The sequence below is a fragment of the Ruegeria sp. BHSA162 genome, assembly GCF_059613385.1.
In genome coordinates this window covers 1-56,549 of sequence record NZ_JBXWSK010000004.1, presented here as the reverse complement: position 1 = coordinate 56,549, position 56,549 = coordinate 1, and the positions used below count along the sequence as shown (strand labels likewise).

Genomic DNA, 56,549 nt, shown 5'->3' with positions numbered 1-56,549 from the left:
GGCGCGCGGGTCATTTCTTGCCTACCTCGGGCCGGCGGTTCGGGCAGTGTTGGTTACCGCATCTCCTGCGCCGGCGTGACACCAAGAATACCCAAGCCTGCTGAAATCACAACAGAAACGGCCCGGGCCAGCGCGATTTTTGCCTGGCTTGTTGCCGCGTCACCATCTTGCAGGAAGCGCAGCGACATTTCTTCGTTGCCCTTGTTCCACAATGCGTGGAAATCCCCTGCAAGTTCATACAGATAGAAGGCAACCCGATGTGGTTCATTGGTACGCGCAGCGATCTCGACCAGCCGTGGCCATTCGGCCAGCTTTTTGGCAACAACCAACTCGGCCGCGTGGTCGATCTTGCTCAGATCAGCAGCTTTGAGGGTTGCATCGTCCGCGGCAATGCCCGCTTCGGCGGCCCGGCGCAGCACGCTCATGACCCGGGCATGGGCGTATTGCACGTAGAACACGGGGTTCTCGCGGCTCTGCTCAAGCACCTTGTCGAAATCGAAGTCAAGCGGCGCATCGTTCTTGCGGGTCAGCATCACGAACCGGGTCACGTCCGGGCCGACCTGGTCAACCACATCACGTAGCGTGACGAAATTGCCGGCCCGCTTAGACATCTTGAACGGCTCACCGTTTTTCCACAGTTTCACCAACTGGGTCAGCTTGATGTCCAGCGGCACCTTGCCGTCTGACAGGGCCGAAACGGCGGCCTTCATCCGCTTGACGTAACCACCGTGATCTGCGCCGAACACGTCGATCAGCGCGTCGAATCCGCGGCTCACCTTGTCGTAGTGATAAGCGATGTCCGGGGCAAAATAAGTCCAGCTGCCGTCGGATTTCTTGACAGGGCGATCCACATCGTCGCCATGCGCGGTGGACTTGAACAGGGTCTGCTCGCGGGGTTCCCAGTCTTCGGGGGTTTTGCCCTTGGGCGGCTCAAGAACGCCTTCATAGATAAGACCCTTGTCGCTGAGCGACTTCAGTGCGGCCTCGATCTTGCCGGTTCCGTACAGCGACTTCTCCGAGAAGAACACGTCCATCTCGACGCCCAGCGCCTTCAGATCGGCGCGGATCAGATCCATCATCGCATCGGTTGCGAAAACGCGGACCTCGGCCAGCCATTCGCTTTCAGGCTTGTCCAGCAAGCTGTCGCCGTATTTTTCCTTCAACGCCTCGCCGATCGGTATCAGGTAGTCGCCCGGGTACAGGCCTTCGGCGATCTCCGGGCTCAGGCCGTTGGCCTCGCGGTACCGCTCGAACGCGGACCGGGCCAGAACATCGACCTGCGAGCCGCCATCGTTGATGTAATATTCGCGGGTCACGTCATGGCCGGAATAGGCCAACAGGCTGGCCAGCGCGTCGCCGAACACCGCGCCACGCGTGTGGCCCACATGCAGCGGTCCCGTGGGGTTGGCCGAGACGTATTCCACGTTCACCTTCAACCCCTGCCCCATGGTCGAGCGACCATAGTCCGTGCCCTGTTCCAACACCGCACCCAGAACGCCCTGCCAGACCGACGGAGCGAGCCGCAGGTTGAGAAAGCCCGGACCTGCAACCTCGGCACTCGTGATCCGCTCATCGGCGGCCAGTTTCGCGGCCAGCGCATCGGCAATGTCACGCGGCTTCATCTTGGCCGGCTTGGCCAACACCATCGCGGCATTGGTCGCCATGTCTCCATGGGCGGCGTCGCGCGGGGGTTCGACCGCAACGTTGTCAAAGCTCAGCCCCTCGGGCAGCGCGCCTTCGGACTGCATCTGCGTCAGCGCGTCCAGAACAAGGCCGCGGATCTCGGAGAACAGGTTCATTTCGGATGTCCTTTTGCTTGCGCAGCGGTTTACCACGCAAGGCGGCAAGGTCAATGCGGGCAAGCGGTCCAAACCAGCATTCGCAGCATGCAGCCCTAAACCTGCGGGGGCTGCGTGCCGGTCAGACGGGCATGATCCTGCAAGGCAAACCGATCGGTCATGCCCGCAATATAGTCTGATACGATCCGGGCCAGCGCGGTCTCGTCCGGCGCCGCTTCGATATCCGAATGCCAATGCCGAGGCATCTGGCGCGGGTCGCTCAGATAGATCGGGAACAGCTCCTCGACTACGCGACTGACCTTGGCGCGCACCTCCATGACGCTGGGCGCCCGGTACATGCGGGTGAACAGAAACGCCCGGATATCGTTGAGCTGCGCCCAAAGATCATCCGAGAAGCGGATAACAGGAGCCCCGAGGTGACGAACATCTTCGACTGTTTGCGCGCCCGATCTCTCCAAAACCTCGCGCGAGGTGTCGATTACATCCGAAACCATCACGCCGAACACCCGCCTCAGCGCCTCGTGACGACGCCGGTAGAAATCCAACCCGGGATACTTGCGATCCACCTCGGCATAACACTCCCGGACAATCGGCAATTGGGCGATTTCGTCGTCGGTAAAAAGTCCGGCCCGCAGACCGTCGAACAGGTCATGATTGTTGTAGGCGATGTCGTCGGACAGTGCCGCAACCTGCGCCTCCGCGCTGGCATGGGTGTGCAGTTCAAGGTCAAAATCGGCATTGCACTCGGCCAGCGCCCAGGGCAACTCGCCCGTAACCGGGCCGTTGTGCTTGGCGATGCCCTCAAGGCATTCCCATGTCAGGTTGCACCCGTCGAAATCCGCGTAATGCTGTTCCAGCTTGGTGACGATGCGGATCGCCTGGGCGTTGTGGTCGAAGCCCCCGTAGGGCGCCATCAGCGCATGCAGAGCGTCCTCGCCGGTATGGCCAAACGGCGTGTGGCCCAGATCATGCGCCAGGGCCACGGCCTCGGTCAGTTCGGGGTTCAGCCCCAATGCCCCCGAGATCGTGCGCGCGACCTGCGCCACCTCGATCGAATGGGTCAGGCGCGTGCGATAGCTGTCGCCCTCATGCTCGACAAAAACCTGTGTCTTGTGCTTAAGACGTCGGAACGCGCTGGCGTGTATGATCCTGTCCCGGTCCCGTTGAAAGCACGACCGGAAACTGCTTTCTTCCTCTGGCACCAGCCGCCCGCGCGCCCGGCCCGGATCGGCAGCAAATCCTGCTCGCTCCAATGGTCTTGTCCTTGTCGCCTGTCTCCGGGGTTTCTATATTGTAGACCAACGAGGAAATAAACCTTTGGAGCATGGCATGAATCTGCCTCCGAGAGTCACAGAACGCGCCTTCGAGAGGCTTGCCGAGATCGGCGCCGCCGACAACGGCAAGGCCCTGCGCATCGCCGTTGAAGGCGGAGGGTGTTCAGGCTTTCAGTACGAAATCGCATTGGACGAGCCCAAGGACGATGATCTGGTGCTGGAAGGCAAGGGCCAGAAGGTTGTCGTCGACGAAATTTCTTTGCCGTTCCTGGAAAATGCGACGATTGATTTCACGCAGGAACTGATCGGCGCCCGGTTCGTGATCGACAACCCCAACGCAACCTCTTCCTGTGGGTGCGGCACCTCTTTTTCGATGTGATCAATCGTGGGGGCGTTGCGCCCCCGTCCTCTGAATTTCTCTTTGATCTGCAGGAGCGCCCGCTGTCCCGCGATCAGGCCTTAGGGCGCGGGTTGACCGTGTTTGGCCCCACGCCCACTGGGCCAGTTCATCATGGCGTCATCCGTCCCCGAACGCCCCGGCACCCGCGGCAGACCTGACTGACACCTTGTGATGGCCTCCGTTCTGGGCGATAGGTTTCGGCAGAGCTTCGGAGGGACCGGGATGAAAATCGCAACATTCAACATCAACGGCATCAAGGCGCGGGCCGAGGCTCTGCCCCGCTGGTTGGACGAAGCCCAGCCCGATGTGGTCCTGCTGCAGGAAATCAAATCTGTCGACGAAAACTTTCCGCGCGAGATCTTTGAGGAACGCGGTTACAACGTCGAAACCCATGGTCAGAAAAGCTTCAACGGCGTGGCGATACTTTCGAAATATCCGCTGGAAGACGTCTCGCGCGGGCTGCCCGGGGATGAAGAGGACGAGCAGGCGCGATGGATCGAGGCAACCGTCATCGGCAAGCGGGCGCTGCGGATTTGCGGGCTTTATCTTCCCAACGGGAACCCTGCTCCGGGGCCGAAGTTCGACTACAAGCTTGCGTGGATGGAGCGGCTGTATGAGCGCGCCCGCGATCTTCTGGCCACGGAAGAGCCGGCCCTCATGGCCGGGGACTACAACATCATTCCGCAAGCCGAGGACGCGAAACGCCCGGAGGCCTGGCGCGAAGACGCCCTGTTTCGGCCGGAAAGCCGCGCGGCGTTTCGCAAGGTGCTGAACCTTGGCTTCACCGAAGCGTTCCGTGCGCGGACACAAGGCCCGGGCCACTATTCGTTTTGGGATTATCAGGCCGGCGCGTGGAACCGGAATGACGGCATTCGCATTGACCATTTCCTTCTGACACCGCAAGCGGCGGACCTGATGCGCGATTGCCAGATCGACGCCGCAGTGCGCGGACATGAAAAACCGTCCGATCACGTCCCTGTCTGGGTGGACCTCGACATCTGACCCGTCAGGCCGTCGGATCGTAGTCGTAGATCCAGTCGTATCGACGCGTCAGGCGCGGACCGATCAGGGCCAAGGCCGCCTGCGCCGCCAGACGTGCGGGACCGCGCAAATGAAAGTTCCGCGCGTTGGCACCGGCGGCTGCGACTACCTTGCGCGCGCGGGTTTTCCTCTTGCTTTCATAGGCTTCGAGTGCCCGGCGGACACCCGACTGTTCGTCAAAAGATCGGGCCAGGATCCAAGCATCCTCAAGCGCGAGGCACGCCCCTTGAGCCATAAACGGCAATGTGGGATGCGCGGCGTCCCCCAGAAGGACAACGCGACCATTCTGCCATTTCTGTGCCACGGGGCGCAGAAACAAAGCCCACAGGTGAACATCCTGCACCTGCGCAAGCGCGGCGCCGGCCGGACCGCCGAAATCGGAAAAACGGGCCCGCAGGTCCTCGGGGTCACCGCGCAGGCGCCAGCCCTCTTCCCGCCAGTCGGACCGCTCTTCTACCGCCACGATGTTCAACATGGACTGCTTTCGCAGCGGATAGGTCACGACATGACGCCCGGGGCCCATCGTCAGCGATGCCATGGGCTCGGCTTCGTGGTCGGTCCAGGGCACCGTTGCCCGCCACGCCACCTGATGCGTGAACGCGGGCGCTTCGGTTCCATTCAGGATGGGCCTGATACCGCTGCGCTCGCCATCCGCTGCAACGGCGAATTCCGCGCGCAGCCGGGTGCCATCCTGCAGCGCAACCTCGGCTTCGGCTGGATGCTTCCGAACATTGGTGACGCGGGCATTCAGCCTGATCGACACCCCGGCCCGCTCGGCCGCCTTTTGCAACACGTCCAGAAGGTCAGCGCGATGGAAATACCACGTGGGTCCGGCCGAAGGTGCCGGAAGGCGACTAACGACGCGGCCCCGCCGATAGTCGCGCAGAACAGTGCCGTGAGAGAGTTGTGCGACCCGACCGGGATCATCCACGACACCCAGCGCACGCAGGACCGCCATGCCGTTGGCGCTGATTTGCAGGCCGGCCCCGACCTCGGTCAAGGCCTCGGCCTGCTCGAGCACGGTCACCCGCGCACCGCGTTGCTGCAAGGCCAGCGCAGCGGCCATGCCGCCGATCCCGCCGCCGATGACACAGATTTGCAAACCGTCGATCTTCATGGCACCGGCCTAACGCAAAAAGGCCGGAGCCACAGGCCCCGGCGCATGTCTTTTTTGAAAGAACCCAGCGATCAATCGTCGCGGTGAACTTTTTCGCGACGCTCGTGACGCTCTTGCGCTTCCAGCGTCATGGTCGCGATCGGACGCGCATCCAGACGCTTGAGCGAGATCGGGTCGCCGGTTTTTTCGCAGTAACCGTATTCGCCCTCGTCGATCCGGCGCAGAGCCGCGTCGATCTTGGCAACCAGTTTGCGCTGACGGTCCCGGGTGCGCAGCTCCAGCGCACGGTCGGTTTCTTCGCTGGCGCGGTCTGCAACGTCGGGAATGTTACGGGTGCTGTCCTGCAGCCCCTCGATCGTGTCCCGGCTGCCTGCCAAAAGTTCGTGTTTCCAGTTCAGCAGCTTGCGGCGGAAATACTCAAGCTGGCGTTCATTCATGAAAGGTTCATCTTCGGCCGGACGATAGTCCTCCGGCAGAAAAACTTCCTGCTTCATATTGGCTCCCTCGGTATGGCCAGAAACGTCTTTTGCGGTCGTGTCGCCTGACATTTGGCACCCCCTTCTGCGCAGCGTTTAACTGACGGGACGGGGAATGTCACTATCCAAACGCAACCCCGACGCGCCGTTATGAGAACCGGTATAAATATGAGACTTTGGACACCAAATCGCTGCCATTCTGTGAAAGCGAAACGACCATTTTGCGGCAGAACACCCGCGAGCGGATGATGGAATCGGTGCGATTCGTCCCTCGCGCCCGTCGTTGGCAGCCCGCGACGCTGCGGCCCGGCTTGTCATTCGGCCCCGCCCTAGGTAACCCGGTTCCCGTCTCCTGTTGCTGCGACCATCATACGAGGGCCCCATGACCGCACGTTTCAAAGGCACAGCCGAATACGTTGCCACCGACGACCTGACCATTGCCGTAAACGCAGCCGTCACGCTGGAACGACCGCTGCTGGTCAAGGGTGAGCCCGGAACGGGCAAAACCGAACTGGCCAAACAGGTCGCCGGCGCGCTGGGTCTCAGGATGATCGAGTGGAACGTCAAGTCGACCACCCGCGCGCAGCAGGGTCTTTACGAATATGACGCCGTCAGCCGTCTGCGCGACAGCCAGCTGGGCGACGAACGTGTGCACGACGTTTCGAACTATATCCGCAAAGGCAAGCTGTGGCAGGCCTTCGACGCCGATGAAAAGGTCGTGCTGTTGATCGACGAGATCGACAAAGCCGATATCGAGTTCCCCAACGACCTGCTGCAGGAGCTCGACAAGATGGAGTTCCATGTCTACGAGACCGGCGAAACGATCCGGGCCAAACACCGCCCAATCGTGATCATCACCTCGAACAATGAAAAGGAACTGCCAGACGCTTTCCTGCGCCGATGTTTCTTCCACTACATCCGCTTCCCCGACGAGGCTACGATGCGTCGCATCGTCGAAGTGCATCACCCAGGCATCAAAGAGGCGTTGCTGACCACCGCCCTGACCCAGTTCTACGAAATTCGCGAGACGCAGGGGCTGAAGAAAAAACCCTCGACCTCCGAGGTGCTGGACTGGCTCAAGCTGCTCCTGGCTGAGGATCTGGATGCCGAGGACCTGAAACGCGACGGGGTAAATGCCCTGCCCAAGCTGCACGGAGCACTGCTAAAGAACGAGCAGGACGTGCATCTGTTCGAACGGCTGGCCTTCATGGCGCGCGCCAAGCGCTGAAGCCCGCCCATTCATGAATACTTGGTGATCACGGCTTGCCTTGCGGCAAGCCTGATGCCAGCATTGCTGCAACAAAGATCAAAGAACACGACACCGAGCACGCTGAAGAGCAGGACCGCCCGAATTGACCCAAGCGCCGCGCATTCGCCCCCTCAAGCCCGAAGACCGGCCGAGCTGGGACTTGTTGTGGCGGGCATATCTTGAATTCTACGAAACGGTCTTGCCCGACGAGGTCTACGACAGCACGTTTGCGCGCCTGCTGGGGGATGATCCGCGGGACTTTTCATGCCTTGTGGCCGAGTTGGACGGCGAACTGATCGGGCTGACCCACTTCCTGTTTCACCGCCATGCTTGGAAGATCGAAAACGTCTGCTATCTGCAGGATCTCTATGCCAGCCCGCATGTACGCGGCACCGGTGTCGGTCGAGCGTTGATCGAGGCCGTCTATGCCGAAGCCGATCGAAAAGGCGCGCCCGATGTCTATTGGTTGACGCAAGAGTTCAACCATACGGCGCGCCAGCTTTATGACCGCGTCGGCCAACTGACGCCTTTCCTCAAGTATCGGCGTCCATGAAACGTCTTGCTGGCATATTTCTTGGCTTTGTCCTTGCCGGCTGCAGTTCGGTCGACCGGATTGAGTTGCCCGATGAAATCAAGGTGACCGAGGCCGCGGCACCGGTGACTCAGGCTTTCGGCACGCCACGTCCTTTCCCGCCGGCCCGGTCGAATACGAACATCGCGGCGGATTTCGTGGAGCTGCATTTCTCGCTGGAAAGTGGCACTGCCCTGCCGGTGTTCACGCGGTTCGAGGGTCCGATCACAGTTCGGCTGACGGGCGCCCCTGCCCCCACGATGCAATCCGACCTGACGCGTCTGCTGACCAGACTGCAGCGCGAAGCCCGGATCGACATCCGCCAGATCAACGATGGGCAGGCCAACATCACGATCGAAGCAGTGACCCAGCGCCAGATCCAGCGGCTGCTGCCGCAGGCCGCGTGTTTCGTCGTGCCCAACGCGTCCAGCCTCGAGGAATACAATCGCGACAAGCGCAAGACCAAAAGCAGTTGGCGCGCACTGCGCAGCCGCGAGCGATTGGCGATCTTCATTCCCAACGATGTCAGCCCCCAGGAAATGCGGGATTGCCTTCACGAAGAACTTGCACAGGCGATCGGGCCTCTGAACGACATGTACCGCCTGCCGGATTCGGTCTTCAACGACGATAATTTCCACACTGTCCTGACCGGGTTCGACATGCTGATCCTGCGCGCGACCTATATGCCGGAGCTTCAGACCGGCATGACCCGGGAACAGGTGGCCCAGGTCATACCCGGGGTCATCGCCCGCCTGAACCCGCGCGGTGCCAATCTGCCCGTCCAGCCAATCTCGGAGACCCCGCGTGAATGGATCGACGCCGTGCAACTGGCGGTCGGCAAGGGCCGAGCCTCGCCGCGGCAAATGCGGGCCATCGACCGCGCGATGCGGATCGGCCGAGAGCAAGGTTGGACCGATCACCGCCGGGCGTACCCCCATTATCTGAAGGCCCGTTTGGGTGAATTCGACGCCCCCGAGGAAGCGCAGCGCGAATATGCCATCGCTCTGCAATACCTGCGCGCGACCCCCGGAACCGAGCTTCAGCGCGCGCATATCTCGGTTCAGACGGCGGCCTATGCCCTGACCCAAGGGCGCGGCCCCGCAGCCCTGCCGGACCTCGACCGGGCCATCGCGACGATGACGCGGGCCGAAAACGCCTCGATGTTGGCGACGCTGCTGCTGCTGAAGGCCGAGGCCTTGAAGCAGGCCGGCAAACCCGAACAGGCACGCTCCGTCAGGCTGGACAGTCTGGGGTGGGCGCGCTACGGGTTTGGCTCGGAATTGGTGGTCAGCTCGTTGATGCAGGACGTCGCACTGGGGGCCCCATAACATCGCAAAAGGCGGATGACTAACACATGCTAGTGGTTGTGGGAATGGCGGTCCTGGGGGCGGCTCTGGGCGCGCTGACGGCACGAAAACGCAAAGGCAGCGGCGCGGATATCGCCCAGTATGCGGCCGGCTACGGCATTGCATTTGCATTGGCGGGACTGGCCATTTCGCTTGTTCTGGTGCGGGTGATAGGCTGAGCCGATGTTCATCCCCTTTTTCGAAAACCTCAGAAAAGCAGGCATCCCCGTCTCGTTGCGGGAATACCTGACTTTTCTGGAGGGGATGAAAAAGGGGCTGGCCACCTACGACATCGAGGCGTTCTACTACCTCGCCCGTGTCTCGATGGTGAAGGACGAGCGCAACATCGACAAGTTCGATCGCGCCTTTGCCGCCAGCTTCGAAGGGCTGTCCGAGATCACCTTCGATCAGGTGCTCGAGGCCGTGGACATCCCGGCCGAGTGGCTGGCCAAGATGGCCGAGAAGCACCTGTCAGACGAGGAAAAGGCCGAGATCGAAGCGCTTGGCGGTTTCGACAAGCTGATGGAGACGCTGCGCGAGCGGCTGAAGGATCAGCAAGGCCGCCACCAGGGCGGCAACAAGTGGATCGGAACGGCGGGCACCTCGCCCTTCGGCGCTTACGGCTACAATCCCGAGGGCGTGCGCATCGGCCAGAAGGAAAGCCGCCACCAGCGTGCGGTCAAGGTCTGGGATAAGCGCGAGTTCCGCAATCTGGACGACACGGTCGAACTTGGCACCCGCAACATCAAGGTCGCGCTGAAACGCCTGCGCCGCTGGGCCCGTGAGGGCGCCGCCGAAGAACTGGACCTCGACGGCACCATCCGCGCCACGGCCGAGCACGGATACCTGGACGTCAAGACCCGGCCCGAACGGCACAATGCGGTCAAGGTGCTGCTGTTTCTCGATGTGGGCGGCTCGATGGACCCGCATATCAAGGTGGTCGAGGAATTGTTCTCGGCCGCGCGGTCCGAGTTCAAGCACCTGGAATATTTCTATTTCCACAACTGCCTGTACGAAGGCGTCTGGCGCGACAATCGCCGCCGGTGGGATGCGCAGACCCCCACGCATGAGGTGCTGCGGACCTACGGCCCCGACTACAAGTGCATCTTCGTGGGTGATGCGTCGATGTCGCCTTACGAGATCGCCTATCCCGGCGGCGCCAACGAGCACTGGAACGCCGAGGCCGGGCAGGTCTGGCTGCAGCGCGCGCGCGAACAGTGGACGTCGAACCTGTGGATCAACCCGGTGCCCGAGAAATACTGGGAATACACCCATTCCATCGGCATGATCCGCGAGATCTTCGAAGACCGGATGGTGCCGATGACGCTGGCCGGGCTGGAACGCGGCATGCGCGAGCTGACGCGATAGCGCCAGCCCGGCTTTGCTTTTATCCGGCGATTGCCTGAATTCCCAGGAACAGCAGACCTGACAGCAGGGCCGCCGCGGGCACGGTGATCACCCAGGCCGCGATGATCGTCAGGAAATGCGACCGGCGCACCAGCTTGCGGCGGCGGCGCTCTTCGGGGGCCAACACCGGGCGTTCCGGCACAGCGCCGCGCGCCTTGATCAGGCGCCGCTCGGCGTCCCATTCCCGGAAGAACCCGACACCGAACACTGCGCCCACGGCGATGTGGGTCGAACTGACCGGCAGGCCAAGCCAGCTGGCCACGATCACGGTGATCGCCGCCGACAGCGCCACACAATAGGCGCGCATCGGGTTCAGCTTGGTGATCTGGCTGCCGACCACCCGGATCAGCTTGGGCCCGAACAAGAACAGACCGAACGAAATGCCGAAGGCGCCGATGATCATGACCCAGGGCGGAATGTTCACCGCATGGGTGAAATCACCCACCGCCGAAGCCTGAACGATGGCGGCCAGAGGTCCGACGGCATTTGCCACGTCATTGGCCCCATGCGCAAAGCTGAGCAGCGCCGCCGAAATGATCAGCGGGATGCCGAACAGGATCTTCAGCGACTTGTTGCGGTTCTCCAGCCCTTCGGCCTGACGGCGAATGACAGGAATCGTCGCCATCCAGATCAGCACTCCGCTGACCAGACCGATCACCAGGGCCGTCTGCAGGTTGATCTTGAACAGATGTTTCAGGCCTTTCAGCGCAAGGTACGAGGCAAACGCCCCGGCCATGATGCCGACCAGAACTGGAACCCATTTGCGCGCAGCGGCGATCTTGTCGTCCTGGTAGATGATCCGCGCCTTGATGAACCACAGGAATCCGGCGGCGATGATGCCGCCCAGAAGCGGCGAGATGACCCAGCTTGCAGCGATCTGGCTCATCTTGACCCAGCTGACCGCGCCGAACCCCGCCGCCGCGATCCCTGCCCCCATGACGCCCCCCACGACCGAATGCGTGGTCGAGACCGGAGCGCCAACCCAGGTGGCCAGGTTGATCCAAAGCGCAGCAGACAACAGCGCGGCCATCATGGCCCAGATGAAGACGGTTGCCGTTCCCATGCTTTCGGTATTGATGATGCCCTTGGCGATGGTCGAGACCACATCTCCACCCGCGATCAGGGCGCCGGCGCTTTCGAAAACTGCGGCAATCGCGATGGCGCCGCCCATGGTCAGGGTGTTCGCGCCCACCGCCGGGGCCATGTTGTTGGCCACATCGTTCGCCCCGATGTTGAGCGCCATGTAGGCTCCGAACATGGCCGCAATCACGACGATCATCGTGTTGCTGGCCTGTCCGAACAACAAAGCAGCCGTGATCCCGGCGATCACGATGAACACGAAGGCGATTCCCGATCCGACGAACGGCCGCCCGACCTGCGCCGTTGCAACCTCGAGGCGGGAAAACCGCCGCAGGTCACGATCCAGTGTTTCAAGGTGCCGGGCTTCTAAATCATTGTTGGCCATTTGTCCCTCTTGCATAGCGCGCGCTCGCACAGCGTGCGCCGTGCCCTAGAAGGCTTTTGCCTTCATTTCAACCTTTGAAATATGGAAACTGCGATCTGACGCCGCGCGATTTCCGTCTCACGAACTGCCCCAGGTCGCCCATGTTGCCCGAAAGTGATGAGGAACGACTTGCCCCCGCATCCCGATCCGCCCATATCTGAGATATGTTGCGTCTGACCCCAATTCTGCTGGCGATCGCCTATGCCATTGTGATGTATCGGATTTCCGTCTGGCGCACCCATCGCGAGCTGGATGCGAAGTCGACCGAACTGGCTGATCCCGAGTTGAAGCGTATGACCGACCGCCTGGCCGCCGCCTTGGATGTGGCGCGCGTGCCGGTCTATATCTATGAAATCGACCCGGTGAACGGGCTGGCCGCACCGGACGGGCGCATTTTCATCACCCGAGGCTTCTATCGCAAGTTCCGCAACGGCGAGGTCTCAGCCGAGGAGATGGCCAGCGTCATCGCGCACGAGCTGGGACATGTTGCGCTGGGCCACGCCCGGCGGCGGATGATCGATTTTTCCGGTCAGAACGCGATGCGGGCGGCGCTGATGATGCTGCTCAACCGGTTCATTCCCTTCATCGGCGCGTGGATCGCAAATGCGCTGACCGCGCTGCTGGCCTCGCGCCTGTCGCGGGCGGACGAATACGAGGCGGACGAATACGCAGCCGCCCTGCTGACCAAGGCCGGAATCGGGATCGGACCGCAGAAATCCCTGTTTCACAAGCTTGAGGATCTGACCCAGCAGCGGGCGGGCGTGGTTCCGGCCTGGCTGATGAGCCATCCCAAGACGGACGAGCGGATTGCCGCGCTGGAGGCCCTTGAACAACGTTGGGAGCGTGGCTGAGGGTCAGAGTGCGAGAGGCCACACTCTCGCGATATTTGGAGCCAGGGGAAGAGGTCAGGCCGCCAAAGCCTTGCCGAGACGCGGCAGGCGGGCTTTTTTCATCAATGCGCGCAGAGTCCATCTGTCGCCCGACAGACGGTTGGCTTCGGTCAGGACCGATTGAGCCATCTCTTCGACACTGCTCGGGTCACTCTGCCAGATGCCGTGAAGGAAGCTGTCGGGGTCGATACGCGCAAGGCCCTCTTCCGCCAGAATATTCCTTGGAAAGTCTTTGGCATTCACGGTGATGATCGTGTCGGCCGAAGCGGCGACTGCGGTGGCCAGCACATGGGTGTCGGCCGGATCGGGCAGCCAGAGTCGCTGTTCGAGGCCGGGTGCCTCGGGGCGTTCGGCCTGCGGCCAATGTGCCTGCACCAGCGCGATTTCGGCCCGGGCCTGCGCCTCGCCCTCGGGTCCGAGTTTGCGGGCGGCGCGGGCCCATTCCTCGAGGATGCGAGCCGACCAGAGCGGGGTGAAATGGCCCCGCGTGGCCACGCCCAGCAGCATCTCGCGCATCACCGTCGGATAGATGACGCAAGTGTCGAGAACCGCCTTCACAGCCGGTAGAACACGGATTTCAGATAGCCGCTCTCGGCCAGCTGCGGCAGTTGCGGATGGTCGTGTCCGGCAAAGCCGGTGTGGATCATCTGCGCCTGACGCCCGGCCCGACCGATACCGCGGGCACAGGCCTCGCGAAAGCGGGTCAGGTCGGCGGCATGCGAGCAGGAACACAGGCCCAGATACCCCCCCGGTTTGACAAGCGGCGCGGCCAGGCGGGCGATCCGCTCATAGGCCCGCAGCCCGGCATCCAGCGCCTGTTTCGACGGCGCAAAGGCCGGCGGATCGCAGATGACCACGTCGAACTGCGCACCGTCCTCACCCAGCTGGGTCAGAACGTCGAAGGCATCGCCCTGTCGGGTTTCAAAGCGGTCACCGAAGTCCGATGCGGCGGCGCCCTGCTCGGCCAGAGTCAACGCGGCGGCCGAGCCATCGACCGACAGCGCATGATCTGCCCCACCGGCCAGCATGGCCAGGCCAAATCCGCCCACGTGGCTGAACACGTCCAGCACATGCGCGCCGGGGCCCGTCAGCCGGGCGGCAAAAGCGTGGTTGGGGCGCTGGTCGTAGAACAGCCCGGTTTTCTGGCCCCCGGTCAGGTCGGCCATGTAGGTCGCGCCATTCATCGGGACGGGCAACGGAGCATCGGGCGCGGTGCCGCGCAGTGTCTGGTTCACGTCATCCAGACCTTCCAGCCCGCGGGTGCGGCCCGAGGCGTTCTTGAGCACGGTCGTCACCCCCGTCACCGAGACCAGCGCGTCGGTCAGAAGGTCCAGATGCGCCTCGGCCCAGGCGGCGTTGGGCTGGATCACGCAGGCATCGCCAAAGCGGTCGATGATGACACCGGGAAAACCGTCGGCCTCGGCATGGACCAGCCGGTAGAAGGGCGCATCGAACAGCCGTTCGCGCAGGTCGAGCGCGCGGCGCAGGCGGGTTTCGAACCACCCGGCGTCCAGCTGTGCCGACAGGTCACGATCCAACACCCGGCACATGATCTTGGAATCCGGGTTCACTGCAACCAACGCGATCGGGGCGCGTTTGTCATCCTCTAGCACGGCCAGCGCACCAGGCGCGATCTTGCGGGTGCGCCGGTCGGTAACGATGTCATTGGCATAGACCCAAGGAAAGCCGTGGCGCAGACCGCGCGCATTGGCTTTGGGTTTCAAACGGATTCTGGGGCGGTCGGGCATGTCGGCATGGGTCATGGCGCCCTCATAGTCGCGATTGCGCGGGCAGAAAAGCCCCTCTGGCTATCCGTCAGCGTTGGCGCGCCCGCCAGCCGCCGCGCCGGCGCGGAGCCTGCGCGGTGTCCAGCCCTTCGCGCAGAACCTGTGTCATGGGATGGTCGGCATCCTGTGCGGTATAGACAGCATGCAACTCGGTCAGCGCCTGCTTCTGGTCGCGCCCGTCCGGCAGGCTGAGCGCCCAGTCCAAAAAGATGCTGCGACACTCGGGCAGCGTGATTCCGTCGATGCGATAGGCCTCGCGAATCAGGCCCTTGGGGTCGTTCGGGTCGTCACTGCGCGCCATCCGCACTCTCCTCGATCACCGCGCCGATCACTTCGGCTGCGGCAGCATAGCTGTCCTGCAAGGCGGACTGTAACTGCTCGACCTGCTCGAACCCGGTCGCCCGGCACAGAAAGGCCGTGCCCCCCTGCCCGATCTTGTCGGCCTCGATCACCTTGCCCGACAGTAGCCGCGCCGCGCATTGCACCGACCAGCATAGATCATATGCGTCCTTCAACACCTGCGCCTGAGCGACATCCAAGAGACCCGCAGCGACCGCTCCGTCCAGGCCCGAGTCGACGTCGCGCCGTGGCGCGCCGGACAACAGTGCGCCGGTTTCGGCCATCAGTTCGATATCCAGCAGACGGCCGGGGCCATTCTTGACATCCCAGACACCGGCGGGAGATTTCGCGGCCGCGAGGCGTGCGCGCATGTCGGACACTTCGCGCAGGACCTGATCCTTGTCGCGCGGGCGAGACAGGAACTGCGTGCGGAAAGCTTCGAAATCGTCGGCCAGATCCGTGTTGCCTGCAACTGCGCGCGCGCGGGTCAGGGCCAGATGCTCCCAAACCCAGGCTTCCTCTTGTTGGTAATGAGTGAAGCTGGCCCAGCTTGTGGCGACTGGCCCCTGATTGCCGGACGGCCGCAGTCGCATGTCGACCTCGTACAACCGTCCTTGCGCCATCGGCGCCGACAGGGCGGTAATCAGCGCCTGTGTAAAGCGCGCATAGTAGGTGCGCGTGGCCAGTGGCTTGGGGCCGTCGGACATGTCCACCGCTTGCGGGTCGTAGATCACTATCATGTCCAGATCGGATTGCGAGTTCAGCCGAGCGGCCCCCAACGACCCCATGCCCAGCACCACAGCGCCACGCCCTGGGGGGGAGCCGTGCTTCTGCGCAAACTGCCGCTCTACGCAGGGTAAGATCGCGGCGATGACAGCCTGCGCGAGGTCCGCGTATTGCCGCCCCGCCTGCAACCCGTCGATCAGACCGCGCAGGTGGTGCACACCGATACGGAAATGCCATTCCTTGCACCAGCGTCGGGCCAGATCCAACTGCGTTTCATAGTCAGATTCAGCTGCCAGCGCGTTGGACAGTTCAGCCTGCAAGGCGGACTGACCGGGCCAATCGGCAAAGAAGCTGCCACCGATCACCGCGTCGAACACCTGAGCATTGCGCGACAGATGCGCGGCCAGCGCGTGCGAGGTGCCGACGATATCGACCAGCAGGTCGATCAGATGCGGGTTGGCTTCGAACAGGGAAAACAGCTGCACACCGGCGGGCAAACCGGCAAGAAACCCATCCAGCGCCAGCAGCGCCTCGTCGGGGCGGGCGGTCTTGGCCAGCCGGGCCAGCAACTCGGGCTTGAGCCGCTCGAAAATGCGCGCGCCGCGTTGCGAACGCAGCGCGGGATAGGTTGTCCACCGGGCCAGAACGCCGGCGTCGAACTCGACCGGGGGCGCTGCGGTCGGCGCGGGACCGGCGCCAGGCGCGAAAAAGCCCTCGGTCAGCTCGTGCACCTCGGTCAGGCGGCGGGTCAGATCGGCTGTCAGGTCGGCGCTGGTGGTGCCCATCAAGCAGGCGATGCGCTCGATCCCGTCGGGCGACTGCGGCACCTTGTGGGTCTGCGCGTCATGCACCATCTGGATGCGGTGCTCGACCTCGCGATGGGCGCGGTAATGGTCGGTCAGCTTGTCGGACACGTCCTGCGGCACCCAGTCCTTGGCCGCCAGCGCCGCCAGCCCTGGCACCGTGCCGCGCACCCGCAGTTCGGGGTCACGGCCCCCGGCGATCAATTGCCGGGTCTGGGTAAAGAACTCGATTTCGCGAATGCCGCCCTGCCCCAGCTTCATGTCATGGCCGGGGATCGTCAGAGCCCCACCGGTGCCCTTGTTCTCGCGAATGCGCAGGCGCATGTCGTGGGCGTCCTGGATGGCGGCGAAATCCAGATGGCGGCGCCAGACAAAGGGCCGCAGGGTTTCCAGAAACCGCTGCCCGGCGGCGATGTCGCCGGCGCAAGGGCGGGCCTTGATATAGGCGGCACGCTCCCATGTGCGGCCCAGGCTTTCGTAATAGCGCTCGGCCGCCTCGGTCGCCATGCAGACGGGGGTGACCGCGGGATCGGGGCGCAGGCGCAGATCGGTGCGGAACACATAGCCATCTGCCGTCTTGTCGCTGAGCGTGGCGCAGAAATTGCGCGTGGCCCGCACCATGCCCTGCCGCGCCTCATAGAAATCGTCGGGATCGTACCGGGTTTCGTCGAACAGCACGATCAGGTCGATATCCGAGCTGTAGTTTAGTTCGTGCGCACCCATCTTGCCCATCGCCAGGATCACCATCCCGGCGGCGGTCTCGACGTCGTCTTCGGTCATGCCGGGCAGCTTCTTGCGCCGGATCAGCGCCGCGATCTCGGCCTTGGCCGCGATGTCCACGGCAAGCGCCGCGAAGTCGGTCAGCGCCGCCGTGACTTGCTCGAGGTTCCAGGCTCCGGAAAGGTCGGCGAGGGCCGTGAGCAAGGCAAGCCGATGCTTGGCCAGCCTCAGACCCGGTTTCAACTGGTCAGGAGCCAACGCGCGCGCGTCGTCCATGATCTGCGCAAGGGCGTACTGCGGCCGATCCAGCGCCGGGGCCAGCCAATTGCGCTCACGGTCGATCAAGCTCTTGAGGTACGGGCTGCTGCCTGCGGCACCGGTCACCAGTTCGGACTGATCAGCGGTCAGATCCGGCACTGCGGCGCAGGCCTCTCGCCCCAATTCGGGGTCGTAGGGTCGCGGGACGCGGTGGATGGCAAGACTGTCGGTCATGGGCGAATTCCGGTCAGTTAACGTTGACCGGAGTGTCCTGGCTGAAGGTATTGATCCAGCCATCATCCCGGCGTTCCCACAACGAAGAGATCAGCATCGCCTCGCGCGCGGACGCACCCGGCCGCCGATAGTCCGCCCGGTAGGACAACAGGACGATATCCGCGGTCAGAACGCGCATTTGCGCCGCGCTCAACTCATATGACTCCATTGTCGGGCTGTCTGCGAACTGACCCACATGATCGTCGCGATTGGCGAAACCGGATGGGTAGACGCCCAGAAAATCGGCGCTCAGCAACGCCCGGTCCGCCTGCGCATCACCCTCGACCAAAGCGGTCCAGACCTGCTGCTCCAGGTTCAGGATTTCTTCAAGCGTCGGGGCGGGCTTGTCGTCGTGCGTGTTCATGCCCGCACGTTGCGCAGGATCGGAACTGCCGTCAACCGGGGCACTAAATGTAAATCTTTTTCACATCACCCCTTGCATCCGGGCCGGGCCACCCCATCTAGATCAATGTGAACACAATTTACATCGACCTGGAGAGCCCAAATGACCGCATTGTCCGAACACGCCGTCCCCCGCAACCCGGGATGGTTGCACCGTGCAGAGGCCTGGCTTGACGACAAGGGCAAAGGCGCCTGGATCGCTGCCATGGTCCTTGGTTTCATCTTCTTCTGGCCCGTTGGCCTGGCCCTTCTGGCCTATATGATCTGGAGCAAACGCATGTTTAGCAAATCCTGCAGCCGCCGCCATTCCTGGCACAGTCACATGAGCGCGATGAAGCCCTCGGGCAACAGCGCATTCGACGCCTACAAGGCCGACACGCTGGCCCGCCTGGAACGGGAACAAAAGGATTTCGAAGCCTTCCTGCACCGCCTGCGCGAAGCCAAGGACAAGGCCGAGTTCGACCAGTTCATGAACGAACGCGCTCAGGAGAACACGGCGGACGACAAGGACGAAACCGCCTGATACCCTACAGCCCTGCCCCTCTCTGTGGGACAGGGCAAACCTCAACAACCGACCGGAAATTCCTTCATGTCTCATCTGCCCGACCCGGATCGTCAGCCGGACTTCTACAAATCCGTGGCGATCAAACGTTTCTTCGCGTGGCTGTTTGATATCGCCTTCATTTCGCTGCTGTGCACGGTTGCCATTCTGCTGACCTTCGGCATGGGCCTGTTCGTCATCGCGCTGATCTATGCGGTCGTCAGTTTCATCTACCGTGTCGTCACCATCGCAAACGGGTCTGCCACGCTGGGTATGCGCTTTATGGGGATCGAGCTGCGCGACGCATTTGGCGAACGCATGGATACCGGCAAGGCCGTCGCGCATACAGCCGGTTACTTTGTCAGCATGGCGTTTCCGATCCTGCAGATCATCTCGGTCATCATGATGCTGACCAGTGCCCGCAACCAGGGCCTGACCGATGCCTTCCTCGGCACCGTAATGCTGAACCAGCGCGCCTGACACGGCCCGTTTCTGGGACTTGGCGACCCCAGAAACGGTTGCTATCATCGGCCCCGAGGAAACACGGGGCCTTCATGCGACACACGCTGCCGATTGCGCCGCAGTTCTATGTGACTGCACCACAGCCCTGCCCTTATCTCGAGGGCAGGATCGAGCGTAAGCTGTTCACCGCCCTGCAGGGCGAAGGCGCGGATCAGCTGAACAACTCTCTGTCGCAGCAGGGTTTTCGCAGGTCTCAAAACGTTCTGTACCGGCCCTCTTGCACCGATTGTGCGGCCTGCCTGTCGGCCCGGATCGACGTCTCGGCCTTTTCTCCGACCAAAAGCCAGAAACGCGCGGCGCGGCGCAATGCGCACCTTCAGCGACGCGCGACCTCACCTTGGGCCACCGACGACCAGTACGAGCTGTTTCGGCGGTACCTGGACACACGGCACGCTGATGGCGGCATGGCGGATATGGACGTGTTCGAATTCGCCGCGATGATCGAAGAGACCCCGATCCGCAGCCGCGTCGTTGAATATGCCGACCCCAAAACCGGAAACCTGATCGCCGTCAGCCTGACCGATGTTCTGGATGACGGGTTGAGCATGGTCTATTCGTTCTATGACCCGAACCAGCCGCAAAGCTCGCTGGGAACCTATATGATCCTCGATCATATCGACATCGCGCGCGAGGCCGGGCTGCCATATGTATATCTGGGCTATTGGGTCCCCGGCAGCCCCAAGATGGGCTACAAGGTGAAATTCGCCGGGCTCGAGGTCTATGTGAAAGGCGGGTGGCAGCGTGTGGACGACCCGGAGGCGTTCACCGACTCAACGCATCACCCGCTTTCGACGGCTCCGATTGCCGAGCAGGTCGCGAATATCCAACTTCCCGATCGCCACCCTACCAAAGGTTGAATTCCGATGCAGCAAGGTTTGCACGCCGTCACCTTGGTGGTGCCGGACTATGATGACGCGATCGCGTTCTACACCAAGACGCTTCGGTTCCGGCTGACCCAGGAAATCGATCTGGGCGAAGGCAAACGATGGGTTTTGGTTACGCCCCCCGGCAGCGATGGGGCAGCTCTGCTGTTGGCCAAGGCTGACGGAGACAGCCAACGGGCCGCAATCGGTAATCAGACCGGAGGTCGTGTCGGGTTTTTCCTCAGAACCGATGATTTCGCCCGCGATCACGCAGACATGCTGGCCAACGGGGTCCGGTTCGAGGAAGAGCCCCGCCATGAACCCTATGGCATCGTTGCCGTCTGGCAGGATCCGTTCGGGAACCGTTGGGACCTGATCCAGTTCACCTGACAACCGGCGTCAGCCGGGACCAAAGCAAAGGGGGCCTCGCGGCCCCCTTTTCAGTTGGATAACGCCATCACCGATCAGTTCGGGATCAGGTCCGGCACGATCGTCACAATCGACGGGAAGAACCACAGAATTCCGATGCCCACCACCTGGATCAGCACGAAGGGGATGATCCCGCGGTAGATATGGCCCGTCGTTACCTCTTTCGGCGCCACGCCGCGCAGATAGAACAGCGCAAAGCCAAATGGCGGCGTCAGGAACGAGGTCTGCAGGTTCACCGCCACCATGATCGTCACCCATTTCGGGTCGAACGACCCGCCATAGATCACCGGACCCACGATCGGGATCACGATGTAGATGATCTCGAGGAAGTCCAGCACGAAGCCAAGGATGAACAGCACCAGCATCACGATCAGGAAGACCGTGAACTCGTTGTCAAAGCTCTTCAGGAACTGCTGGATGTAGTGTTCCCCGCCGAACGAGATCACCACCAGGTTCAGCAGCTGCGAGCCGATCAGGATGGTGAAGACCATCGAAGTCACCTTGGCGGTTTCCCGCACCACCGGTGTCAGAACACCGCTGGCATACAGCACCCAGCAAGCGAACAGCAGGCCGAACAGCGCATAGAGGTAGGTGGCATAGGCCAGGATGAACGCAATCCAGGTCTCGACGCTTACATCGCCTTGGTTCACGCGGAGGTCAAAGTTGACACCCAGCAGAAGGCAGATGATGACGGCGAAGGTGGACCAGATGATCACTTTGCCCGACCGCCCCTGATCTTGCAGTTTGCGATAGGCCGCCAGCATGATGGCCCCGCCTGCCCCCAGCGCTGCGGCCGGAGTCGGGTTGGTCACACCACCCAGGATCGATCCCAGAACCGCGATGATCAGAACCAGCGGCGGGAATACCACGCGGATCAGATCATTGGTCGCACAGCGCGCCGCCGCTTCCTTGCAGCCATACATGGCAAGCCCGAAAGGCAGCGCCAGCAGCAGGAAGGTGGCCCCCGACGAGGTGGTCGGCGCAATCAGCAGCACATCGACCAACAGCATCAGGATCAGCCCGATTGCACCCACGATCAGTGGCTGCGGCGATTGCGAAGGCGCGATACCGCGGCCCAGAACCAGCGTCAGACCCAGCAGCACGACCATGACCGCAACACCGGTGCCGATCGGGGCGGCAGCCGCAATCTTGGCTTCACGGGCCGAGGCCAGTTCTTCCTCGCTCAGCCGTTGCGCTTCGGTTGCGCCGCCGGCAGCATCGATGGCTTCCTGCTCGGCCACGGCCTGGTCCCAGGCCGCCTGACCATGCAGGTCTATCATCGAGGCCTTGCACTCCTCGGATACGTTGGTGCGCAACGAGGCCGCCTCACCGATGTCCGAGAAGCCGGAAACCGTGATGTTCTGGCTTCCGATGACACCGGCGCTGCCCAGCAGAACCGCGCCCACGATCAGTGCGACCGGGGCACCCAGCAGCCAGGTCAGGCCTTCCGAGCGGGTGATGGTCTCGCCGCTGCCGCCTGACAGTTCGACCGCAGGTGCCTTGTGCGGGTTGAGCAGCGCGTAGCCAAAGGCATAAAGCGCATAGAGCAGCGCCAGCATGATCCCCGGCAGCAGCGCCGCCTGGAACAGCGTCCCCACCGAAACCACGGCCGGCTCGCCCAGATAGGTCAGCGCGTCGGTACATCCAGCTTCGACTGCGCGGGTCTCCTGCGCCGTCGAATACAGGTCACCCGCCAGCGTGCCCAGCAGAACAATCACGATCGAGGGCGGAATGATCTGCCCCAGCGTGCCCGAGGCTGCGATCACGCCCGTCGCCAGCTCTGGCGAGTAGTTGTTGCGCAGCATGGTCGGCAGGGCCAGCAGGCCCATCGTCACCACGGTCGCGCCCACAATACCGGTCGAGGCCGCAAGGAATGCCCCCACAACCACGATCGACACCGCCAGACCGCCCGGCAGCGGGCCAAAGACGCGCGCCATTGTGGTCAGCAGATCGTTGGCGATTTTCGAGCGTTCCAGCGTGATGCCCATCAGCACGAACATCAGCACCGCCAGCAGAGTCTCGATCGACTGACCGGCCAGAACTCGTTCGTTGATACGGTTCACGATGAAGGATACGTTGCGGTCCAACGCGGTTTCCCAACCCTGAACAAAGACCGGCTCGGCGATCCTTGGCAGGTCCGGGTATCGGAACACGGATATCACATCGGGTTTCACACCCGAATTCACGATGTCCCGATAGGCTTGCGAGCTTGTGTCGATCGCCTGGTGGATCAGCAACCCGGCGCTGTCCAGCGCGGCGATGATCCCGAAGGAGATGATACCGGCCCCGCCGATGGCAAACGCCACCGGAAAGCCGCTGAGAATTCCGCCAAACAGGCAGAGGAATACGATAATGAGGCCTATCTCTACGCCATCAAGTCCGAATAGCATTGTCTTGGTCTCCGTCCTTAATGTGTGCCTTCGTAGGCTTCTTCACCCTCGCCAAGGCTGTCCTTGTCGAGGTATTTTCCAGCGCTTTCCGGGCCTTCGACATATTCGAGATAGGACCGGTAGAAGAACGCGATCGCGTGCAGGAACACCATCGCGGCAAAGGCCACAAGCAGGATCTTGAACAGGAAGTAGGCATTGAAGCCGTTGGGGCTGAAGCCGATGGTTTCGACGTTCCAACGCAGCGCGCGAGATTTCATCACCAGCCGGTCCAGCGTGTCGCTGGCCGAGGGCTTCGGCACGATCAGGTGACGCCACATGAAGTACCAGCCATACATCCAGGTCAGCACGGCGATGGGCATCATGAACAGGATCGAACCCAGCATGTCGACCACGCGCTTGGCCCGGTGCGAGATACCGGCATAAACGAGGTCCACGCGGACGTGGCCGCCCTGCACGAAGGTGTAGGTGCAGCACAGGCAGACGACGAGCGCGTTGTACAGCTTCAGCTCTTCGGCGTACCAGCTGATATCCATCTGGAACGGGATACCCAGACCAAACGCCATGTCAGGCCGCGCGAACACGCGCTGCATGAATACGATGACGATTTGCTGGATCACCATCAGCAGGCCCGCCCAGGCAAAGAAACGCCCGGTCGTGTTGGCGAACCCTTCCAAAACGCGCACCATGCCCCACATGAAGCCGCGGAAGTAAAGCCCGATCGCGGTCAACACGAGGAAGATCGTGAAGACCACGAAAAAGAACTCGACCGACCCGCCGTAGTAGACAAAGCGCATGATTGCTTCTTTGTCCGACCAGTTCAGCCACAGCTGCGGATGCGTGATGGCGTATCCGAAATTATAGAAGGCTTCGGCGATGCTCTGAACGAACCAGACCAGTCCGTTCCACAGGGCGCCGAAGAACGAGATACCGTTTTCGTCCTGCATAATGTCCCCAGGTCCCGTTGGTTGCGACGCTGATTATAGCGGAAAACCGTGCGATCCGCGCATCTGCAACAGGAAAGGTTTCCCCGCACGTGGCGGGGAAACCGTTTGATTGCCAGACGGCCAGTTAGCCCAGAACGCGGTCGCGCTGAGCGGTGTAGACGCCCGAAGACATGTTCAGCCACGACGACGAGGCTTTCATCGATGCCATCGCGCTGTCGTGGATCTTCTTGAACAGCTCGTCGCTCATGTTCTCGGCCAGAACTTCCTGGCTGGCTTGTCCGAAGGCATCCCAGACGCTGTCGGGGAATTCCATGACCTTCACGCCACCGGCCTGCAGACGCTGCAGCGCCGCGCCGTTGTTGGCCAGGAACTGTGCCAGGTTCCACTGGTGCGCTTCGCCGGCAGCGATCTCGATGATCTTCTGGTGCGCCGGCGAGAGGCTTTCGAACACGTCGCGGTTGGTGGCCAGCGACAGGCCTGCGCCCGGCTCGTGGAAACCGGCGGTGTAGTAGATCTTGGTGATCTCCTGGAAACCGGCCTTTTCGTCGGCCCAGGGACCGATCCACTCGGTGCCGTCGATGGCACCCGAGGACAGTGCCTGGTACACTTCCGAACCCGGAATGTTCTGAACCGATGCGCCCAGTTTGCCCAGAGCCTTGCCGCCCAGACCCGGCATACGGAACTTCAGGCCGTTGAAGTCTTCGGGGCTGTTGATCTCTTTCGAGTACCAGCCGCCGGCCTGCGCACCGGTGTTGCCTGCCAGGAACGATTTCAGGCCGAAGATCTGGCCCAGTTCGTCATGCAGCTCCATGCCGCCATCGAAATAGTACCAGTTCACCAGTTCCTGCGCGGTCATTCCGAACGGAACGGCGGTGAAGAACGCATAGCCCGGGTGCTGACCGACAAAGTAATAGTCAGCGGCGTGATACATGTCAGCCTGACCCGACGAGACGGCGTCGAACACTTCGAACGCACCCACCAGCTCGCCCGCGGCCTTGATGTCAACGGTCAGGTTGCCGTCGGACATTGCGGTGATGCTGTCGGCGCAACGCTGCGCGCTGTCGAACACGCCAGCCAGACCGCGGCCCCACGAGGTAACCATGGTCAGCGTGCGCTTGCCCTGCGCATAGGCGGGTGCCGCCAATGCGGTTGCCGCTGCGGCCGAGCCGCCCAGTGCCGACGTCTTTAGAAACTTACGACGATCCATAAGAGTAATCCTCCCCTTCATAGTCACGACTCGGGCAGCGCCCGAGCCAGTCGTTTACGGTAGCGTCACCCTAATGAAGGCCGTTTGAAAAGGAATACCTATTACTACGTAGATCAGATGGTTTTTTCTGCAGAACGCGCAATTGAGGAGCTCATTTCGACCCGCAAACCGCGAGTCCTGGGCGTTTCGAGCACCGGAATGCCCAATCTCTTTGCAATTTCACCCCCGCTTGCGTATCGATTCGACCATGGGGAAACTCCGCGCTCTGCTTTCACTGACCTACGCTCAGAAGCTGTCGCTGGTGGCGGCCATTCCGCTGGTCGTAGCCGTGGCCGCAATCGCGGTCATGGTGGCCTACGAGTCCCGCGCGACTGCTGAACGCGAGATCAAGGCGTTGGAGCGTCGGCTGATCGAGGCCAAGAAGGAAGAGCTGCGCAATTACGTGACACAGGCCCGAAACGGGTTCGCTTATATCTACGGACGCGCGTCTCCGGATGACAAGGTCGCCCAGAATCTGGTGACCCAGATCCTGTCGGCGATGATTTACGGAAAGGACGGGTTCTTCTTCGTTTATGATTATGACGGCAACAACCTTGTCAGCCCGCGCCAGACCGAGTTCATCAATCAGAACTGGGAAGGCCTGACGGACAGCGAGGGTGTTCCGGTCGTCGACGAGTTCATCCGCCTGGCCCGGCAGGGTGCCGGATGGCACAGTTTCATGTGGCAGAAGCCCTCGACCGGGGAAGAGGCGATGATGATCGCCTATGTCGTCGGCCTGCAGGATTGGCGTTGGGCCGTGGGAACCGGTGTATTCATCGACGACATCGTGGCCACCGTTGCAAATGCCCGCGCCGAAGTCGAAGCGCGCGTACAACGCACGTTCCTGTATATCGGCGGTATCGTTCTGGCGGCGGTTCTGATCGTCTTCGCCTCGGGGATGCTGTTGAACATCCGCGAACGCCGGCTTGCGGATGCCAAGCTGAAGGAACTGACCAAGCGGGTCATCGACGCGCAGGAGGAAGAGCGCGGCCGCGTGGCGCGTGAACTGCATGACGGGATCAGCCAGATCCTGGTCGGGGTGCGCTATGCGCTGGACAATGCCCGGCGGCGCCTGTCCAAGGGCGATCATGACGGCGCACGTGCGCCGCTGGACAAGGGCATCGACAACCTGGGCACCGCGATTACCGAAGTGCGTCGCATCAGTCGCGACCTGCGGCCCGGCGTATTGGATGACTTGGGCCTTGGCCCGGCCCTGAAGGCGCTGACCGATGATTTCCGCGAACGGACCGGGATCCAGACCGAATTCTCGACCGTCGTGTTCCGCAATCGCCTGGACCAGGACAGCAAGATCGCCCTCTACCGTATCGCGCAAGAGGCGCTGACGAATATCGAACGCCATTCTGGCGCAACCCGCGTCACGATCGACCTGCGCGGCCACAAGAAGGGCGCGACCATGCGCATCACCGACAACGGCAGTGGCCTTCGGTCACGACCGGGCCGGGTCAGCACCGGGATCGGGCTGCGCAACATGCAAGAGCGCATAGAACAGCTTGACGGGTCCCTGCGTATCCTGTCATCACGCGGCGCACAAAGTGGTACAGTGATCGAAGTCAGCCTGCCGCTGAGCCACCTGTTGCCGCCGCAGGAAGACGCGACACCCAAAGGAAAGGCCGGTTCCTGATGACCGAAACGATCCGAGTCCTTATCGTCGACGATCACCCCATGGTCGCCGAGGGCATCCAGTCGATCCTCGAGAGTTTTGACGACATCAAGGTCGTCGGCACGTTGGGCAATGGCCGTGACGCGGTGGATCAGGCCGCGCGCCTGCAGCCCGATGTCATCCTGATGGATCTGAACATGCCGGGGCTCGGGGGGCTCAGCGCCACGGAGCTGATCCTCGAACGGCTGCCCGACACCCGCATCCTCATTCTATCGATGCATGACAGCCCGGAATACATCTCGACCGCATTGAGCCACGGGGCCAAGGGCTATGTTCTCAAGGATGTGCCGACGGACGAAATCAAGCAGGCCATAGACGCGGTCATGCGTGGAGAGCGCTATCTGTGCACCGGAGCGATCGGATCGCTGGAACCGAAAGAGGATGCGGCGCGCGAAGCACTCACCGGACGCGAGCAGACGATCCTTCTGGAATTGGCGCAGGGCAAGTCGAACAAGGAAGTCGCGCTGGCGCTGGATATTTCGGTTCGCACGGTCGAAACCCATCGCAAAAACATCAAGCGCAAGCTGGGCATCTCATCGACTGCCGGCCTGACCCGATACGCGCTGGAACATGGCGTTCTGCAAGGAACCGGCGTGGCCTTCTGACGGCCGCGCCATCAGCGCAGCTTCCGCGCTTCAACGGATTCCTTCGCCGAAAAAGATCAGCGTGCCGTCCTCATCCAGAACGTGAAACTCTCGCTGTTGATATGGCTGATCAAATGGCGCACGAACCCGCCCTTCGGGGAGGTCCTCGAGTTTGGGACGCAGGCTTTCGTACAAGTCGTCTATATCCTCGACATCAACATAGAAGGATTGCTCGTGGCCCAGCGGCAGGCCATCCGCGCGCGGCGGGCATTCCAGCAGGCGAATTGCAACCGGGCCAAGCCTGAGAAAAGCATAGTTGTCTTGCGTGAACCCACACGCGAAACCCAGACGATCGCAGTAGAATGCAATTTGCCGGCTCAGCGAGGAACACAGGACAAAGGGGGTCAGCTGAACAATACGTGGCACCTTGCACTCCCTGGCAGGATCTGACTGCTCCACCCTATCACGGGTCAGTCCAGAAGCTCATCGTTTCGCACCCCCTCCCTGTCGCGATGACACGGCAGCACACGGCCGTAGAGCTGCCGTGTACGCTCGACCCCGCCACACATGCCTTCGGCCTCGACAAAGGAGAATATCCCCACGTAGCGCGGCCGTGCACCCGACACTGGCGCCACGCGATGCAAGGAATAGCGCCCCCGAAAGATCTGCAGATCACCGGGATTGAGCTCCAACTGGCGTACCATTCCCATATTGCCGTCTAGAACCGAGGCCACCTTGTCAAAGTTCTCCTCCTCAGCGGTGCGCAGGTTCGGCGCGTATTCAAAGGCGCCGCCTTGCTCGCCATTCTGGATCGCCAGAGTAACCGTGTAGTTGTTCGTGTCGAAATGCCACGGAAAGCCCTGCCCCTCTTCGACCACGTTGATGATCACATCCGCCAATGGATCATCGTAGCGAAAGAACCGATCCGCGGGTTCATTCAGCGCTTCGCGTATGAAGGGCAGAAATCCTTCGAACTCGTAGATTCTGCGCAGGGGACCGGTAGACGGGAAATTGTCGGCCGGAACAAAGGCGTTCGACCGGTCATAGAACCGACGGATCGGGTGGGCGATACCAAAGCGGGGATCGTCCTTGGTGAAATAGGCGTTGGTCCGGTTGAAACTGCGATGCGCACTCGGCGCGACGGCTTCGGCTTCGGTCAGCAACTGACCCAACCCGTCTTCGTGGACAAATCCGGGTAAAACTGCGCAACCATCTTTGTCGAGGTCACGACGAATGTCATCGATCAACCGATCATAGGCCGCCGAATTCGGACGATCTATCGGATAGCGCCCGAGGTCCACCAGATCCATCAGCATGCCGTCCTCCCTGACTTGTTCGCAGCCCCAGCCTGACCCAGCCCGGCCCCCGCATCATGCCCGTTTCAGACATCGCTCTGACGCATTCTGACCTCGACCACCGCTCGGAACTCGGCAAAACTCGGCCAGTATTTCCGGAAATTTCTCCACATGCGGCAATCTGCGCAACAAAATGTCGCAAAATTCGACATCAGAGTCAGGAAATTGGCCAGATTGCCTGTTGACGCCCCTTCGCGCCGCCCATAATGTCTGCCCCACGCAAAAAGGAGCCTCTGGCGATGAGAACGCTAGTCGTAATCGTAGGAACCACGCGCATGGGCCGGTAACGGTAAGCCATAATCGAACCCATGCGCCTCCGAAACTTCGGGGGCTTTTTTTTGTCAAACGCAAGACACATGTCGCGAACGGAGCAAAGCAGATGACACGTGAGATGACCGGCGCAAAGATGGTGGTCCAGGCCCTCAAGGATCAGGGCGTGGACACGGTATTCGGATACCCCGGCGGCGCCGTGCTACCGATCTATGACGAGATCTTTCTGCAAAATGACATCCGTCACATCCTGGTGCGGCATGAACAGGGCGCGATACATGCCGCCGAGGGCTACGCCCGTTCAACCGGCAAACCCGGTGTCGCACTGGTGACCTCGGGGCCCGGCGCGACCAACGCGGTAACCGGCCTGACCGACGCGCTTCTGGATTCGATCCCGATCGTGGTTCTGACCGGTCAGGTGCCGACGTTCATGATCGGCTCGGATGCGTTCCAAGAGGCGGACACGGTGGGCATCACCCGGCCCTGCACCAAGCACAATTGGCTGGTCAAAGACACCAACTCGCTGGCGGAAACCATGCACGAGGCGTTTCATGTCGCCACCGCGGGCCGTCCCGGTCCTGTGTTGATCGACATCCCCAAAGACGTTCAGTTTGCCACCGGCAAATACACCGCGCCGAAACCATCGACCTCGCATTATCAACCGGCGCTCAAGGGCGACATCGAAGAGATCACCGAACTGGTCGCCGCCATCGAAACCGCCAAGCGGCCCGTGTTCTATACCGGCGGCGGCGTGATCAACTCAGGCCCCGCTGCCAGCCAACTGCTGCGCGAGCTGGTCGACGCGACCGGGTTCCCCATCACCTCGACCCTGATGGGCCTGGGCGCCTATCCGGCATCGGGCAAGAACTGGATCGGGATGCTGGGCATGCACGGTCTGTACGAGGCGAACATGGCCATGCATGACTGTGATCTGATGATCAATGTCGGCGCCAGGTTCGACGATCGGATCACGGGGCGTATCGACGCCTTCTCGCCCAAGTCGAAAAAGGCGCATATCGACATCGACCCGTCCTCGATCAACAAGGTGATCCGGGTGGACATCCCCATCGTGGGGGACGTGGCGCATGTTCTGGAAGACGTGCTGAAGGTCTGGAAGGCGCGTGGTCGCAAAACCAACACCGAAGCGATCGCCAAGTGGCAGGCCCAGATCTCGGACTGGCGCAAGGTCAACTGCCTTGCCTACACCAACAGCGAAAAGGCGATAAAACCCCAATACGCGCTGGAACGGCTCGAGGCGCTGACCAAGGACCACGATCGCTATGTCTGTACTGAGGTGGGCCAGCACCAGATGTGGGCCGCGCAATTCCTTGGGTTCGAAGACCCCAACCGCTGGATGACCTCGGGCGGGCTGGGCACCATGGGCTATGGCTTCCCGGCTTCGATCGGGGTGCAGATGGCACACCCGGACGCGCTGGTGATCAACGTCGCGGGCGAGGCCAGTTGGCTGATGAACATGCAGGAGATGGGCACCGCCGTCCAATACCGCCTGCCGGTGAAACAGTTTATCCTGAACAACGAACGCCTGGGCATGGTGCGCCAGTGGCAGGAACTGCTGCACGGCGAACGCTACTCGCATTCGTGGTCCGAGGCCCTGCCCGATTTCGTCAAGCTGGCCGAGGCCTTCGGGGCCAAGGGGATCATCTGCAAAGACCCCGCCGATCTGGATGACGCGATCATGGAGATGATCAATTACGACGGTCCGGTGATCTTTGACTGTCTGGTGGAAAAGCACGAGAACTGCTTCCCCATGATCCCGTCGGGCAAGGCCCATAACGAGATGCTGCTGGGCGAGGCCGAAACGAAGGGTGTCATTCAGGCTGGCGGCGCGGTGCTGGTTTGATATTGCTTGCGGACACAGGGCCACGCTGTTGGCCCTGATGGACGCTCACAGGACAGGACGGAACATGCCCGGCATCCCCACTCAGACATCTCCACGCGAGAACCTGCAGATTTTTGCGGGGCGTCGCGGATGGCAGTTGGGCATTCTTGTCCCTGCGCTGGTGCTCGGGGTCTTTGTCATCTGGCTCGGCCTCAGCTGGAGCGAGATCGCGGCCAATGGCAGCGCCGGCTTTCCGATCGACTTTCGGGTCTTCTGGGCCGCCGGACGTCTGGCCCATCTGGGTGAGCCTCTGTCGGCTTTCAGTGTCGACAGCCTGACCGCCATGCACAACGTCATCAAGGAAGATGACTGGATGCCCTGGTCTTACCCGCCGGCGTTTCTTGCAACGCTGCAACCCTTGGGCGCCCTTCCCTTCCCCATTGCCTGGCTGGTCTTCTCGATCGCGTCGATCGTCGCGATGATATTCGCCGCCCGGCCGTTCGCGGAAGGCATCACACCGGTCTGGTTCGCATTTGCGCTGCCACCCGCGATATTGCCGACCCTGTTCATGGGGCAGACCGCAGCCCTGTGGATGGCCGGTTTGCTGGCGGCACTTGCAGCGCTCAAGAACCAACGTTTGGTTCTTGCCGGCTTTTTTATCGGCCTTCTGACGCTCAAACCTCAGCTGGGCATCCTGATTCCCTTTGCTTTGCTGGCGTGCCGGGCGTGGCCGACCATCATTTCGGCCGGCGTCACGACCCTGGTCATCTCGGGGTTGGCGACTGCGCTCTACGGTCCGGAATACTGGCTGGAAATGCGCAACATGATGGCGGTCCACTTTTCGGTGGTGCGTGAAACCATCGTCGAAAACAATCTGATGCTTAGCCCCTATTCGACGCTCGCCAGCTTTGGGCTGCCCGAGCCTGTCGCCTTGGCCGTTCAGTGGACGATCACAGCCTGCGCGGCCATCATGGTCACGATCACATGGCGCAGCCCCCGGATCGGTTTTGACCTGCGTGCCGCGGTGCTGGCGCTGGCGGTTATGCTGTCCACCCCATACCTGTGGTTCTACGAATCTGCTCTGATCTCCGCTGCGGGACTATTCCTCTTGCGCGCAGGTGTATTGACGAACAGCCCATGGGGCCTGGCGCTGGCCGGAGCGATGTGGCTGGGTGCCGCCCCCGCTTTCTTCGCCTTTCTGTTCCGCGGCGAGGTCGACATCTCGATCCGCCTGCTTTTTGCACCGCTTTTGTATCTTTCCTGTCTGGTTTGCATCGGTGCCGTTGTTCAACGGCTGCGGGCGCCAGACAATTCCTCTGCCAACGATGAGGTCTTCCAATGACTGCACTCAAGATCCGAAAAGGTTCCACCCGCCACTCGGCCTACAACCTGCGCCCGACCTTCTCGGACGTGCAGGAACGCCACACGATCGCTGTTCTGGTCGAAAACGAACCGGGGGTTCTAGCCCGGGTCATAGGGCTGTTCTCGGGGCGCGGCTACAACATCGAAAGCCTGACCGTGGCCGAGGTCGACCACACCGGACACCTCAGCCGCATCACGATCGTCACCACCGGTACACCGCAGGTGATCGAACAGATCAAGGCTCAGCTGGGCCGCATTGTCCCGGTGCATGACGTGCATGACCTGACTGTCGAAGGCCCTTCGGTCGAACGGGAACTGGCGATCATCAAGGTCGTCGGCGAAGGCGACAAGCGGGTCGAGGCGTTGCGCCTTGCCGACATTTTCCGGGCCAATGTCGTGGACAGCACGTTGAATTCGTTCATCTTCGAAATCACCGGCGCGCCGGACAAGATCGATGCATTTGCCGATCTGATGCGCCCGCTGGGCTCTGTCGAGGTTGCACGGACAGGCGTCGCGGCCCTGCTGCGCGGCAACTGATTTTTCGCGAACCCATCAAAACGCCCCGTCGCGCAGATCGACGGGGCGTTTTGCGTTTTCGGATCGAATTCCGCGGGTGCGTAACTGAGCACTGATAGGAAAAAGACCATACAAATAGGCTTAATGCCTATTGCGTTCGCGCCTGAGCGCGTTACGCTTGGACCAGAATACGCAAACTGCGTGTTCCATGGGGTCAATTTTGCGATTTCTTGACTGGCGACCGACCTTTCTGGCCGATCCGGTCGTGTTTCCCGAACCGTTGCAAACCAGAGTGAGACATGGCCGTAGACACTCGCACGCCCGCCGAGCTGCGCAGCATGCTGGGGGCGAATCTCAGGCAACTTGCCGACCGCTATCCTTCGGTCGCCGAACTGTGCAGACAGCTGGGCGTCAACCGCACGCAGTTCAACCGGTATCTTTCTGGCGAGAGTTTTCCACGCCCGGACGTTCTGGACCGCATCTGCCGGTTCTTTGACGTGGATGCCCGCATTCTGTTGAAACCGCTTGAGGAAATCCCCGCGCCCCGGCGCTGTGACCTGCCCGAAAGCGTGGTCCAGTTCCTTCGGCCCGGACTGGCAGCCTTGACCGAGGACACGTTTCCAAGCGGCGTCTATCTTGTGACGCAACATGGCAGCGAAGCCGATCCACGCGCCCATCATTGGCTGGTTCAAACCCGGCACCTGCATCAGTGTGCTGTCCTGCGCGGCTTCCTGCCGCCGGCCATGGCCGGTACGCGTTCCGCCACGGGCCGTGAACTTCGTGGCTTCGCCGCCTGCGCCGGACCCAATATCTACGCAGTCTTGTCGCGCGAGGCTGGTCGTGACAGCAAGACGATGGTGATCCGCAAGGACATGACCGATGGCAACGGCGTCTGGATCGGTTCGTGCATGGAGCACTCTGCGGCTACTCCGCACATCTACAGATTGGAAATCCGCCATCTGGGCCACGATTTCCGGGCAACGCTGGAGGCAGCAAGACTGGCGCGCCGGACATAGGAAACCGCCCAAACTCCCGTGCATGTCGTTGTGAGAAAAGCCGGAGTCGCAGAAGTGTAAGCGAGGGCTGGCCCCGGATGCCTAGGCTGGTGGAGAAGCGAGGAGAACCAGATGGCCAGCACCCCAACCGAACTGTCGGCTGTTCGTCAGAGCATTGAAACCGCTCTGGGCCTGCCCAACGCACATTATACGGACCCTGCCCTGCACGCCGAAGAAACTCGCGCCCTGCTGCTGGATGGCTGGGCCGGTCTCGCGGTCACCGCCGATGTCCCCGAGCCCGGTGACGCGGTTCCGCTGGAGTTCATGGGTATTCCGCTCCTGTTGCTGCGTGACCGTTCCGGTACGGTCCGTGTGTTTCAGAATATCTGCCGTCACCGCGGCATGATCCTGGTCGAAGAGCCCCGCAAGATCGAAGGCGCCATTCGCTGCCCCTATCACAGCTGGTGCTATTCCACCGAAGGCCGGCTGGTCGCCACGCCGCATGTGGGCGGCCCGGGCCAGAACGCGCATGACGCGGTCAGCAAATCGGAACTCGGCCTGATCGAGGTGCGTAGCCATATATGGCGCGACGTGGTTTGGATCAACGTCTCGGGCGACGCGCCGGCGTTCGAGGATGCCAACGCCAGGCTGATCGAGCGCTGGGCCGAGTTCGACAAACCGCTGTACCACGGCGGCCCGGAAAGTTCCTTTCGGTTGGACGTCAATTGCAACTGGAAGCTGGCGGTCGAGAACTACTGCGAAAGCTATCACCTACCGTGGGTGCATCCCGGGTTGAACAGTTACTCGCGGCTTGAGGACCACTATCACATCCAGGAGCCCGGCCTTTATTCCGGTCAGGGAACCTTGGTCTATCGGCAACTGAAAACTGAGGACGGTCGGGTTTTTCCCGATTTCGAAGGTCTCAGCGAGAAATGGGACACCGCAGCCGAATACATTGCCGCCTTCCCCAACGTGCTGCTGGGCGTGCACCGGGACCACGCCTTCGCCATCATTCTGCGGCCCGAGGCCCAGAACCGGACCTCGGAGCACATCCACCTGTTCTATTCGGCGCCGGATACCGATGCGGATCTGCGCGCCCGCAATGCCGAGCAGTGGAAAGTGGTCTTTGAAGAGGATGTGTTCGTCGTAGAAGGGATGCAGCGTGGCCGCGCGGCGCCGGGGTTTGACGGCGGACATTTCTCGCCGGCGATGGACGGGCCGACCCATCTGTTCCACGACTGGGTGGCGCAGCGTCTGATGGCACATCGCAACGAACTGGCCGCTGAATGACCGACCTGCACACCCGCCTTCTGCAGGCGCATGCGGCGGGTGACATCACGGCTTTGGCTGAATTGTACGAATTGGCCGCCGCCAGCCAGCAGGACGACGACGCCCGGAGCTTTTTTCTGACCCACGCCTATGTCCATGCGCTTGAAGCCAACCTGCCCGGCGCGGGACGTCTGCGTCAGATGCTGGTCGACATGGGCCGCGAAGTGCCCGATTCCTGACCCCGAGAACCTAGGCTTGGGCCGGCTCGGCGACCGGCCCCGCCGCTGCATCGTCTTCGGTGATCTGCCGATACAGGTGCCAGCTGGCATGACCGAACAGAGGCAACACGATCAGCAATCCCAAAAACCAGGGCACCATGGCGACAAAGGTCGTGACCGCAATGAAGGCACCCCAGCCCAACATGACCCGCTTGTTCACGCTGACATAGGCATAGCTCGAGATCATGGCAGTGACGAAGTCGAGTTCCCGGTCCAGCAGCATCGGGATCGACAACACGGTGATCATGTAAAGCAGGATGGCAAAGATCGCGCCTACAGCAGTGCCGACAGCGAGCATGGCCAGACCGTTGGGTGTCAGAAATACCTCAAGCGATGACGACACGTTTGTCATTGTCGACAGCCCCATGAACAGCGCAAAGATCATGTGGCCGAGAAAGAACCAGAACAGAAACATCACGACGATGATCGCGCAGATCGACGGCAACTGACGGCGGCTCTGCTGGATCACGACACCGAAGATGGCGCCATTGTCCAAAGGCTCATTCCGCTCGAGCCGGTGCGATACCTCGTACAAACCCACGGCGGCGAATGGCCCGATCAGCGGAAAGCCGATGGCAGCCAGCACCAGCCAGAACGAGGTGCCCGTTTGCACGGTTACCCAGGCCATCAACCACCCGACCAGAACGTAGAAGCCGCCGAACAGCAGGCCAAAGACCGGTGCGCGGCGATAATCCTGCCAGGCGCGATGCAGCGCCGTGCGCAACATGCCGATATCCGCCGGTTTCAGCGTTGGCACTCCGAATGGCTTTTCCATGTTACGTTTCTCCTCCCCTTGCCCTCAGGCCATGGCCGGGCGTTTTTGCGGCCAATGCGTCACGGCGTGAAAGGCGGCCCCCAAAGCCAGCAGTTGCGCGTCGCTGCCGCGCGGCCCGAACAGTTGCATTCCCATCGGCAGTCCTCCGGGGCCAAACCCCGCCGGTATCGAAAGGCAGGGCAGACCAATCAGGCTGACCGGCGTGACCACCTGCATCCAACGATGATAGGTGTCCATCGCGACCCCACCAATGCTGCGCGGATACGGCTGATCCACAGGGAACGGCCACACCTGAGCCGCCGGCAACACCAGCGCATCATACTCGGCGAACAGTTCAACCGCCCGACGGTACCAATCCGAACGGGTGACGCTGGCTGCGTGGACCTCCATCGCCGTCAGGGCCAGACCTCGCTCCAGCTCCCATTGCGCGGTGTCCTTCAGGACGTCTTTCCGGTCGGCCAAAGGCAGCAGACTTGCTGCTACGTTCCACGACCGCAGGGTGATCCAGCTGTCCCACAGGCGCTCGGCATCGAAGGGCGGCGGTACGTCCTCGACGGTTGCGCCGAGCCCCTCAAAAATCGCCAACTCGTTGCTGCATTGGGTCAGAATCCCTTCCTCGGTCGGGAATGCGCCGCCCCAATCTCCCAGCCATCCGATCCGCATCCCGTCCAGGCTTTCGACAGACAATGGGGTGACGGGGTCGCAGGGAACGCTCAAAGGCTGCCTCGGATCGGGGCCAGAGATCACATCCAGCAATAGTCCGATATCCTGCGGGCTGCGGGCCATCGGCCCCAAGGTCGAGAGCTGGTGCAGGAACAAATCACCCTGTGGTTCCGAGGGAACCCGGCCCCAACTGGGCCTGAAGCCGTACACGTTGTTCCACGCGGCCGGATTGCGCAGGCTGCCCATCATGTCCGACCCATCCGCCAGCGCGACCATCCCTGTGGCCAAGGCCACCGCTGCGCCACCCGAAGACCCACCGCAGGACCGGGCCGGATCGTATGGGTTCCGGGTTGCGCCATAGACCGGATTGAAGGTGTGCGAGCCCAACCCGAACTCCGGTGTGTTCGTCTTTCCGATCAGGATAGCCCCAGCAGCCCGCAACCGTGCTGCGATCAGGTCGTCGACGGCTGGGACGTGATTGCGAAAAACCGGCGACCCCTGGGTCGACGCGATGCCAGCCACATTGACCAGGTCTTTGACGGCAATCGGAAGCCCATGCAGCGGCCCGCGGCCCGACTTGTCGTCGGCGGCCCGGGCTTGTGCCATAAGCACATCCTCGTCCTGCAGCGCGACGATTGCATTGACCTGCCCGTTCACCTGGGCAATCCGGTCGAGCGTCGCGCGCATCAACTCAGCGGCCGACAAATGCCCTGTCGCGAGTTTCTCGAGAAGATCAGCGGCTGAAGTATCGCTTAGGTTCATGGGGTTACGTCCGAGCTTTGCTTGCGCTCAGCCTAGCGACCCCATGTGTGCATTTAAACCCGGTGTTTTGGATATATCTTTTCCACGCAGTTCAACTGCGCGGCATCAGTCGTCCGACTGCGCCTCGGCCCGGCTTTTGCCCGAGACCTTGAGAGCCAGAGTGGCTGCCATGAATGCATCCAGATCACCGTCCAGGACCCCTTTGGTGTCCGACGTCTCGTAGCTGGTGCGCAGGTCTTTGACCATCTGATAGGGCTGCAGGACATAGGACCGGATCTGGTTGCCCCAGCCCGCATCGCCCTTTGCTTCGTGCGCGGCGTTGATCTCAGCGTTGCGGCGGTCCAGTTCCATCTGGTACAGGCGCGATTTCAGCGCCTTCATGGCGATGTCGCGGTTCTGGTGCTGCGATTTTTCCGAACTGGTCACCACGATGCCGGTCGGGATGTGGGTGATCCGCACCGCCGAGTCGGTGGTGTTGACGTGCTGACCGCCCGCCCCCGAGGACCGGTAGGTATCGACGCGTATGTCGGCCGGGTTCACTTCGATCTCGATGTTGTCGTCCACCACCGGATAGACCCAGACCGAGCTGAACGACGTGTGCCGCTTGGCCGCCGAGTCATAGGGCGAGATGCGCACCAGCCGGTGCACGCCGCTTTCGGATTTCAGCCAGCCATATGCGTTATGGCCCGAGATCTTGTAGGCCGCCGACTTGATCCCCGCCTCTTCGCCCGGGGTTTCCGACTGCAGCTCGACCTTGTAGCCCTTTTTCTCGGCCCAGCGGACATACATCCGCGCCAGCATCGAGGCCCAGTCGCAGCTTTCGGTGCCCCCGGCGCCCGCGTTGATTTCAAGGAAGGTGTCGTTGGCGTCGGCCTCGCCGTCCAGAAGCGCCTCAAGCTCTTTTTCGGCCGCCTTGTCGCGCAGTTTCTTCAGGGCCTCTTCGGCATCCTTGACGACCTCTTCGTCGTCCTCCATCTCGCCCAATTCGATCAGTTCGATGTTGTCGTTCAGATCGGTCTTGATCGACTCGTAGGTCTCGATGGCATCGACCAGAACCTGCCGTTCGCGCATCAGCTTCTGCGCGTTTTCGGGGTTGTCCCACAGGTTGGGGTCCTCGACGCGGGCGTTGAACTCCTCCAGCCGATGCGGCGCGGTTTCATAGTCCATACGCTGGGCCAGCAGCTCCAGCGATTTTTGGATCTCGGCCACGATGTTCTGGATTTCGGCGCGCATGGTCAGGTCCCAACTTGCTCAATCAGGCCTGCGTGATAGCAAGAGGTTCAGGCCACCACAAGATGACCCGAAAGGCAAATGCAGCACGGACCGGAGCAGTTCCTGAAGAAATGGCATCTGGCCGACCCGCGGCTGGTGGCGGATACCGGCGCGGCACGTGTCTGGCGGGCCAAACGTGGGGACGGGTCTGAAGTCGCGCTCAAACTCTATCGCCGCGCCGATCGCGGGAACGAGGCGCCGGGATGCCGCCTGCTGGCCGCCTGGCGCAACCGGGGCGCCGTCGCGATCCTGGCCGAAGACCGCCGGGCGGTCATGATGGAGTGGCTCGAGGGTCCGACCCTCGGCGATCATGCACGGGCGGGCAACGTGGCCGACGCCCTGACACTACTGGCTGAAACGGCGCGGAACCTGCATGCTGATCCGATTGTCGAAGTGAGCGGGCTGAGGCCTTTGGAGCAAGTGTTTGCACCGCTTTTCGACGTCGGATTTGCCGATCAATGTACGCGGCCCCTGCAGGCCGATATGCGGCGCGCCATAGCTTTGGCTCAGGATTTGCTGCAGATGCAACCCGTGCATCTCCCCCTGCATGGAGACCTGCACCCCGACAATGTCATCTTGACTGCGTCCGGCCCGCGCGTGATCGATGCCAAGGGTTATGTCGGGGATCCGGCGTTCGAACTGGCAAATGCGCTGCGGCACCCAAAAGGCATGCCGGACCTTGTGTGCGAAGTCGGGCAGATTTCCGCGTGCCTGGATCTATACGCCGCGGCGATGAATGTTTCGCGGACGCGTCTGGCCCGATGGGCGGCGGCCAAATGCGCCCTGTCCATATGCTGGCGGTCCGGCGGATCGGTCGAGAGTGACCCGGAGGCCGATCTGCTGCGCCTGTTTCTAAGCGCTGCAGATCAGTAAAGTCCGCCGCCCTGAAGATCGCCCTGGCTGGCCTTGGGCCCCACGATGATGGTCTGCCCGGTCGAGGTCTGGACCTGGCGCCCGCCATTGGTCACTTCTTCGAACAACGGCAGATCGGACCCCATCGCAAAACCACCGTCATAGACACGGTCGATGAACCCGTCGACGCCATCACGGAAATACTCGGCCACCACATAGTCACCCGATGCGTCATCCGGCAGACGGGCACCGCTGAAACGGTCGATCTTGATGAAGTGCCCACCCGGCGGCACTTCGAACGGACCGCCGCCGTATTTCTCGACGGCCTTTTCCATAAAGCTCTGGAAGACCGGACCGCACAGCGTGCCGCCGTAAGCACCCCGCCCCATCGGGCGCGGGCGATCATACCCGATGTAGCACCCGGCAACGATGTTCGAGGTGAAGCCGATGAACCAGGCGTCCTTGGATTCGTTGGTCGTACCGGTCTTGCCAGCCGTCGGAACCGGCAGATTGACCACACGAGACGCGGTGCCGCGATCAACCACGCCCTTCATCATCGACGTCAGCTGATAAGCCGTGATTGCATCCATCACCTGCTCTCGGTCGGTCACGATCGTGGGTGAGGCGTCGGGCTCCAGCCAGCTGGAGTTGCAATCCAGGCACTGCCGGTCATCATGCCGATAGATCGTTTTGCCGAACCGGTCCTGGATCCGGTCGACCAGAGTCGGTTCGACCCGCTCGCCGCCGTTGGCGAACATCGCATAGGCCGCCACCATCTTGTAGAGCGTCGTCTCCTCGGCCCCCAGCGCATTGGCCAAGTAGGGACCCATGTTGTCATACACACCGAACCGCTCCGCGTATCCCGCAACCACCGGCATCGAAACCTCTTGCGCCAGTCGGATGGTCATCAGGTTTCGCGACTGCTCGATCCCGGTGCGCAGGGGCGTCGGCCCGTAGAATTTGTTGGTCGAGTTCTTCGGGGTCCACAAGCCCTGCGGTGTGTTCACCTCGATCGGGGCGTCTACGACGATGGTCGCTGGGCTGTAGCCACTGTCCAGTGCTGCCGCATAGACGAAAGGCTTGAAGGCCGATCCCGGTTGGCGCTGCGCCTGGGTTGCCCGGTTGAACACCGAGTCCTGGTACGAGAACCCGCCCTGCATCGCCAGAACGCGGCCCGAGTTCACATCCATCGCCACGAAGCCGCCTTGGACCTCGGGAACTTGACGGGCGGACCACTGGCCCTCTTCCCCGGCAACGACCAGGATCACGTCGCCGCGTTTGAAGTTTGCCTTGAAGTCACCCTGCATCCATTTGATGTCGCTGCGCGGGATGATGCCGTCAGCCGGACCGTTCTCGATCCCTACCGTCAACTGCTGATCGGCCACATCCAGCACCACCGCGGGGTACCATTGCGTGGGCAGCACCACGTCCCGCGGAATTTCCATGATCGCCAGAGCTTCGCGCCACTGCGCTTCGTCTGCCAGTTTTTCCTCGGGGATGGTTTCACCCGTGCCGCGCCACTTGCCGCGCGACTGGTCATATTTCTGAAGCGCCTCGCGCAGGGCGCGTGCGGCTTCAACCTGCATCTCCTCGTCAACTGAGGCCCGGACGGTGAAACCACCGGTAAAGAACTCACCCTCGCCGAAGTCCTCGCTCAGCTGGCGGCGGATTTCGTCGGTGAAATAGTCGCGCGGTGGCAGTGCGGTGCGGAAGCTTTCGAAATCACCGTTTTGAACCGAACGCAGCGGTTGCGCCACTTCAGTCTCATAGGTTGCCTGATCGATATATCCGTTCTGATACATCTCGCGCAGCACGTAGTTGCGGCGATCCAACAGACGCTGTTTCTGGCGCACCGGGTGATAGTCCGAAGGCGCCTTGGGCATCGCAGCCAGCGTCGCGGCTTCATGCGGGGCCAGTTCCTGCAAAGTCTTGTTGAAATACGTCTGTGCAGCGGCGGTCACGCCGTAGGAGTTTTGGCCAAGGAAGATCTCGTTTAGATACAGCTCAAGGATCTGTTCCTTGTTCAGCGTTTTTTCCAATCTGGTCGCGAGGATGATTTCCTGAATCTTGCGTTCGACCCGCCGGTCGCCGGACAGCAGGAAATTCTTCATCACCTGCTGGGTGATGGTCGACGCGCCGCGCAGCGTCTCGCCCTTGGATTGGACCGCCTCGATTCCGGCTGCGATGATCCCGCGTGGGTCGTACCCCTGATGGGAATAGAAGTTCTTGTCTTCCGCCGAGATAAACGCGTGCTTCACTAGGTCCGGGATTTCTTCGGACGGGGTGAACAGACGGCGCTCCTGCGCGAATTCGTCGATCAGTTGACCCTTGCCCGAATAGATACGGCTGATGGTGGGCGGCTTGTACTGGGCCAGCGACTCGTGGCTGGGCAGGTCGCGGCCATACATCCAGAAGACCGCGCCAATCACCAGCGCGACCATGAAAATACCCAAGGTGACGAGGCTGAAAACCGCCCCGAAAATCGAAAGAATGAACCGGATCACGTTGCTGCCTTTTGTTCGCGGTGACGCCTATATAGTGTCGCTGCACCCAAGGGTCAAAACACACGGGCGCATTCTAGCCACTTTGCGCCGCAGGGTCACTGCCCAATCAAGCCGCGGCGGATCAGATCCTGCTGGCGCCAGGCTTCAAGACCTTGGTGGATTCCTTGCGCCATTCCGATGCGCCACTCGGGATTTACAAGGTTTTTCAGGTCTCTGGGGCTGGAGATGAATCCGATCTCGACCAGAACCGAGGGAATGTCGGCTGCCTTGAGGACGGAAAACGACGCACTGCGGATCGGGCGCCGATTCATGGGGCCGCCCTGCTGCCCCATGCCGTGCGCCAGCGCATGGGCCAAAGCTTCCGAGCGCGGCTGGGTCTCCTGCCGTGCCATGTCCAGCAAAACGTCAGCGATCTGGTCGTCCGAGCCGCTCAGGTCGATACCCGCGATCAGGTCGCTGCGGTCGTGCCGCTCGGCCAGCTTCTGGCTGGCCACGTCCGAGGCCTCATCGGAGAGGAAATAGACAGTGGCCCCATGAGCCTGCCCCTCGGACAATGCATCCGCGTGCAACGAAATGAACACATCGGCGCTGGCCCGATGGGCCAGAGATATTCGGCGTTCGAGCGACACGAAGTGATCGTCCACCCGGGTCATCACGACCTCGTATCCGCCAGCGCGCAGCAAGTGTTCCCGCAGTTCGCGCGCAAACGTGAGCATCAGGGTTTTTTCGTTAACGCCACCCGATTCCGCGCCGGGGTCGATGCCACCATGCCCCGGGTCCAGCATAACGCGCAGCGGTCTTTCGCCATCTCGCGGCACGACCGGGGGCGTGACGGCAGGCGCAGGCAAATCCCAGCCCGGATTGCGCGGCGCACCCGCGCTGGCGGCAAAATTGTCGAAATCCGTACCTTTCAGATTCAGCGTCAGAACCGCGGCCCCGCTGTCGGGGTCCACGCGCATGGCCGCCGTATCGACGGCCAAGGGCGCCCCCAGATCCAGCACCATCCGGGACCATCCGGGCACATAGGCGCCGAACTGGACGCCGCTGATCCGACGGGTCTGCAACAGCTTGGCCCGATCAAGGCCGCTCCAGTCGACCTCCTGGAAATCGATGACCATACGGTAAGGGTCTTGAAGCGTGAAAACGCGATACGGGACGCCCTGACTGAGCCCCAGCTCAAGCGTCACCCCCGCACCCTTGCCGTCAGTGATCCGGCTCTGCTCGGGCAGGACCCGCGCCAAGGCGTTGAATTCCTGCGCCCAAACGGCTCCGGCCAGCGCCCAAATCAGCGCACATACGAAGAAGATCCTGCTCATGGCCTCAAGTTTTCCCGAGATCGTTTGGCAGGAGCCTATCGCAGCGTGGCCGGTTTGTGAACGCCTCAGGCCGACTTCTGCGCGGTCTGGCGATCCGCCATGAAGCTGCGCAACCGTTCAAGGCCTTGCTCGATGTCCTCGGTCGACCGGGCGTAGGAAAAGCGCAGGGTCGTGTGGCCGCGCACCGGGTCGAAATCAAGCCCCGGCGTCACGGCGACGCCAGCCTTGTCCAGGATCTCGGCGGCAAAGGCGCGGCTGTCATCGGTCAGGTCCGAGACATCGGCATAGACATAGAACGCCCCGTCGGGTGGCGCGATGTTCGTGAACCCGGCCTCGGGCAGGCCCTTCAGCATCAGGTCGCGGTTGCGGCGATAGACGGCCAGGTTGCCCTGCAGTTCGTCTTCGCAATCCATCGCGGCCAGCGCGGCGACCTGGCTGGCATGGGGCGCGCAGATGAACATGTTCTGGGCGATGCGCTCAACCACGCGCACCTGATCCTCGGGCACCACCATCCAGCCGACCCGCCAGCCGGTCATCGAGAAATACTTGGAAAACGAGTTGATGACAAAACACTCGTCGGTCAGTTCCAGCGCGGTCACGGCCTTGGCCTCGTATTCCAGCCCGTGATAGATTTCGTCGCTGATGAACGAGGCCCCCTGCCCCCGCGCGGCCTCGATCAGCGCGCCCATGGCGACGTGGTCCAGCATGGTTCCGGTCGGATTTGCGGGCGAGGCCACCATCAGCCCCTGCAGGTCGAGCCCGGCAAAGTCCTGAGGCACGGGTTGCAGGCGGTTTTCCGGCGCAGTCGGCAGATCGACCGGCACCAGACCCAGCGCCCGCAGAATCTGCCGATAGGACGGATATCCCGGCGCGCCGATCCCCACCCGGTCACCGCTGTCGAACAGCGCGGTGAAGGCCAGCAGGAATCCGCCCGAGGATCCGGGAGTGATCACCACCCGATCGGGGTTCAGGTCGACGTCGTACCATTCGCCGTACATCCGTGCGATGCGTTGCCGCAGCGCCGGCAGACCCAGTGCGACGGTATAGCCCAGCGGGCCTTGCCGCATCGCGTCGGCCAGCGCCTCCAGCGCGCCTTGCGGGGCGCCGGTTCCGGGTTGGCCGACCTCCATGTGGATGATGTGGCGCCCTGCCTCTTCGGCGCGGCGCGCGGCCTCCATCACGTCCATCACGATGAAGGGATCAACGCCCGACCGGGTTGAGTTTCGCATGCCCATCTCCCATGTTGCGACCATGGCTTTTGAACGCGGATCCCGGCTGGCGTCAATCCCGGCAATTCTGCTGGCAGTGGCGCTGTGGATGGCGTCGACCGCGCAAAGCCACGCGCAAAGCCTGATCCGCGACCCCGATATAGAACACGGGCTGCGCGAACTTGCCTTTCCGATCTTGCGCGCCGCCGGCTTGAACACCAACCGCGTGCGGGTGATGGTCGTCAAGGACGGCACGTTCAACGCGTTCGTCATCGACTACAACACGATCTACCTGAACCACGGACTGATCCTGACGGTCGACAGCCCCGAGATGCTGCAGGCCGTGATCGCGCATGAGGCGGCCCATATCGCCAACGGGCACCTCGCCCGCCGGGCCGAGAACCTTCGGGCGGCTCAACGCGCGGCCGGTTTCGGTACCGCGCTGGCTCTGATTGCCGCCGCTGCGGGCGGCGGAGAGGCCGCCGCGGGCATTGCCGCCGGCACCCAAGGGGCCGCAATCCGCAGTTTTCTGGGCCACACGCGGGCCGAAGAATCCTCGGCGGATCGCAGCGCCGCCAGCTACCTGCGTTGGGCCGAGATTTCTCCCATCGGCATGGTCGAACTGCACCGCAAGTTCGCCGGCCAGGAATTGCTGAGCGAGATCAATCAGGATCCCTATATGCGCTCGCACCCGACCAGCCGTGAACGTCTGCGCGCCGCCGAGGAATTTCTGTACCAATTCGGGGATCGGGCGAAATCTAACCCCAATGCCGACTACTGGTTTGCGCGGGTCAAGGGCAAGCTGTCCGCGTTTCTGCGCTCTCCCGGCTGGACCCTGCGGCGGGCCAAGGAAGAAACGGCGCAGGATATTCGCCTGATGCGCGAGGCCGCCGCCCATCATCAGAACCGCAACCTTTCGGCTGCGCGGGCAGCCATTGATGGTGCGCTGGCCATCCGCCCTGACGATCCGTTCTATCACGAACTGAAGGGGCAGATCCTTTTGGAGAACCTTCGGGTCTCGGAGGCGGTCACGGCCTATGCCAGGGCGTCCGAGCTGGCTCCGACCGACGCATTGATCATGGCTGGCTACGGGCGCGCCCTGCTTGCTGACGGACAGACCAAAAAGGCCCTGCAGGTGTTGGAAAGCGCACGCGCCCGCGACTACCGGAACGGCCGCCTGATGCAGGATCTGGGAATGGCCTATTCAAAGGTCGGCAACAACGGTATGGCATCCGCCGTCACTGCCGAGCGGTTCGCCTTGGAGGGGCGTCTGCTGGATGCCGGCATTCACGCAAGACGAGCCATCGGTCAGTTGCCCGAAGGCTCGACGGGTTGGCAACGGGCACAGGATGTGCTGATTGCCGCAGAACAAGCTGAGAAATCGAAAAGGAACCGGAAATGATCCTCAGACACGCAGCACCTGCCCTTCTGGGGCTTTCCCTGATTGCCGGTCCGGCCAATGCGCTGGATCTGTCCTCGATGACCGAATCCGAAAGAGCAGAGTTCGGCGCGCAAGTGCGGGAATACCTTCTGGAAAATCCCGAAGTCATTCTCGAGGCGATCAACATCCTTGAGCAACGCAACGCCGCAGCCGAAGCACAGGCCGACCAGCAATTGATCGCTGAAAACGCCGACGAGCTGTTCAATGACGGCTATAGCTGGGTCGGTGGCAACCCGGACGGCGACATCACCCTGGTCGAGTTCATGGATTACCGTTGCGGATACTGTCGCCGCGCGGTCCCCGAAGTGGACGCGCTGCTGGCCGAGGATGGCAACATCCGCCTGATCATCAAGGAGTTCCCAATTCTGGGCGATGCGTCGGTTCTTTCGTCGCGCTTTGCCATCGCCACCAAGCAGGTCGCCGGGGATGACGCGTACAAGCAAGTCCATGACGCCCTGCTGGAATTCACGGGCGAGCCTTCGGAAGTGACGCTGCGCCGGATCTCGGACGGGCTGGGACTGGACAGTGACGCCATCCTTGCGGCGATGGACAGCGACGAAGTGACCGAAGAAATTGCCAAGACGCGGGCACTGGCGCAGCGCATGCGGATTTCAGGCACCCCATCCTTTGTTCTGGGCACCGAGATGCTGCGGGGCTTCCTGCCCGCAGATCAGATGAAACAGATCGCTGACGGTGTGCGGGCTGAACGCGGCTGAAGCAGCTGGGGCGGCTTGATCGCCGCCCCGTTGAAACGACGCCCTAGTCGTTTGGATACGGGGCGTCGCATTTCATCGACACGACCCATGTCGGAGTTCCAGTTTTTCTAAATTGGGTCGCGGGTACGGATTTGCCCCGAATTCCCGATGGAATGACGTCACGCCCCTGCCGTTTGCTTTCAGCCAGAATTGCCTGCAGGTCCTGGGGATTGTCGTACTTGCGAATACCGGTGTTTTCAGAAATTGGGCCGGTTGGGCAGTAGGTCGCCCTGGCGATCTGTTTCGCCAAAGCATAGGCCGCCTGGGCATCCTGACCGGTTTTGAACGATACCGCGACCCGAGACGCCAGCTGCGGGTCGACATTCATGATCGGGGTCAAACGGCCCCGCGGTTTGCCGGTCCCGCCCGGGCTGAGCCGGACGTCTGCGCGCGTTGTCACTCCGTCATTTCCGAAACCGGACACATGCACCGACATATACCCAAGTTGCGTCCCCGGTGCAGACTGCGGAACTGGAACACTGAAGAAACCGGGGCGTTTGTCCGACCCGGTAGAGGGGCTGCTGCACGCAGAAAGAAGGACGACGGCAAGGGCCGTCACGAAAGGCATTGGTTTCAAAGAATCGAACTCCGGTCCAGACAGTCGATATCGCGATTGATACCGCAAAAATGGGCCTAAAAATGGCTTATGATGAATTAGTTCCGGATCGAAGTTAAAGTACTACTCCGCCGCCTCGGCCGCGGCTTCCAGCTCGGCCGCCTTCTTTTCCACCTGCTCGACGATGTGGTCGATCATCTGTTCGTTCGACATCTTGTGGCTGGCCTTGCCCGCCAGATACACCATGCCCGAGCCTGCGCCGCCGCCGGTAAAACCGACATCGGTCATCAGAGCCTCACCGGGGCCGTTGACGACGCAGCCGATGATCGACAGGCTCATCGGCGTCTTGATATGCTCCAGCCGATGTTCCAGCGTCTCGACGGTTTTGATCACGTCGAACCCCTGCCGCGCGCAGGACGGGCACGAGATGATGTTCACGCCCCGATGGCGCAGGCCAAGAGACTTGAGGATCTCGAACCCGACCTTCACCTCTTCGACCGGATCGGCGGACAGGCTGACGCGGATCGTGTCGCCGATGCCCATCCACAGCAGGTTGCCCAGCCCGATGGCCGACTTGATCGTGCCGCTGACCAGCCCACCGGCCTCGGTGATGCCCAGATGGATCGGGGCGTCGGTGGCCTCGGCGATGCCCTGATAGGCCGCGGCCGACAGGAACACGTCGCTGGCCTTCACGCTGATCTTGAATTCGTGGAAATCGTTATCCTGCAGAATACGGATATGCTCCAACCCGCTTTCCACCATCGCTTCAGGGCACGGCTCGCCATATTTCTCCAGCAGGTGCTTTTCCAGGCTGCCCGCGTTCACGCCGATGCGGATCGAGCAATTGTGGTCGCGTGCGGCCTTGATGACCTCTTTCACCCGCGCCTCGTCACCGATATTGCCCGGATTGATGCGCAGGCAGGCGGCACCGGCCTCGGCGGCCTCGATCCCGCGGCGATAGTGGAAATGGATATCCGCCACGATCGGCACCGGGCTTTCGCGCACGATCTCCTTCAACGCTTTCGACGACGCCTCGTCCGGGACCGAAACACGCACGATATCGGCCCCCGCCTCTGCCGCAGCTTGTACCTGCGCCACGGTCGCGGCGACATCGGTCGTCAGCGTGTTGGTCATGGTCTGAACGGCAATCGGCGCGTCGCCACCTACCGGGACATTGCCAACCATGATCTGGCGGGATTTGCGGCGATAGATGTCGCGCCAAGGGCGCACATGGTTCAGAGACATGAAAACGGATCCGCGTCAGCCTGGGGTCTGGCCTTTAGATAGTCCGGGGGCAAGCCCGCCGCAATGGCAAGATCACTCTGCCGGCGCCTCGGCGGATTGTGTCTGAAGCTCAGCCACCAGCTGTTTGAGCGCAATGTTTTGCTCAGCCTCAAGATCCGCCACGGCATAAGTCTCGGCCACAGCGTCCTTGGACAGAACCACACCCTTGGCGACGGTTCCCGGTGCACCAGCCGGCCCATAGAGCTCGCCGTTCATCGAGAAATACACGTTGCCCGACGCACCGGCCCGCAGTTGCGGCGGCTCTTCCGTCAAGGGAACCTCAAAGCTCTTGCCGTTTTCGACGGTTCCCAACGTGCCTTCGAAGATCACGCTGCCATCCGCTGCGGTGACCCGCATCCAGGCCGGTTCGACCGCGACGATTTTCAGCGACGTGTCGACCTTTTCAACCACCTGTGGAAGGGTCGCGGCAGTTCTTTCGACGGTATGAATTTCAGCCAGCGCGATTTCCGGGACTTCCGGCGGACGGAACGTGCCTACGGTCCGAGGATCGAGTGTGGAAATCGGGGCATCCCGTGCAACCATCACCGGTACATCCAGTGCTTGGGGGCGGTAGAGACGGTCCAGCGCTTCGGGGCTGGGAATTTCAGCGGCCGCAACCTCGGTCGTTCCGGACTCGGTCCGGATGGCCGACAGCGGGTCAAGATCGGACAGCACGACCGGGGCCTGTTCGACGGGCGAGACCTGAACCTGCTGGATCTTGTTCAGAACCGACCAGCCGCCATATCCGATCCCGGCGATCAGCGCGAGGAGGACAAGCGACGAGCCTACGGCGCGCGGCTCGATCTGGCTGAACACGGACTCGCGGCCGGGAATGTAGGGCGTGTTCGGCGAAATGAACGGATCGCGCCCCATCGGGCCACGGTTCGGAAGGTCCCCGACCGATTTTTTGACGACCGATGCCTGTGCGGACATTCCATGGGCCACTTCGAACCCGCTTTCCTTGCAGAACGCGGCAAAAGTGTCGTCAGGGTTCATCCCCAGATAACGGGCGTAAGAACGCACATACCCGGCGATGAAGCCGGGTGTGTCGAATGCGTCGGGATCGGCATTCTCGATGGCAGCGATGTAGTTGGCCTTGATCCGCAGTTCGCGCTGTACGTCGAGAAGAGACTTGCCCATCGTTGCGCGCTCACCGCGCATCACGTCGCCAAGCCGTACTTCGTAGTCGTCGAACCCCTTGGGCCTGACGTCCACGTCTTCTTCGGAATTGCGCTGTGTCCTGCGCCCAATCATTCCTGCTGCCCCATTCTGCCCATCGCGTGTTTCACGCTAACGGCGAATCATCCCCATAACGATTCGTCCGCTACTTTTGTTAGCGTAAGCTTAACACGCGGCAAACAAGTTGCACATGTCGGCGTTAGGTTAACCAGCAAGTTCGGCGCGATTTAGCGCACAATGTGACCAAAGTTCGTCCATGGCCTGGACCAGACGGTTCATTTCGTTGGGTCCATGGACCGGCGAAGGCGTAAAGCGCAGACGCTCGGTTCCCCGAGGAACGGTCGGGAAATTGATCGGCTGCACGTAGATCCCGTAGTCATCCAGCAGCATGTCGCTGAGCTTTTTGGTGTGCACCGGGTTGCCCACGATCACCGGAACGATGTGGCTGCCGTGATCGATCAGCGGCAAGCCCAGACCCTTCAGTCGCAGCTTGAGGATCTTGGCTTGGGTCTGATGCTGCTCACGCAGTTCGGGCGCTGTCTTGAGATACGCCACCGAGGCCGCAGCACCGGCCGCGACCGATGGTGGCAGCGAGGTGGTGAAGATGAAGCCCGGGGCATATGAACGGACCGCATCGCACATCTTCGCGCTTGCTGCGATATACCCACCCATCACGCCGTAGGCTTTGGCCAAAGTGCCATTGATGATGTCGATCCGGTGCGCCAGGCGGTCTCTCTCGGTCACACCGCCGCCGCGCGGGCCGTACATCCCAACCGCGTGCACTTCGTCGATATAGGTCAGCGCGCCGAATTCGTCGGCCAGATCACAGATCTGTTCGATCGGACCGAAGTCGCCATCCATCGAGTAGACCGACTCGAACGCGATCAGCTTCGGCGCCGCCGGATCGTCGGCTTGCAGCAGCTCGCGCAGGTGCTCAACGTCATTGTGACGGAAGATCCGCTTGGCCCCGCCATTTCGGCGGACACCTTCGATCATCGACGCGTGGTTCAGCTCGTCGGAATAGATGATCAGCCCGGGAAACAGCTTGGGCAGCGTGCTGAGCGTGGCGTCATTGGCGATGTAGGCGCTGGTGAACAGCAGGGCCGCTTCCTTGCCGTGCAGATCGGCCAGCTCGGCCTCGAGCCGCTTGTGGTAGACGGTCGTCCCCGAGATGTTGCGCGTCCCGCCAGAGCCCGCTCCGGCTGCGTCGATCGCCTCGTGCATCGCCTCCAGCACGACGGGGTGCTGCCCCATGCCAAGGTAGTCGTTGCCGCACCAGACGGTGATGTTCTGCTGTGACCCGTCGGGACGCGTACGCACGGCATGGGGAAAATGTCCGTTGCGGCGTTCGATGTCGATGAAGGTCCGGTAACGGCCTTCGTCGTGCAGCCTGGCAATCGCTGAGTCGAGCTGAGCAGTGTAGTCCAAAGGACCCTCCTTCGTGACCCCGCCGCAGGGTGATTGCACGGCAAGGCTGTGTTCCGATGCGTATCATAACCGAATTTTCGGCCGCATCCGCGCCTATTTTCAGGTTTCCTGCCTAACGCCCAGACAGGGGTCGCAACTTTGATTTGCATCAATTATCGCCTTGAACCCGCAGCGACAAGTAAAGTTGAGACCATAAGGCGCGAGGAAACGACGCAGGTTACGTGCCGTTTCGCGCAGAATGTTTCCGATCAGACGCGCGTTTTCCCGCCGCTACGGGCTGGACGGCGCTGCCAGCGCTGTTAGGGTCCGCCGCAATATCTCATACATTCAGGAGTACACCCATGTCGCTTGACGCCACTCTGAGCAAAATCGACTCCGACCTCTCAGCCTCCATCGAGCGGCTGATGGAGTTTCTGCGAATCCCGTCGATTTCCACCGATCCGGCCTTCAAGAAAGACGTGGACAAGGCAGCCGACTGGTTGGTCGACGACCTCAAAAGCATCGGGATCGATGCGAAAAAGCACCCCACCCCGGGCCACCCGATGGTCGTGGGCCATGTCGGCGACGATGCGGACGCCCCGCACGTGCTGTTCTACGGCCACTACGATGTGCAGCCCGTTGATCCCTTGGACCTGTGGAACCGTGACCCGTTCGACCCGGCGCTGGAAGAGACAGAACACGGTCAGGTCATCCGCGGACGGGGCTCTTCGGATGACAAGGGCCAGTTGATGACTTTTGTCGAAGCCTGCCGCGCCTGGAAGGCGGTCAACGGCAAGCTGCCTTGCCGCATCACGTTTTTCTTCGAAGGCGAAGAGGAATCCGGTTCACCTTCGCTGGTCCCATTTCTCGAGGCCAACAAGGAAGAGTTGAAGGCCGATCTGGCGCTGGTCTGCGACACCTCGATGGTATCACGCGGTGTGCCCTCGATCGCATCGCAACTGCGCGGCATGCTCAAGGACGAATTCACCATCATCGGTCCGCGCATCGACCTGCATTCCGGCCACTACGGCGGCCCCGGCTTGAACCCGCTGCGGGAAATCTCGCGGATCGTTGCCTCGTTCTACGATGAGGAAACCGGACGGGTCGCTGTGGAAGGTTTCTACGAAGGGGTCCACGAAGTCTCCGCCGAGCAGCTGCGCCAGTGGGAGAACTGTGGTTTCGACGAGGCCGAATACCTCAACTCGGTGGGTTACACGCGACCGCATGGTGAGAAAGGGCACTCGACCCTGGAACAGCAGTGGGCGCGCCCGACGCTGGAGATCAACGGGTTGTGGGGCGGCTACAACGGCGCCGGTTCGAAAACGGTGATCCCCAGCCAGGCGCACTGCAAGATCACCTGTCGCCTGGTCGGTGAAATGGACCCGGACAAACTGCGCGACAAGATCCGGAAGCATGTTGAAGACCGGCTCTCTGCTGACGCCAAAGTCGTCTGGGACAATGATCTCGAGGGCTCCCCCGCATCCGTGATGAACCTGGATCGCCCGGAATTCGAAGCGGCACGCGCCGCACTGTCCGACGAATGGGGGCGCGAAGCCGTTTTCACCGGCATGGGAGGATCGATCCCGGTGGTGGGATATTTCAATACGGTCCTGGGTCTGGATTCAATGTTGGTCGGCTATGCCAACGACGATGACGCAATCCATTCGCCCAATGAAAAATACGACGTGAAGAGCTTTCACAAAGGGATCCGCTCGTGGGCCCGAATTCTGGACGCTCTGAGCCGATAGCCGCGAATATCGCAAGGCGCAGCCTTGCGCTCCGGGATATTCCGAGCCGGGTGAAGCGCGGATGCGAACTTCATCTGGCCGGCAGTAACCCGGGGGTGTCGCGGGCAACGCGGCCGGGGGCACCGCCCCCATAAGCCGCAGCCCGCGGACAGACCGTTTTACATGTGGATCACGCGCCCGTAGGCGTCCAAAACCGATTCATGCATCATTTCCGACAAGGTCGGGTGCGGGAAGACTGTATTCATCAGGTCTTCTTCGGTAGTCTCCAACTGGCGACCGACGACATAGCCCTGAATCAGTTCGGTCACTTCCGCACCAACCATATGGGCGCCCAGCAACTCGCCGGTTTTCGCGTCGAATACGGTTTTTATCATGCCTTCCGGCTCGCCCAATGCAATTGCCTTGCCATTGCCGATGAACGGGAAGCGGCCCACCTTGACATCAAAGCCAAGCTCCTTGGCCTTGGCCTCGGTATAGCCAACCGACGCGACCTGGGGATGACAATAGGTACATCCAGCGATGCTCTCCGGTTTCACGGGATGGGCATGTTTGCCAGCGATGAGTTCTGCGACCATCACGCCTTCGTGGCTGGCCTTGTGCGCAAGCCAAGGCGCCCCGGCGATGTCGCCGATTGCATAGAGGCCATCGACCCCGGTCCGGCAGTATGCATCCGTCACCACATGGGTGCGGTCAATTTTGACGCCCAGCGCCTCAAGCCCGAGGTTCTCGACATTTCCGACGATCCCAACGGCAGAGATGACAGTATCGAAATCGTGCTTTTCGACCTTGCCGCCGGTTTCGATATGAGCCGTCACCTTGCCTTTGCCGCGATCCAGTTGCTTGACCATGGACTTCTCCATGATCTTCATACCCTGTTTGACAAAGGACTTCTTGGCGAACGCGCTGATCTCGGCGTCTTCGACCGGCAAGACCCGATCCATCACTTCGACCACGGTCGTGTCTGCGCCCAACGTATTGTAGAAGCTGGCAAACTCGATCCCGATCGCTCCGGACCCGATAACAAGCAGCTTTTTCGGCATCCGGGCCGGTTGCAGCGCATGTTTGTAGGTCCAGACCAGATCGCCATCTGCTTCCAGGCCCGGCAACTCGCGCGCACGGGCACCGGTGGCCAAGATGATGTTCTTCGCCGTCAGATCCTCGGTGCCCTTGTCGGTCTTGACCGTCACTTTGCCTTTCGACGGGATTTTCGCCTCGCCCATCACGACGGTGACTTTGTTCTTCTTCAGCAGATGACCGACGCCGCTGGTCAGTTGCTTGGCAACCCCGCGCGAGCGTTTGACGACCGCGTCCAGATCGTAACCGATCTTGTCGGCACTCAGACCGAAGTCCTTTGCGCGCTCCATCAGGTGGAACACTTCGGCCGACCGCAGCAAGGCCTTGGTCGGGATGCAGCCCCAGTTCAGGCAGATGCCGCCCAGATGCTCGCGCTCGACCACGGCGGTCTTGAGGCCCAGTTGGGCCGCACGAATGGCAGCCACATAGCCGCCGGGGCCCGCACCGATTACGATCAGATCAAAGGATTGTGCAGCCATGTTTACCTCTCGGCGCAGGTCGATTGAAAACTAGTTTACCGTTAAACTATTTTTTTGAACGCATCAATATGCTGCCCCGCGACATATGTGACGCAGGGTCATCAAAACAAGAGCGCGCGGTATTCAGCCTATACCCCGCGTCCCTTGAAGGCTAGAAAAGACCTGCAACCATGTTCGAATTTCGGATCTGCAGATTTTAGGGAAACCAATCATGGCCAAGACTCTCAAAGATTTGTTGCTTGCCCTTTTGAACGCCACACTGATCCTTGTGGCTCTGTGTCTGTTCCTTGGTTGGAAGCTGGCGCGAAGCGTCGAGAATATTCAGGACAACTTCAGAGAAAGCCTGCAAATCGTTCAGCCGCTGCGTGAACAGGCGCAGGGCGTCCGAGAGGATCTTGCAAGTCTGCGCGCTGATCTGTCCGGTATTCGCATCCTGGGAGATGATGAGCCGGAGTTGAAGCAGAAGCTTCAGCAGGCGCTGGTGCGATTGGACGAGGTCCAGGCCAAGCTGGAAACCACGCAGGCCCGCCTCAACGAACTGGTCGAAAACCCTCAGCTACTGATTGATTACGCAATCACCACGGCCGTCGATGCCACAACGGCCAGGCTGATCGAATTGCGCGGATGTGGGAAGGCGGCCTAACCCGCCGCCTGCAACTCACGCACCGTTGTGCCGTATCCGCCGCCGCTGACATATGCGGCTTCGGGTGCCGTGGTCTCACGGGCTAGCGCCGCGTTGCGGTATGGGAAACGCCCAAACTTGCGGATCACCTCACGATGGGCGCGGGCATGCAGCAGATTGCTTGCACCATGTTCCGGCATGCGCTGGCACATCAGGCGCACACAGCGCTCCTGATCGCACAGGTTCTCTGAGTGCATCATCGGCAGGTAAAAGAACTGTCGGGCTGGCTCGTCGATCTTCAGATCCCATTCCTTGTCGACGGCACATTTCGCTGCTGCCAGTGCCGCCTTGTCGGATGAGAAGGCTTTGCCGCTGCCTCGGAACATGTTGCGCGGAAACTGGTCCATGAGGATGATGTAGGCCAGCGATCCGCTGGGATATGTCAACCACAGAGAGAACTTACCCTCGCACGCGGCTTGCCATGTCTCAAGGAAGCGGTCCCGTATCTGCGCATCCAGCGCTTCATCTTCGCGGTACCACCCCTCGGGGCCTACTTCATCCAACCAGAAACTCAGTACTTCTTCAGGACCGACCATTGCCCTTGACTCCGTCTGTTCCCCCCCGAGGGACGTAATGTCATATAAGTCGGTTTTACAGACTTGTTACAGTAACATATTGCAACATTGACGACATAAATCCGGCGGTCAGGCAGGTTGGTGTTCTTCCTCTTCGTCCTGCGCGGCTTCGATCGCGACTTCTTGCGCAACTTCCAGTGCGACCGGCGATGCCGTCGGGTACAGCGGCGACATGGTGCCAGTCTCGTCCACGGGCACCGAGGCCCGCTGGGTCATCCGGTAGACCGCATAGACCGCCATGGCAAACAGTAGTGCGGCAATGAACAGGAAGAAGCCGGACGGCCCGAACACGGCATCCCCCATCAGCCAACCGGTGATCAGCGGGCCGGCAATTGCGCCGAGCCCGTTGATGAAAATCAGCCCGCCGGACGCGGCTGCCATATCTTCGTGTTCGAGGTAGTCGTTGGTGTAGGCGATCAGCAGGGAATACAGTGGATTGGACATGCCGCCGATGACAAAGGCCGCAGCCAGCAAAACCGGGAAGTCGACCCCGAAAACCATGCCCACCGCCGCACTGATGCCGCCCACGACCGACACCAGCAGGATCAAC

At 61.7% G+C, this 56,549-nt stretch carries 53 protein-coding genes; 25 read left to right on the top strand and 28 right to left on the bottom strand.

Annotated elements, in window-relative coordinates; all coding sequences use genetic code 11:
• Positions 1-53: 53 nt before the first annotated feature.
• Together argS and AC2FM5_RS02545 are read right to left on the bottom strand one after the other, a co-directional pair.
• Positions 54-1,799: an arginine--tRNA ligase gene (gene argS, locus AC2FM5_RS02550; RefSeq protein WP_496733713.1), complete on the bottom strand. Its 1,746-nt coding sequence runs from the start codon at positions 1,797-1,799 to the stop codon at positions 54-56.
• A gap of 95 nt (positions 1,800-1,894) precedes the next feature.
• On the bottom strand, positions 1,895-3,052 hold the full coding sequence (locus AC2FM5_RS02545) for a deoxyguanosinetriphosphate triphosphohydrolase (protein WP_170338720.1): 1,158 nt from the start codon (positions 3,050-3,052) through the stop codon (positions 1,895-1,897).
• A gap of 76 nt (positions 3,053-3,128) precedes the next feature.
• Here AC2FM5_RS02545 and AC2FM5_RS02540 point away from each other — a divergent pair, with 76 nt between their 5' ends.
• Positions 3,129-3,452: a HesB/IscA family protein gene (locus AC2FM5_RS02540; protein WP_093962326.1), complete on the top strand. Its 324-nt coding sequence runs from the start codon at positions 3,129-3,131 to the stop codon at positions 3,450-3,452.
• A 243-nt stretch (positions 3,453-3,695) separates the two neighbouring features.
• Entirely contained in the window at positions 3,696-4,475 is a 780-nt protein-coding gene (xth, locus tag AC2FM5_RS02535) for an exodeoxyribonuclease III (RefSeq protein ID WP_170338208.1), read from the top strand.
• A gap of 4 nt (positions 4,476-4,479) precedes the next feature.
• Here xth and AC2FM5_RS02530 read toward each other — a convergent pair whose 3' ends face one another.
• Both AC2FM5_RS02530 and dksA read right to left on the bottom strand, forming a co-directional pair.
• A complete protein-coding gene (locus AC2FM5_RS02530) occupies positions 4,480-5,631 on the bottom strand; it encodes an FAD-dependent oxidoreductase (protein ID WP_496733710.1) in 1,152 nt (383 codons plus the stop codon).
• A 71-nt stretch (positions 5,632-5,702) separates the two neighbouring features.
• Positions 5,703-6,125 carry an RNA polymerase-binding protein DksA gene (gene dksA, locus AC2FM5_RS02525; protein ID WP_170358872.1) on the bottom strand — a complete coding sequence of 141 codons (423 nt, stop codon included), beginning with the start codon at positions 6,123-6,125 and terminating at the stop codon, positions 5,703-5,705.
• 364 nt (positions 6,126-6,489) lie between these two features.
• Here dksA and AC2FM5_RS02520 point away from each other — a divergent pair, with 364 nt between their 5' ends.
• The 5 genes from AC2FM5_RS02520 to AC2FM5_RS02500 all read left to right on the top strand — a co-directional run bounded on the left by AC2FM5_RS02520 (position 6,490) and on the right by AC2FM5_RS02500 (position 10,641).
• On the top strand, positions 6,490-7,335 hold the full coding sequence (locus tag AC2FM5_RS02520) for an AAA family ATPase (protein WP_093962329.1): 846 nt from the start codon (positions 6,490-6,492) through the stop codon (positions 7,333-7,335).
• Positions 7,336-7,459: 124 nt separating this feature from the next.
• Positions 7,460-7,909, top strand: coding sequence for a GNAT family N-acetyltransferase (locus tag AC2FM5_RS02515; protein ID WP_496733707.1), 450 nt, complete (start codon positions 7,460-7,462; stop codon positions 7,907-7,909).
• Positions 7,906-9,255: a DUF2927 domain-containing protein gene (locus AC2FM5_RS02510; protein WP_496733705.1), complete on the top strand. Its 1,350-nt coding sequence runs from the start codon at positions 7,906-7,908 to the stop codon at positions 9,253-9,255. The genes AC2FM5_RS02515 and AC2FM5_RS02510 overlap by 4 nt, the downstream gene beginning before the upstream one ends.
• A 26-nt stretch (positions 9,256-9,281) precedes the next feature.
• On the top strand, positions 9,282-9,452 hold the full coding sequence (locus AC2FM5_RS02505) for a hypothetical protein (protein ID WP_170338198.1): 171 nt from the start codon (positions 9,282-9,284) through the stop codon (positions 9,450-9,452).
• Between the two features lie 4 nt (positions 9,453-9,456).
• Positions 9,457-10,641 carry a vWA domain-containing protein gene (locus AC2FM5_RS02500; RefSeq protein ID WP_170432190.1) on the top strand — a complete coding sequence of 395 codons (1,185 nt, stop codon included), beginning with the start codon at positions 9,457-9,459 and terminating at the stop codon, positions 10,639-10,641.
• A 19-nt stretch (positions 10,642-10,660) separates the two neighbouring features.
• Here the strand turns inward: AC2FM5_RS02500 and AC2FM5_RS02495 are convergent, their stop codons facing one another.
• Complete coding sequence (locus tag AC2FM5_RS02495; RefSeq protein ID WP_480774933.1) at positions 10,661-12,145, bottom strand: inorganic phosphate transporter; 1,485 nt, start codon at positions 12,143-12,145, stop codon at positions 10,661-10,663.
• 203 nt (positions 12,146-12,348) lie between these two features.
• Here AC2FM5_RS02495 and AC2FM5_RS02490 point away from each other — a divergent pair, with 203 nt between their 5' ends.
• Entirely contained in the window at positions 12,349-13,035 is a 687-nt protein-coding gene (locus AC2FM5_RS02490; protein ID WP_093962334.1) for a M48 family metallopeptidase, read from the top strand.
• 54 nt (positions 13,036-13,089) lie between these two features.
• On the opposite strand, the gene AC2FM5_RS02485 is transcribed toward AC2FM5_RS02490, so the two are convergent.
• The 5 genes from AC2FM5_RS02485 to AC2FM5_RS02465 are packed head-to-tail and all read right to left on the bottom strand — an operon-like array spanning position 13,090 to position 18,344.
• Positions 13,090-13,632 carry an RSP_2648 family PIN domain-containing protein gene (locus AC2FM5_RS02485; RefSeq protein ID WP_170338194.1) on the bottom strand — a complete coding sequence of 181 codons (543 nt, stop codon included), beginning with the start codon at positions 13,630-13,632 and terminating at the stop codon, positions 13,090-13,092.
• On the bottom strand, positions 13,629-14,837 hold the full coding sequence (locus AC2FM5_RS02480; protein WP_496733701.1) for an RSP_2647 family RNA methyltransferase: 1,209 nt from the start codon (positions 14,835-14,837) through the stop codon (positions 13,629-13,631). The genes AC2FM5_RS02485 and AC2FM5_RS02480 overlap by 4 nt, the downstream gene beginning before the upstream one ends.
• Before the next feature lie 52 nt (positions 14,838-14,889).
• On the bottom strand, positions 14,890-15,162 hold the full coding sequence (locus tag AC2FM5_RS02475) for a hypothetical protein (protein WP_170338699.1): 273 nt from the start codon (positions 15,160-15,162) through the stop codon (positions 14,890-14,892).
• Positions 15,149-17,941 carry a bifunctional [glutamate--ammonia ligase]-adenylyl-L-tyrosine phosphorylase/[glutamate--ammonia-ligase] adenylyltransferase gene (glnE, locus tag AC2FM5_RS02470; protein ID WP_496733698.1) on the bottom strand — a complete coding sequence of 931 codons (2,793 nt, stop codon included), beginning with the start codon at positions 17,939-17,941 and terminating at the stop codon, positions 15,149-15,151. Before glnE ends, AC2FM5_RS02475 begins: the two co-directional genes overlap by 14 nt.
• Positions 17,942-17,954: 13 nt before the next feature.
• On the bottom strand, positions 17,955-18,344 hold the full coding sequence (locus AC2FM5_RS02465) for a DUF4440 domain-containing protein (protein WP_496733696.1): 390 nt from the start codon (positions 18,342-18,344) through the stop codon (positions 17,955-17,957).
• A gap of 141 nt (positions 18,345-18,485) precedes the next feature.
• On the opposite strand from AC2FM5_RS02465, the gene AC2FM5_RS02460 reads away from it, so the two are divergent.
• The 4 genes from AC2FM5_RS02460 (at position 18,486) to AC2FM5_RS02445 (ending at position 20,698) form a co-directional block, all read left to right on the top strand.
• Entirely contained in the window at positions 18,486-18,905 is a 420-nt protein-coding gene (locus tag AC2FM5_RS02460; protein WP_496733694.1) for a DUF2852 domain-containing protein, read from the top strand.
• Positions 18,906-18,971: 66 nt separating this feature from the next.
• Positions 18,972-19,403, top strand: coding sequence for an RDD family protein (locus tag AC2FM5_RS02455; RefSeq protein WP_093962341.1), 432 nt, complete (start codon positions 18,972-18,974; stop codon positions 19,401-19,403).
• A gap of 74 nt (positions 19,404-19,477) precedes the next feature.
• Positions 19,478-20,302: an arginyltransferase gene (locus AC2FM5_RS02450; RefSeq protein ID WP_093962342.1), complete on the top strand. Its 825-nt coding sequence runs from the start codon at positions 19,478-19,480 to the stop codon at positions 20,300-20,302.
• A 6-nt stretch (positions 20,303-20,308) separates the two neighbouring features.
• Positions 20,309-20,698, top strand: coding sequence for a VOC family protein (locus tag AC2FM5_RS02445; RefSeq protein WP_170372377.1), 390 nt, complete (start codon positions 20,309-20,311; stop codon positions 20,696-20,698).
• A gap of 74 nt (positions 20,699-20,772) precedes the next feature.
• Here AC2FM5_RS02445 and AC2FM5_RS02440 read toward each other — a convergent pair whose 3' ends face one another.
• From AC2FM5_RS02440 to AC2FM5_RS02430, 3 genes are all read right to left on the bottom strand, one after another.
• Entirely contained in the window at positions 20,773-23,127 is a 2,355-nt protein-coding gene (locus AC2FM5_RS02440) for a TRAP transporter large permease (protein WP_496733691.1), read from the bottom strand.
• A gap of 17 nt (positions 23,128-23,144) precedes the next feature.
• On the bottom strand, positions 23,145-24,071 hold the full coding sequence (locus tag AC2FM5_RS02435) for a TRAP transporter small permease subunit (protein ID WP_170338177.1): 927 nt from the start codon (positions 24,069-24,071) through the stop codon (positions 23,145-23,147).
• A gap of 124 nt (positions 24,072-24,195) precedes the next feature.
• A complete protein-coding gene (locus AC2FM5_RS02430) occupies positions 24,196-25,278 on the bottom strand; it encodes a TRAP transporter substrate-binding protein (protein ID WP_170338175.1) in 1,083 nt (360 codons plus the stop codon).
• 247 nt (positions 25,279-25,525) lie between these two features.
• On the opposite strand from AC2FM5_RS02430, the gene AC2FM5_RS02425 reads away from it, so the two are divergent.
• Positions 25,526-26,959 (top strand): cache domain-containing protein, encoded by a 1,434-nt coding sequence (locus AC2FM5_RS02425; RefSeq protein ID WP_496733687.1) that lies wholly within the window; start codon positions 25,526-25,528, stop codon positions 26,957-26,959.
• Entirely contained in the window at positions 26,959-27,603 is a 645-nt protein-coding gene (locus tag AC2FM5_RS02420) for a response regulator transcription factor (protein WP_170338171.1), read from the top strand. Before AC2FM5_RS02425 ends, AC2FM5_RS02420 begins: the two co-directional genes overlap by 1 nt.
• A 30-nt stretch (positions 27,604-27,633) precedes the next feature.
• Here the strand turns inward: AC2FM5_RS02420 and AC2FM5_RS02415 are convergent, their stop codons facing one another.
• Both AC2FM5_RS02415 and AC2FM5_RS02410 read right to left on the bottom strand, forming a co-directional pair.
• Positions 27,634-28,008 (bottom strand): bleomycin resistance protein, encoded by a 375-nt coding sequence (locus AC2FM5_RS02415; protein WP_170338682.1) that lies wholly within the window; start codon positions 28,006-28,008, stop codon positions 27,634-27,636.
• A 44-nt stretch (positions 28,009-28,052) separates the two neighbouring features.
• Entirely contained in the window at positions 28,053-28,898 is an 846-nt protein-coding gene (locus tag AC2FM5_RS02410) for a HalD/BesD family halogenase (RefSeq protein ID WP_170358840.1), read from the bottom strand.
• A 418-nt stretch (positions 28,899-29,316) separates the two neighbouring features.
• On the opposite strand from AC2FM5_RS02410, the gene AC2FM5_RS02405 reads away from it, so the two are divergent.
• The 6 genes from AC2FM5_RS02405 (at position 29,317) to AC2FM5_RS02380 (ending at position 35,428) form a co-directional block, all read left to right on the top strand.
• Positions 29,317-31,068 carry an acetolactate synthase 3 large subunit gene (locus AC2FM5_RS02405; RefSeq protein ID WP_170358838.1) on the top strand — a complete coding sequence of 584 codons (1,752 nt, stop codon included), beginning with the start codon at positions 29,317-29,319 and terminating at the stop codon, positions 31,066-31,068.
• A gap of 64 nt (positions 31,069-31,132) precedes the next feature.
• Positions 31,133-32,389, top strand: a complete 1,257-nt coding sequence (locus AC2FM5_RS02400; protein WP_170358836.1) for a glycosyltransferase family 87 protein — start codon at positions 31,133-31,135, stop codon at positions 32,387-32,389.
• A complete protein-coding gene (gene ilvN, locus AC2FM5_RS02395; RefSeq protein WP_093962354.1) occupies positions 32,386-32,946 on the top strand; it encodes an acetolactate synthase small subunit in 561 nt (186 codons plus the stop codon). Before AC2FM5_RS02400 ends, ilvN begins: the two co-directional genes overlap by 4 nt.
• A 278-nt stretch (positions 32,947-33,224) precedes the next feature.
• Entirely contained in the window at positions 33,225-33,941 is a 717-nt protein-coding gene (locus AC2FM5_RS02390) for a helix-turn-helix domain-containing protein (RefSeq protein ID WP_254440317.1), read from the top strand.
• Between the two features lie 111 nt (positions 33,942-34,052).
• Complete coding sequence (locus AC2FM5_RS02385; protein WP_496733679.1) at positions 34,053-35,210, top strand: aromatic ring-hydroxylating oxygenase subunit alpha; 1,158 nt, start codon at positions 34,053-34,055, stop codon at positions 35,208-35,210.
• Entirely contained in the window at positions 35,207-35,428 is a 222-nt protein-coding gene (locus AC2FM5_RS02380) for a hypothetical protein (protein WP_170338672.1), read from the top strand. The genes AC2FM5_RS02385 and AC2FM5_RS02380 overlap by 4 nt, the downstream gene beginning before the upstream one ends.
• A gap of 10 nt (positions 35,429-35,438) precedes the next feature.
• Here AC2FM5_RS02380 and AC2FM5_RS02375 read toward each other — a convergent pair whose 3' ends face one another.
• The 3 genes from AC2FM5_RS02375 to prfB all read right to left on the bottom strand — a co-directional run bounded on the left by AC2FM5_RS02375 (position 35,439) and on the right by prfB (position 38,900).
• A complete protein-coding gene (locus AC2FM5_RS02375) occupies positions 35,439-36,242 on the bottom strand; it encodes a DUF2189 domain-containing protein (protein ID WP_496733676.1) in 804 nt (267 codons plus the stop codon).
• A gap of 24 nt (positions 36,243-36,266) precedes the next feature.
• Positions 36,267-37,667 carry an amidase gene (locus tag AC2FM5_RS02370; RefSeq protein WP_496733674.1) on the bottom strand — a complete coding sequence of 467 codons (1,401 nt, stop codon included), beginning with the start codon at positions 37,665-37,667 and terminating at the stop codon, positions 36,267-36,269.
• A 105-nt stretch (positions 37,668-37,772) separates the two neighbouring features.
• On the bottom strand, positions 37,773-38,900 hold the full coding sequence (gene prfB, locus AC2FM5_RS02365) for a peptide chain release factor 2 (RefSeq protein ID WP_170368612.1): 1,128 nt from the start codon (positions 38,898-38,900) through the stop codon (positions 37,773-37,775).
• A 78-nt stretch (positions 38,901-38,978) separates the two neighbouring features.
• On the opposite strand from prfB, the gene AC2FM5_RS02360 reads away from it, so the two are divergent.
• A complete protein-coding gene (locus tag AC2FM5_RS02360) occupies positions 38,979-39,812 on the top strand; it encodes an aminoglycoside phosphotransferase family protein (RefSeq protein WP_496733672.1) in 834 nt (277 codons plus the stop codon).
• Here AC2FM5_RS02360 and AC2FM5_RS02355 read toward each other — a convergent pair.
• From AC2FM5_RS02355 to AC2FM5_RS02345, 3 genes are all read right to left on the bottom strand, one after another.
• A complete protein-coding gene (locus AC2FM5_RS02355) occupies positions 39,806-42,295 on the bottom strand; it encodes a penicillin-binding protein 1A (RefSeq protein WP_170338660.1) in 2,490 nt (829 codons plus the stop codon). The two genes, AC2FM5_RS02360 and AC2FM5_RS02355, sit on opposite strands and share 7 nt — an antisense overlap.
• A gap of 95 nt (positions 42,296-42,390) precedes the next feature.
• Positions 42,391-43,611, bottom strand: a complete 1,221-nt coding sequence (locus AC2FM5_RS02350; protein ID WP_170437826.1) for an N-acetylmuramoyl-L-alanine amidase — start codon at positions 43,609-43,611, stop codon at positions 42,391-42,393.
• Positions 43,612-43,676: 65 nt separating this feature from the next.
• The gene (locus AC2FM5_RS02345) at positions 43,677-44,840 is read right to left on the bottom strand and encodes a pyridoxal phosphate-dependent aminotransferase (RefSeq protein ID WP_496733669.1); all 1,164 of its coding nucleotides are present in this window, start codon (positions 44,838-44,840) and stop codon (positions 43,677-43,679) included.
• Between AC2FM5_RS02345 and AC2FM5_RS02340 the strand changes: the two genes are divergently transcribed.
• Together AC2FM5_RS02340 and AC2FM5_RS02335 are read left to right on the top strand one after the other, a co-directional pair.
• Complete coding sequence (locus AC2FM5_RS02340) at positions 44,839-46,221, top strand: M48 family metalloprotease (protein ID WP_170363260.1); 1,383 nt, start codon at positions 44,839-44,841, stop codon at positions 46,219-46,221. The genes AC2FM5_RS02345 and AC2FM5_RS02340 overlap by 2 nt on opposite strands.
• On the top strand, positions 46,218-46,976 hold the full coding sequence (locus tag AC2FM5_RS02335; RefSeq protein WP_170338145.1) for a DsbA family protein: 759 nt from the start codon (positions 46,218-46,220) through the stop codon (positions 46,974-46,976). Before AC2FM5_RS02340 ends, AC2FM5_RS02335 begins: the two co-directional genes overlap by 4 nt.
• A gap of 43 nt (positions 46,977-47,019) precedes the next feature.
• On the opposite strand, the gene AC2FM5_RS02330 is transcribed toward AC2FM5_RS02335, so the two are convergent.
• The 4 genes from AC2FM5_RS02330 to hemA form a co-directional block, all read right to left on the bottom strand.
• Entirely contained in the window at positions 47,020-47,415 is a 396-nt protein-coding gene (locus tag AC2FM5_RS02330) for a hypothetical protein (RefSeq protein ID WP_170366255.1), read from the bottom strand.
• A gap of 279 nt (positions 47,416-47,694) precedes the next feature.
• On the bottom strand, positions 47,695-48,816 hold the full coding sequence (gene ispG / locus AC2FM5_RS02325; RefSeq protein WP_170358814.1) for a flavodoxin-dependent (E)-4-hydroxy-3-methylbut-2-enyl-diphosphate synthase: 1,122 nt from the start codon (positions 48,814-48,816) through the stop codon (positions 47,695-47,697).
• Between the two features lie 72 nt (positions 48,817-48,888).
• On the bottom strand, positions 48,889-50,109 hold the full coding sequence (locus AC2FM5_RS02320; RefSeq protein WP_170338648.1) for a helix-turn-helix domain-containing protein: 1,221 nt from the start codon (positions 50,107-50,109) through the stop codon (positions 48,889-48,891).
• A gap of 129 nt (positions 50,110-50,238) precedes the next feature.
• Positions 50,239-51,462, bottom strand: coding sequence for a 5-aminolevulinate synthase (gene hemA / locus AC2FM5_RS02315; RefSeq protein ID WP_170338140.1), 1,224 nt, complete (start codon positions 51,460-51,462; stop codon positions 50,239-50,241).
• A gap of 341 nt (positions 51,463-51,803) precedes the next feature.
• Here hemA and AC2FM5_RS02310 point away from each other — a divergent pair, with 341 nt between their 5' ends.
• Positions 51,804-53,189: a dipeptidase gene (locus AC2FM5_RS02310; RefSeq protein WP_496733664.1), complete on the top strand. Its 1,386-nt coding sequence runs from the start codon at positions 51,804-51,806 to the stop codon at positions 53,187-53,189.
• Between the two features lie 158 nt (positions 53,190-53,347).
• On the opposite strand, the gene lpdA is transcribed toward AC2FM5_RS02310, so the two are convergent.
• A complete protein-coding gene (gene lpdA, locus AC2FM5_RS02305; RefSeq protein ID WP_170432131.1) occupies positions 53,348-54,742 on the bottom strand; it encodes a dihydrolipoyl dehydrogenase in 1,395 nt (464 codons plus the stop codon).
• A 211-nt stretch (positions 54,743-54,953) separates the two neighbouring features.
• Here lpdA and AC2FM5_RS02300 point away from each other — a divergent pair, with 211 nt between their 5' ends.
• A complete protein-coding gene (locus AC2FM5_RS02300; RefSeq protein WP_170402480.1) occupies positions 54,954-55,385 on the top strand; it encodes a hypothetical protein in 432 nt (143 codons plus the stop codon).
• Here the strand turns inward: AC2FM5_RS02300 and AC2FM5_RS02295 are convergent.
• Complete coding sequence (locus tag AC2FM5_RS02295; protein ID WP_170338132.1) at positions 55,382-55,960, bottom strand: DUF924 family protein; 579 nt, start codon at positions 55,958-55,960, stop codon at positions 55,382-55,384. The two genes, AC2FM5_RS02300 and AC2FM5_RS02295, sit on opposite strands and share 4 nt — an antisense overlap.
• Before the next feature lie 108 nt (positions 55,961-56,068).
• The coding region (locus tag AC2FM5_RS02290) for an MFS transporter (protein ID WP_496733663.1) at positions 56,069-56,549 on the bottom strand (481 nt) is incomplete at its 5' end.

Excerpts from the sequence above, each read along its gene's own strand:
- argS (WP_496733713.1), bottom strand. The coding sequence starts at position 1,799 with ATGAACCTGTTCTCCGAGATCCGCGGCCTTGTTCTGGACGCGCTGACG.
- AC2FM5_RS02540 (WP_093962326.1), top strand. The coding sequence starts at position 3,129 with ATGAATCTGCCTCCGAGAGTCACAGAACGCGCCTTCGAGAGGCTTGCC.
- xth (WP_170338208.1), top strand. The coding sequence starts at position 3,696 with ATGAAAATCGCAACATTCAACATCAACGGCATCAAGGCGCGGGCCGAG.
- AC2FM5_RS02530 (WP_496733710.1), bottom strand. The coding sequence starts at position 5,631 with ATGAAGATCGACGGTTTGCAAATCTGTGTCATCGGCGGCGGGATCGGC.
- dksA (WP_170358872.1), bottom strand. The coding sequence starts at position 6,125 with ATGAAGCAGGAAGTTTTTCTGCCGGAGGACTATCGTCCGGCCGAAGAT.
- AC2FM5_RS02520 (WP_093962329.1), top strand. The coding sequence starts at position 6,490 with ATGACCGCACGTTTCAAAGGCACAGCCGAATACGTTGCCACCGACGAC.
- AC2FM5_RS02510 (WP_496733705.1), top strand. The coding sequence starts at position 7,906 with ATGAAACGTCTTGCTGGCATATTTCTTGGCTTTGTCCTTGCCGGCTGC.
- AC2FM5_RS02505 (WP_170338198.1), top strand. The coding sequence starts at position 9,282 with ATGCTAGTGGTTGTGGGAATGGCGGTCCTGGGGGCGGCTCTGGGCGCG.
- AC2FM5_RS02500 (WP_170432190.1), top strand. The coding sequence starts at position 9,457 with ATGTTCATCCCCTTTTTCGAAAACCTCAGAAAAGCAGGCATCCCCGTC.
- AC2FM5_RS02495 (WP_480774933.1), bottom strand. The coding sequence starts at position 12,145 with ATGGCCAACAATGATTTAGAAGCCCGGCACCTTGAAACACTGGATCGT.
- AC2FM5_RS02490 (WP_093962334.1), top strand. The coding sequence starts at position 12,349 with ATGTTGCGTCTGACCCCAATTCTGCTGGCGATCGCCTATGCCATTGTG.
- AC2FM5_RS02480 (WP_496733701.1), bottom strand. The coding sequence starts at position 14,837 with ATGACCCATGCCGACATGCCCGACCGCCCCAGAATCCGTTTGAAACCC.
- AC2FM5_RS02475 (WP_170338699.1), bottom strand. The coding sequence starts at position 15,162 with ATGGCGCGCAGTGACGACCCGAACGACCCCAAGGGCCTGATTCGCGAG.
- glnE (WP_496733698.1), bottom strand. The coding sequence starts at position 17,941 with ATGACCGACAGTCTTGCCATCCACCGCGTCCCGCGACCCTACGACCCC.
- AC2FM5_RS02465 (WP_496733696.1), bottom strand. The coding sequence starts at position 18,344 with ATGAACACGCACGACGACAAGCCCGCCCCGACGCTTGAAGAAATCCTG.
- AC2FM5_RS02460 (WP_496733694.1), top strand. The coding sequence starts at position 18,486 with ATGACCGCATTGTCCGAACACGCCGTCCCCCGCAACCCGGGATGGTTG.
- AC2FM5_RS02455 (WP_093962341.1), top strand. The coding sequence starts at position 18,972 with ATGTCTCATCTGCCCGACCCGGATCGTCAGCCGGACTTCTACAAATCC.
- AC2FM5_RS02450 (WP_093962342.1), top strand. The coding sequence starts at position 19,478 with ATGCGACACACGCTGCCGATTGCGCCGCAGTTCTATGTGACTGCACCA.
- AC2FM5_RS02445 (WP_170372377.1), top strand. The coding sequence starts at position 20,309 with ATGCAGCAAGGTTTGCACGCCGTCACCTTGGTGGTGCCGGACTATGAT.
- AC2FM5_RS02440 (WP_496733691.1), bottom strand. The coding sequence starts at position 23,127 with ATGCTATTCGGACTTGATGGCGTAGAGATAGGCCTCATTATCGTATTC.
- AC2FM5_RS02435 (WP_170338177.1), bottom strand. The coding sequence starts at position 24,071 with ATGCAGGACGAAAACGGTATCTCGTTCTTCGGCGCCCTGTGGAACGGA.
- AC2FM5_RS02430 (WP_170338175.1), bottom strand. The coding sequence starts at position 25,278 with ATGGATCGTCGTAAGTTTCTAAAGACGTCGGCACTGGGCGGCTCGGCC.
- AC2FM5_RS02425 (WP_496733687.1), top strand. The coding sequence starts at position 25,526 with ATGGGGAAACTCCGCGCTCTGCTTTCACTGACCTACGCTCAGAAGCTG.
- AC2FM5_RS02420 (WP_170338171.1), top strand. The coding sequence starts at position 26,959 with ATGACCGAAACGATCCGAGTCCTTATCGTCGACGATCACCCCATGGTC.
- AC2FM5_RS02410 (WP_170358840.1), bottom strand. The coding sequence starts at position 28,898 with ATGCTGATGGATCTGGTGGACCTCGGGCGCTATCCGATAGATCGTCCG.
- AC2FM5_RS02405 (WP_170358838.1), top strand. The coding sequence starts at position 29,317 with ATGACACGTGAGATGACCGGCGCAAAGATGGTGGTCCAGGCCCTCAAG.
- AC2FM5_RS02400 (WP_170358836.1), top strand. The coding sequence starts at position 31,133 with ATGCCCGGCATCCCCACTCAGACATCTCCACGCGAGAACCTGCAGATT.
- ilvN (WP_093962354.1), top strand. The coding sequence starts at position 32,386 with ATGACTGCACTCAAGATCCGAAAAGGTTCCACCCGCCACTCGGCCTAC.
- AC2FM5_RS02390 (WP_254440317.1), top strand. The coding sequence starts at position 33,225 with ATGGCCGTAGACACTCGCACGCCCGCCGAGCTGCGCAGCATGCTGGGG.
- AC2FM5_RS02385 (WP_496733679.1), top strand. The coding sequence starts at position 34,053 with ATGGCCAGCACCCCAACCGAACTGTCGGCTGTTCGTCAGAGCATTGAA.
- AC2FM5_RS02380 (WP_170338672.1), top strand. The coding sequence starts at position 35,207 with ATGACCGACCTGCACACCCGCCTTCTGCAGGCGCATGCGGCGGGTGAC.
- AC2FM5_RS02375 (WP_496733676.1), bottom strand. The coding sequence starts at position 36,242 with ATGGAAAAGCCATTCGGAGTGCCAACGCTGAAACCGGCGGATATCGGC.
- AC2FM5_RS02370 (WP_496733674.1), bottom strand. The coding sequence starts at position 37,667 with ATGAACCTAAGCGATACTTCAGCCGCTGATCTTCTCGAGAAACTCGCG.
- prfB (WP_170368612.1), bottom strand. The coding sequence starts at position 38,900 with ATGCGCGCCGAAATCCAGAACATCGTGGCCGAGATCCAAAAATCGCTG.
- AC2FM5_RS02360 (WP_496733672.1), top strand. The coding sequence starts at position 38,979 with ATGCAGCACGGACCGGAGCAGTTCCTGAAGAAATGGCATCTGGCCGAC.
- AC2FM5_RS02350 (WP_170437826.1), bottom strand. The coding sequence starts at position 43,611 with ATGAGCAGGATCTTCTTCGTATGTGCGCTGATTTGGGCGCTGGCCGGA.
- AC2FM5_RS02340 (WP_170363260.1), top strand. The coding sequence starts at position 44,839 with ATGCCCATCTCCCATGTTGCGACCATGGCTTTTGAACGCGGATCCCGG.
- AC2FM5_RS02345 (WP_496733669.1), bottom strand. The coding sequence starts at position 44,840 with ATGCGAAACTCAACCCGGTCGGGCGTTGATCCCTTCATCGTGATGGAC.
- AC2FM5_RS02335 (WP_170338145.1), top strand. The coding sequence starts at position 46,218 with ATGATCCTCAGACACGCAGCACCTGCCCTTCTGGGGCTTTCCCTGATT.
- ispG (WP_170358814.1), bottom strand. The coding sequence starts at position 48,816 with ATGTCTCTGAACCATGTGCGCCCTTGGCGCGACATCTATCGCCGCAAA.
- AC2FM5_RS02320 (WP_170338648.1), bottom strand. The coding sequence starts at position 50,109 with ATGATTGGGCGCAGGACACAGCGCAATTCCGAAGAAGACGTGGACGTC.
- AC2FM5_RS02310 (WP_496733664.1), top strand. The coding sequence starts at position 51,804 with ATGTCGCTTGACGCCACTCTGAGCAAAATCGACTCCGACCTCTCAGCC.
- lpdA (WP_170432131.1), bottom strand. The coding sequence starts at position 54,742 with ATGGCTGCACAATCCTTTGATCTGATCGTAATCGGTGCGGGCCCCGGC.
- AC2FM5_RS02300 (WP_170402480.1), top strand. The coding sequence starts at position 54,954 with ATGGCCAAGACTCTCAAAGATTTGTTGCTTGCCCTTTTGAACGCCACA.
- AC2FM5_RS02295 (WP_170338132.1), bottom strand. The coding sequence starts at position 55,960 with ATGGTCGGTCCTGAAGAAGTACTGAGTTTCTGGTTGGATGAAGTAGGC.